General features: G+C 40.3%; 50 protein-coding genes, 1 other RNA gene and 2 pseudogenes (2 of these 53 cut by a window edge). 52 read left to right on the forward strand and 1 reads right to left on the reverse strand.

The genetic code is table 11. From position 1 onward, the window contains the following. The 33 genes and pseudogenes from EO116_RS01430 to EO116_RS01585 all read left to right on the forward strand — a co-directional run. On the forward strand, positions 1 to 749 hold the 3' end of the coding sequence (locus EO116_RS01430; protein ID WP_127160336.1) for a hypothetical protein. 2,128 nt of this gene lie to the left of the window's left edge; 749 of the gene's 2,877 nt are visible here — the last part of the coding sequence; its start codon lies off the left edge, out of view; it ends in the stop codon at positions 747 to 749. 216 nt (positions 750 to 965) lie between these two features. Beyond that, complete coding sequence (locus EO116_RS01435; RefSeq protein WP_127160337.1) at positions 966 to 1,640, forward strand: metal-dependent hydrolase; 675 nt, start codon at positions 966 to 968, stop codon at positions 1,638 to 1,640. A gap of 316 nt (positions 1,641 to 1,956) precedes the next feature. Next, positions 1,957 to 2,427 (forward strand): cyclic pyranopterin monophosphate synthase MoaC, encoded by a 471-nt coding sequence (gene moaC / locus EO116_RS01440; RefSeq protein ID WP_127160338.1) that lies wholly within the window; start codon positions 1,957 to 1,959, stop codon positions 2,425 to 2,427. 15 nt (positions 2,428 to 2,442) lie between these two features. Beyond that, a complete protein-coding gene (trmL, locus tag EO116_RS01445; protein ID WP_127160339.1) occupies positions 2,443 to 2,931 on the forward strand; it encodes a tRNA (uridine(34)/cytosine(34)/5-carboxymethylaminomethyluridine(34)-2'-O)-methyltransferase TrmL in 489 nt (162 codons plus the stop codon). A gap of 192 nt (positions 2,932 to 3,123) precedes the next feature. Next, entirely contained in the window at positions 3,124 to 3,474 is a 351-nt protein-coding gene (locus EO116_RS01450; RefSeq protein ID WP_126939330.1) for a YlbF family regulator, read from the forward strand. Position 3,475: 1 nt separating this feature from the next. Beyond that, positions 3,476 to 4,378: pseudogene (gene murB, locus EO116_RS08515) on the forward strand (UDP-N-acetylmuramate dehydrogenase); the annotation flags it as partial. Then, complete coding sequence (locus EO116_RS08520; protein WP_240629100.1) at positions 4,361 to 4,918, forward strand: N-acetyltransferase; 558 nt, start codon at positions 4,361 to 4,363, stop codon at positions 4,916 to 4,918. The pseudogene murB and the gene EO116_RS08520, both read left to right, overlap by 18 nt. Before the next feature lie 125 nt (positions 4,919 to 5,043). Next, complete coding sequence (rplM, locus tag EO116_RS01460; RefSeq protein ID WP_127160340.1) at positions 5,044 to 5,484, forward strand: 50S ribosomal protein L13; 441 nt, start codon at positions 5,044 to 5,046, stop codon at positions 5,482 to 5,484. A 21-nt stretch (positions 5,485 to 5,505) separates the two neighbouring features. Continuing rightward, positions 5,506 to 5,898 (forward strand): 30S ribosomal protein S9, encoded by a 393-nt coding sequence (gene rpsI, locus EO116_RS01465; protein ID WP_009352806.1) that lies wholly within the window; start codon positions 5,506 to 5,508, stop codon positions 5,896 to 5,898. Positions 5,899 to 5,988: 90 nt separating this feature from the next. Then, on the forward strand, positions 5,989 to 7,389 hold the full coding sequence (locus tag EO116_RS01470) for a DASS family sodium-coupled anion symporter (RefSeq protein ID WP_127160341.1): 1,401 nt from the start codon (positions 5,989 to 5,991) through the stop codon (positions 7,387 to 7,389). A gap of 460 nt (positions 7,390 to 7,849) precedes the next feature. Further along, positions 7,850 to 9,856, forward strand: a complete 2,007-nt coding sequence (gene recJ, locus EO116_RS01475; protein ID WP_127160342.1) for a single-stranded-DNA-specific exonuclease RecJ — start codon at positions 7,850 to 7,852, stop codon at positions 9,854 to 9,856. Between the two features lie 65 nt (positions 9,857 to 9,921). Next, positions 9,922 to 12,081, forward strand: a complete 2,160-nt coding sequence (locus EO116_RS01480; protein ID WP_370447257.1) for a bifunctional (p)ppGpp synthetase/guanosine-3',5'-bis(diphosphate) 3'-pyrophosphohydrolase — start codon at positions 9,922 to 9,924, stop codon at positions 12,079 to 12,081. Beyond that, positions 12,078 to 12,527 carry a D-aminoacyl-tRNA deacylase gene (dtd, locus tag EO116_RS01485; RefSeq protein ID WP_127160344.1) on the forward strand — a complete coding sequence of 150 codons (450 nt, stop codon included), beginning with the start codon at positions 12,078 to 12,080 and terminating at the stop codon, positions 12,525 to 12,527. Before EO116_RS01480 ends, dtd begins: the two co-directional genes overlap by 4 nt. A gap of 12 nt (positions 12,528 to 12,539) precedes the next feature. Beyond that, positions 12,540 to 13,163: an MBL fold metallo-hydrolase gene (locus EO116_RS01490; RefSeq protein ID WP_127160345.1), complete on the forward strand. Its 624-nt coding sequence runs from the start codon at positions 12,540 to 12,542 to the stop codon at positions 13,161 to 13,163. Between the two features lie 8 nt (positions 13,164 to 13,171). After that, positions 13,172 to 14,242 (forward strand): AI-2E family transporter, encoded by a 1,071-nt coding sequence (locus EO116_RS01495; RefSeq protein ID WP_127160346.1) that lies wholly within the window; start codon positions 13,172 to 13,174, stop codon positions 14,240 to 14,242. Beyond that, entirely contained in the window at positions 14,235 to 14,726 is a 492-nt protein-coding gene (locus tag EO116_RS01500; protein WP_127160347.1) for a Fur family transcriptional regulator, read from the forward strand. The genes EO116_RS01495 and EO116_RS01500 overlap by 8 nt, the downstream gene beginning before the upstream one ends. Before the next feature lie 247 nt (positions 14,727 to 14,973). Then, positions 14,974 to 16,335, forward strand: a complete 1,362-nt coding sequence (gene hemZ / locus EO116_RS01505) for a coproporphyrinogen dehydrogenase HemZ (protein WP_164726031.1) — start codon at positions 14,974 to 14,976, stop codon at positions 16,333 to 16,335. Then, positions 16,335 to 17,609, forward strand: a complete 1,275-nt coding sequence (hisS, locus tag EO116_RS01510) for a histidine--tRNA ligase (protein WP_127160349.1) — start codon at positions 16,335 to 16,337, stop codon at positions 17,607 to 17,609. The genes hemZ and hisS overlap by 1 nt, the downstream gene beginning before the upstream one ends. A gap of 1 nt (position 17,610) precedes the next feature. Beyond that, entirely contained in the window at positions 17,611 to 19,407 is a 1,797-nt protein-coding gene (aspS, locus tag EO116_RS01515; RefSeq protein WP_127160350.1) for an aspartate--tRNA ligase, read from the forward strand. A 98-nt stretch (positions 19,408 to 19,505) separates the two neighbouring features. Then, positions 19,506 to 19,678: non-coding RNA, 6S RNA (gene ssrS / locus EO116_RS01520), on the forward strand. 160 nt (positions 19,679 to 19,838) lie between these two features. Then, positions 19,839 to 21,137 (forward strand): replication-associated recombination protein A, encoded by a 1,299-nt coding sequence (locus EO116_RS01525; RefSeq protein WP_127160351.1) that lies wholly within the window; start codon positions 19,839 to 19,841, stop codon positions 21,135 to 21,137. Positions 21,138 to 21,253: 116 nt separating this feature from the next. Then, complete coding sequence (locus tag EO116_RS01530) at positions 21,254 to 23,980, forward strand: DNA translocase FtsK (protein ID WP_127160352.1); 2,727 nt, start codon at positions 21,254 to 21,256, stop codon at positions 23,978 to 23,980. Between the two features lie 53 nt (positions 23,981 to 24,033). Next, positions 24,034 to 24,480 (forward strand): helix-turn-helix transcriptional regulator, encoded by a 447-nt coding sequence (locus EO116_RS01535; protein ID WP_062400958.1) that lies wholly within the window; start codon positions 24,034 to 24,036, stop codon positions 24,478 to 24,480. Between the two features lie 18 nt (positions 24,481 to 24,498). After that, a complete protein-coding gene (locus tag EO116_RS01540) occupies positions 24,499 to 26,460 on the forward strand; it encodes a YgiQ family radical SAM protein (RefSeq protein ID WP_127160353.1) in 1,962 nt (653 codons plus the stop codon). Positions 26,461 to 26,490: 30 nt separating this feature from the next. Next, a complete protein-coding gene (locus EO116_RS01545) occupies positions 26,491 to 27,534 on the forward strand; it encodes an ABC transporter substrate-binding protein (RefSeq protein ID WP_127160354.1) in 1,044 nt (347 codons plus the stop codon). Further along, complete coding sequence (gene rimO / locus EO116_RS01550; RefSeq protein ID WP_127160355.1) at positions 27,531 to 28,871, forward strand: 30S ribosomal protein S12 methylthiotransferase RimO; 1,341 nt, start codon at positions 27,531 to 27,533, stop codon at positions 28,869 to 28,871. The genes EO116_RS01545 and rimO overlap by 4 nt, the downstream gene beginning before the upstream one ends. A gap of 12 nt (positions 28,872 to 28,883) precedes the next feature. Further along, the gene (locus EO116_RS01555) at positions 28,884 to 30,119 is read left to right on the forward strand and encodes a competence/damage-inducible protein A (RefSeq protein WP_127160356.1); all 1,236 of its coding nucleotides are present in this window, start codon (positions 28,884 to 28,886) and stop codon (positions 30,117 to 30,119) included. 4 nt (positions 30,120 to 30,123) lie between these two features. Then, entirely contained in the window at positions 30,124 to 31,233 is a 1,110-nt protein-coding gene (gene recA / locus EO116_RS01560; RefSeq protein ID WP_009352815.1) for a recombinase RecA, read from the forward strand. Next, entirely contained in the window at positions 31,233 to 31,736 is a 504-nt protein-coding gene (locus EO116_RS01565) for a regulatory protein RecX (protein ID WP_127160357.1), read from the forward strand. Before recA ends, EO116_RS01565 begins: the two co-directional genes overlap by 1 nt. A gap of 106 nt (positions 31,737 to 31,842) precedes the next feature. Then, positions 31,843 to 33,426 carry a ribonuclease Y gene (rny, locus tag EO116_RS01570; RefSeq protein WP_370447203.1) on the forward strand — a complete coding sequence of 528 codons (1,584 nt, stop codon included), beginning with the start codon at positions 31,843 to 31,845 and terminating at the stop codon, positions 33,424 to 33,426. A 205-nt stretch (positions 33,427 to 33,631) separates the two neighbouring features. Further along, entirely contained in the window at positions 33,632 to 35,395 is a 1,764-nt protein-coding gene (dnaG, locus tag EO116_RS01575) for a DNA primase (protein ID WP_127160358.1), read from the forward strand. Between the two features lie 21 nt (positions 35,396 to 35,416). After that, the gene (gene rpoD, locus EO116_RS01580; protein WP_127160359.1) at positions 35,417 to 36,658 is read left to right on the forward strand and encodes an RNA polymerase sigma factor RpoD; all 1,242 of its coding nucleotides are present in this window, start codon (positions 35,417 to 35,419) and stop codon (positions 36,656 to 36,658) included. Positions 36,659 to 36,953: 295 nt separating this feature from the next. Continuing rightward, on the forward strand, positions 36,954 to 37,736 hold the full coding sequence (locus EO116_RS01585; RefSeq protein WP_127160360.1) for a basic amino acid ABC transporter substrate-binding protein: 783 nt from the start codon (positions 36,954 to 36,956) through the stop codon (positions 37,734 to 37,736). A 294-nt stretch (positions 37,737 to 38,030) separates the two neighbouring features. Here the strand turns inward: EO116_RS01585 and EO116_RS01590 are convergent, their stop codons facing one another. Next, the gene (locus EO116_RS01590; protein ID WP_127160410.1) at positions 38,031 to 38,978 is read right to left on the reverse strand and encodes an L-lactate dehydrogenase; all 948 of its coding nucleotides are present in this window, start codon (positions 38,976 to 38,978) and stop codon (positions 38,031 to 38,033) included. A 428-nt stretch (positions 38,979 to 39,406) separates the two neighbouring features. Between EO116_RS01590 and EO116_RS08750 the strand changes: the two genes are divergently transcribed. The 19 genes and pseudogenes from EO116_RS08750 to EO116_RS01675 form a co-directional block, all read left to right on the forward strand. Then, positions 39,407 to 39,487 (forward strand): putative holin-like toxin, encoded by an 81-nt coding sequence (locus EO116_RS08750; RefSeq protein ID WP_369688071.1) that lies wholly within the window; start codon positions 39,407 to 39,409, stop codon positions 39,485 to 39,487. Between the two features lie 340 nt (positions 39,488 to 39,827). Then, positions 39,828 to 40,721 carry an epoxyqueuosine reductase gene (locus EO116_RS01595; RefSeq protein ID WP_127160361.1) on the forward strand — a complete coding sequence of 298 codons (894 nt, stop codon included), beginning with the start codon at positions 39,828 to 39,830 and terminating at the stop codon, positions 40,719 to 40,721. Then, on the forward strand, positions 40,708 to 41,892 hold the full coding sequence (locus tag EO116_RS01600) for a multidrug effflux MFS transporter (RefSeq protein WP_127160362.1): 1,185 nt from the start codon (positions 40,708 to 40,710) through the stop codon (positions 41,890 to 41,892). The genes EO116_RS01595 and EO116_RS01600 overlap by 14 nt, the downstream gene beginning before the upstream one ends. A 439-nt stretch (positions 41,893 to 42,331) precedes the next feature. Further along, complete coding sequence (gene rplU / locus EO116_RS01605; RefSeq protein ID WP_009352881.1) at positions 42,332 to 42,643, forward strand: 50S ribosomal protein L21; 312 nt, start codon at positions 42,332 to 42,334, stop codon at positions 42,641 to 42,643. A 5-nt stretch (positions 42,644 to 42,648) separates the two neighbouring features. Continuing rightward, positions 42,649 to 42,963 carry a ribosomal-processing cysteine protease Prp gene (locus tag EO116_RS01610; protein WP_127160363.1) on the forward strand — a complete coding sequence of 105 codons (315 nt, stop codon included), beginning with the start codon at positions 42,649 to 42,651 and terminating at the stop codon, positions 42,961 to 42,963. 12 nt (positions 42,964 to 42,975) lie between these two features. Beyond that, on the forward strand, positions 42,976 to 43,263 hold the full coding sequence (gene rpmA, locus EO116_RS01615) for a 50S ribosomal protein L27 (RefSeq protein ID WP_127160364.1): 288 nt from the start codon (positions 42,976 to 42,978) through the stop codon (positions 43,261 to 43,263). Positions 43,264 to 43,653: 390 nt separating this feature from the next. Continuing rightward, a complete protein-coding gene (gene hydG / locus EO116_RS01620) occupies positions 43,654 to 45,072 on the forward strand; it encodes a [FeFe] hydrogenase H-cluster radical SAM maturase HydG (RefSeq protein ID WP_127160365.1) in 1,419 nt (472 codons plus the stop codon). Between the two features lie 84 nt (positions 45,073 to 45,156). Continuing rightward, positions 45,157 to 46,692: a glutamine-hydrolyzing GMP synthase gene (gene guaA, locus EO116_RS01625; RefSeq protein WP_127160366.1), complete on the forward strand. Its 1,536-nt coding sequence runs from the start codon at positions 45,157 to 45,159 to the stop codon at positions 46,690 to 46,692. A 453-nt stretch (positions 46,693 to 47,145) separates the two neighbouring features. Continuing rightward, on the forward strand, positions 47,146 to 47,937 hold the full coding sequence (locus EO116_RS01630) for a serine hydrolase (protein WP_164726033.1): 792 nt from the start codon (positions 47,146 to 47,148) through the stop codon (positions 47,935 to 47,937). A gap of 74 nt (positions 47,938 to 48,011) precedes the next feature. Next, a pseudogene (locus EO116_RS08755) lies at positions 48,012 to 48,155 on the forward strand (zinc-ribbon domain-containing protein); the annotation flags it as partial. Between the two features lie 60 nt (positions 48,156 to 48,215). Further along, positions 48,216 to 48,821 carry a hypothetical protein gene (locus EO116_RS01635; RefSeq protein WP_240629092.1) on the forward strand — a complete coding sequence of 202 codons (606 nt, stop codon included), beginning with the start codon at positions 48,216 to 48,218 and terminating at the stop codon, positions 48,819 to 48,821. Between the two features lie 11 nt (positions 48,822 to 48,832). Beyond that, positions 48,833 to 49,669: a hypothetical protein gene (locus tag EO116_RS01640; protein WP_127160369.1), complete on the forward strand. Its 837-nt coding sequence runs from the start codon at positions 48,833 to 48,835 to the stop codon at positions 49,667 to 49,669. Positions 49,670 to 49,861: 192 nt separating this feature from the next. Then, on the forward strand, positions 49,862 to 50,896 hold the full coding sequence (locus EO116_RS01645) for a rod shape-determining protein (RefSeq protein WP_127068051.1): 1,035 nt from the start codon (positions 49,862 to 49,864) through the stop codon (positions 50,894 to 50,896). Beyond that, the gene (mreC, locus tag EO116_RS01650) at positions 50,896 to 51,813 is read left to right on the forward strand and encodes a rod shape-determining protein MreC (RefSeq protein WP_127160370.1); all 918 of its coding nucleotides are present in this window, start codon (positions 50,896 to 50,898) and stop codon (positions 51,811 to 51,813) included. Before EO116_RS01645 ends, mreC begins: the two co-directional genes overlap by 1 nt. After that, on the forward strand, positions 51,810 to 52,301 hold the full coding sequence (gene mreD / locus EO116_RS01655; RefSeq protein ID WP_127160371.1) for a rod shape-determining protein MreD: 492 nt from the start codon (positions 51,810 to 51,812) through the stop codon (positions 52,299 to 52,301). Before mreC ends, mreD begins: the two co-directional genes overlap by 4 nt. Positions 52,302 to 52,313: 12 nt before the next feature. Beyond that, complete coding sequence (mrdA, locus tag EO116_RS01660; protein WP_127160372.1) at positions 52,314 to 54,212, forward strand: penicillin-binding protein 2; 1,899 nt, start codon at positions 52,314 to 52,316, stop codon at positions 54,210 to 54,212. Positions 54,213 to 54,221: 9 nt separating this feature from the next. Then, on the forward strand, positions 54,222 to 55,325 hold the full coding sequence (gene rodA / locus EO116_RS01665; RefSeq protein WP_127160373.1) for a rod shape-determining protein RodA: 1,104 nt from the start codon (positions 54,222 to 54,224) through the stop codon (positions 55,323 to 55,325). A gap of 37 nt (positions 55,326 to 55,362) precedes the next feature. Continuing rightward, a complete protein-coding gene (locus EO116_RS01670; RefSeq protein WP_127160374.1) occupies positions 55,363 to 57,246 on the forward strand; it encodes a TIGR03960 family B12-binding radical SAM protein in 1,884 nt (627 codons plus the stop codon). Next, positions 57,218 to 57,671 carry the 5' portion of a TIGR03936 family radical SAM-associated protein gene (locus EO116_RS01675; RefSeq protein ID WP_127160411.1) on the forward strand. Its footprint extends 236 nt past the window's final position, so 454 of the gene's 690 nt are visible here — the first part of the coding sequence; its start codon is at positions 57,218 to 57,220; its stop codon lies off the right edge, out of view. Before EO116_RS01670 ends, EO116_RS01675 begins: the two co-directional genes overlap by 29 nt.

Genomic DNA, 57,671 nt, shown 5'->3' on the forward strand with positions numbered 1-57,671 from the left:
CATTTGTTAGACAAAGCGCAGGTATTATCGTAAAGGAGACGGGTGAAATATTTTTTTCTAAAGCGACATCTCAAATGTTGGGAAATATAGCTAAGAATAATATCATTACTGGAGGCATAACCCTTGCTGTAATGAATTTTGATAAATTTGACCAATACATGAGTGGAAAAATATCTGGACGAGAATTTGGTAATGCAGTTGGTAGTAGTGCACTTAGTTTAGCTGGAGGTCTTGTAGGAGGGGAAGCAATTGGGGGAGCAATCGGGACATTAATCCCTGTTCCGGTTGTAGGAACATTGATTGGAATGACAATAGGAGGTTTTGTTGGTTCTGCGATAGGGAAATTATTTTTCAATAACGAAAAATATGAAGAAGAACGAAGACGAGAGGCAGAAAGAGAATATTTGGCTGAAAAGCAGAGGATTGAACAAGAAAATCGAGATGTACAAACTTTTTTTGAAGTTTTGAATAAACAACTTTCTAAATGGTCGAATGTGTATATTTTGAGTGAACGTGAAATCGAGGAAGTTATACAAAAGGTCAGTGAAGGTTATGGTTTGGATGGCTATGACCTACGGTTATCATTTTTAAATAAAGCTAGATCATCAAATGGACAAATAGCAGAAGCTACTATATATCTAAAACAATTGATGGTAGAAATTGTATCGAATCGTCCAGTTGTTGAAACTATAGAGGCAGATGTAGTAGGAAAGAGTTTGTTGGGGTATATTGATAAAGCAGAAGCATAATAATTTATAATTGATATACGGAACTTTTATAACTTATCTTAAAACTCTGTTGGTTGCATTTAAGTATTAAATTAAAAGATGACTGCTTCTTACGGGTAACTGTGAGGAGTAGTCGTTTTTATGTATACACTTTCAATATCTTGCGACTTACTTTCCTTGAATGATATAATTTACTTAATAAATATGATATATAAGTATATATAAGGAGGTATTCTTATGAGTAATGTAACGTTAACGTATTATGGTCATGCTACATTTGCTTTGAGCAATGGTGAGGTCACTTTGGTGTGTGATCCGTTCTTTACAGGTAATACTTGGGATGTGGTAAAGGCAGAGGATATAGAGTGTCAATATATTTTTGTATCTCATGGTCATGATGATCATTATGGTGATACAGATTTGATTGCAAAGAAAAATGATGCCCTTGTTATCTCTACGGCAGAGGTAGCAGGTAAAGCGGCGTCAGCAGGTGCTCGCACTCATGCAATGCATTTAGGCGGCAAGTTTGACTTCCCATTTGGTTCCATTCGTTTGACACCAGCTTTCCATGGTTCTGGTGTACCAGGTGGTCATGCGGCAGGTGTGGTGATTGAGTTCTTTGGTAAACGAGTGTACTTTGCAGGTGACACTGCTTTGTTCAGTGATATGAAATTAATTAGTCGCCATGGTGAAATCGACTATGCTTTGTTGCCAATCGGTGATAACTTTACTATGGGTGTGGAAGATGCTGTGACAGCAGCTTCTTGGATTCAAGCGAATACAACTATTCCGATTCACTACAAAACATGGCCTGTGATTGATAAAGAGCCAGCAACCTTCGTGGCGTTGCTAGAAGCAAAACATAAACAAGCTGGACTTGTGGTGGATCCAGGTCAAACTATTGAACTTTAATTACATATCGCTAAGCTTATATTCATTTGGTAAGATAAAAGTATCTTTCCGTGATGAAGTGAAAAAGAAAAGAGCTATCCTTAAAACATTTTGGACTGGTTCTTTTCTTTTTGCATTATTTTCTAATAAATGTACTGCTTGTAAATAGATTATATGTGGAAGTTTTATAAATATTTTAAATCCTTTGTATTGCCGACATATGTTTTGCTATCCATTTACCCATTACGAGTGATTCAAATATCGCTATCTTTCACTGTATAGATTACTGACGTCAATCCCTTCTCTATGGTATAATAATCTTCACATGGAGGTATCTATGAAATTAACACATTTTGATGAAGGCGGTAATGCGCATATGGTGGATGTATCCGCTAAGGATCACACAGAGCGCGTGGCTGTAGCAGAAGGGTTTATTACGCTCAGTGAGGAAGCTTTTAGTATTGTGGCTAGTGGAAATGTCAAAAAAGGTGATGTTCTGGCAGTGGCACAATTGGCAGCCATCATGGGAGCGAAGCAAACGTCCAACCTCATTCCGCTCTGCCATCCATTGGCGTTGACGAAGGTGAGTGTAGACTGTTCCTTAGTAGAAGAACAACGTGCCGTGTGCATTCGTAGCACGGTGAAAACTACGGGCCCTACAGGGGTGGAAATGGAAGCGTTAACAGCGGTTCAAGTGGGTCTATTAACTGTCTATGATATGGTGAAAGCCGTCGATAAAAGCATGACCATTGGTCCAGTCTATCTTGTGGAAAAACAAGGTGGTAAAAGCGGACATTTTAAACGGTAAGGTGGTAGGAGACTTATGGAAATTGTATTAGTAGAACCGGAAATTCCTGGTAATACGGGCAACATTGCACGCCTTTGTGCGGCGAATCATATGACACTACACTTGGTAGAACCATTGGGGTTTTCCATTGAAGATAAGTATTTAAAACGGGCGGGCCTTGATTATTGGCATCTAGTAGATGTAAAAATACATAAGTCCTTAGATAAAGTGTATGAACAATATAAAGACCGGCGCTTTTGGTATGCTACAACAAAGGCAGCCCATACCCATGCAGAAGTGCAATATGAAATTGGAGATATGCTCGTATTTGGTAAAGAAACGAAGGGCTTGCCAGAAGAAATTGTGGCTGCCAATCCAGATACTTGCATCCGGATTCCTATGATTGATGAGGCGAGATCTTTAAATTTATCCAATGCAGTGGCAATCATTGCCTATGAAGCTATGCGCCAACTGGATTTCCCAGATTTGCAGGCTGTTGGACCAGGTGTATCTATCGAGGTGTAAGCTCTTGATATCCGGCGTTGCCCTCATAGAAAATAGTGTATATAGTCAGTCTAATCATACGGCATAACCTAGTATGGTGAAATACGATAGACTTTCACGGGACGAACGAAGATTAGATATGGTAGACTGTATGGCATACACAATATATGAATGTATATAAAAATGAAATCCGTACAGGATTGAGGAGGAATTATGAATTACGATGTAGCTTATGAATTACAAAAAGCAATGCGTGACAGTGAAGAGCATAAAGAAATGATGGCAGCCCAAGAGGCAATTAAAGACGACCAAGCAGCAAAAGGCATGGTAGAAGAATTTATGTCTTTACAAATGCAATTGGAATATGCAAAAATTGCAGATGCTCCTGAAGCGGAAGAATTGTTGAAAAAATTAGAAGGTTTATTGCCGATGGTGCAAGCTAATTCTGGTGCGAATGCGTATTTAACAGCCCATGCACGTTGGACACAAGTGGCGAATGATATTTATCGCATCATTAGCGAACCAATCACTGAAGGTATGAAAATTTTAGAAAAGGCACAGTAATATGAACGCTGTATGGGAAGCATTGCAACAGGTGGTTCCATCGGATCGTATCCAAAGAAATGCCTTGTTGGCGCCTTTTACGACCTTTCAAATAGGAGGACCTGCGGATTTACTTGTACTACCTCATTCTGTACAGGAATTGCAAGATTGTATGCATGTATTGAGCGAACATGGTATTGAACCTTTTGTACTAGGTTTAGGATCTAATGTGCTCATCCAAGATGGTGGTATGCGTGGTGTCGTTCTTTGCTTGAAAGAATTGCAAGAGGAGCAACACCGCAACGGTACAACCATTACTATGAGCGCTGGGTATACTTTGAAAGAAGTGTCCGAATATGCCCAACGTGAAAGTTTAAGTGGCTTGGAATTTGCCATCGGCATTCCTGGTAGTTTGGGTGGCGCTGTATTTATGAATGCAGGTGCCTATGATGGTGAAATGGATCAAGTAGTAACCGGTGTGGATGCGGTAGATATGCAAGGGAACTTGCACCACTATAGTCGCGAAGAATTGCAGTTTGCCTATCGCCATAGTCGCTTTCACGATGAACATGAAATCATCGTACGGGTGACGATGGAATTACAGGAAGGAAATCCTGTTGATATTCAAAGCCGTATGGATGAACTGACGGAAAAACGAGAGTCTAAACAACCATTGGGGCATGCCAGTGCAGGGTCTACTTTCAAGCGCCCACCGGGATATTATGCAGGAACTTTGATTGACCAAACAGGCTTGAAAGGATTATCTGTAGGGCCTGCAGAGGTATCTATGAAGCATGCTGGATTCGTGGTCAATCGAGGTGGCGCTACTGCGAATGATGTGCTAGGTGTGATTCATGAGGTGCAAAAGCGGATTCATGCAGTTCATGGAGTGCAGTTAGAACCAGAGGTGCGCATTCTAGGGGAATCTCGGGAACAAACGGGTTCTGTTGTCACCATTGTAAGAGCTCAAGAGACAGATATTCCAGCATTGTCTAACTTGTGTGCCGACACATTTAGAGAAACTTTCAGGCATGACAATACGGAAGAGGAATTACAAGTCTTCTTTGATGAGGCCTATAACCATGATGTATTGAAACGTGAGTTGGGCCATGACGAGAGCGAAACATATCTAGCTTACGTAGATGACGCGTTGGCAGGGTATTTGAAAGTAAACTGGGGCGGCGCACAAACAGAACGTAAATTAGAGAATGCCTTTGAAGTGCAACGCATATATGTGCTCAAAGAGTACCATGGACAAGGCGTGGGCAAAGCCTTGTTTGAAAAAGCCTTGCGCATCGCTGAGTCTGGTGACTTTGATTGGGCTTGGCTTGGCGTTTGGGAGAGAAATTATAAAGCACAGCATTTTTATAAACGTTATGGGTTTGAAAAATTTGGAGAACACCAATTTGTTGTGACTCCAGAGAAGACGGATATCGATTGGTTGTTGAAGAAATCTTTACGATAAACCTTGACATATCCATTGTATTTTGAGTATAATATTTCGGTAAGCAATTTGTACGGACTTCCACTAGCCCCGGAAGGTGGCAATTGCTTCTGTTAATACATTCTTGTTATTAGGAGGAAAGCAGCATGAAAACTACATTTATGGCCAATGCGGACAATATTGAACGCAAATGGTATGTTGTTGACGCTGAAGGTAAAACTTTAGGACGTCTTGCTGCCGAAGTTGCTAAAGTTCTTCGGGGCAAACATAAACCAACTTTTACACCACATGCAGACACTGGTGACCACGTTATCGTTGTGAACGCAGAAAAAGTTCGTGTAACAGGTAAAAAATTATTACAAAAAGAATACTTCCGTCATTCTGGTTATCCAGGCGGATCCCGTTTCACTACACTTGCTATGATGTTGGAAAAACATCCTGAGCGCGTAATCGAAATGGCAGTTAAAGGTATGCTTCCAAAAAATAAATTGGGTGCACAACAATACCGTAAATTGAATGTATACGCTGGCGCAGAGCATCCACATGCTGCTCAAAAACCAGAAGTTTTGGAATTAGATATCCGTTAATACCGGGAGGAGGAACATATAATGGCAGTAGCACAATACTACGGCACTGGTCGTAGAAAATCTTCCGTTGCTAGAGTTCGTCTGGTACCGGGTACAGGTAAAATCACTGTAAACAAACGCGAATTAAATGAATATTTCGGTCGTCAAACTCTTGAGTTGATTGTTAAACAACCATTGGTATTAACAAACACTTTAGAACAATACGACGTTGTGGCAACTGTAGCTGGTGGCGGCCCATCCGGTCAAGCTGGTGCAATTCGTCACGGTGTGTCCCGTGCATTATTAGAAGTTGATGGCGAACTTCGTCAAGGTCTTAAAAAGGCTGGCTTCTTGACTCGTGACCCACGTATGAAAGAACGTAAAAAATACGGTCTTAAAAAAGCTCGTAAAGCATCTCAATTCTCCAAACGTTAATTTGGCGATTACAGAGCCCAGTATCCTTTGTGGTGCTGGGCTTTTTCTTGTCTATGAACCTGTGTAGAAAGTGGAAAGGAATGATACTACATGGATAAACTACTAAGATTATTGGGCGTTGTAGCTGTAGCGCTTGTGATTTGGTTTTTGCCACATACACCAGAGATTTCTGATCAAGGATGGCATTTATTAGCTATCTTTACGGCTACTATTGTGGGATTTATATTGCGACCATACCCGACAGGGGTCATGGCCTTTATGGGATCTGCGGCGGCAGTAGCTACGAGCTCCATTAAGATGAATGAAGCGTTATTAGGCTATGCAGAGCCTAATGTTTGGCTTATCGTGTCGGCTATCTTCTTTTCTAGAGGAATCATCAATTCAGGATTAGGTCGACGCATTGCGTATACCTTAATTCATTGGTTTGGTACAAGTACCTTGCGCTTGGCCTATGCCTTAGCTATGACTGATTTAATTATTTCTCCAGCTACACCATCGAATACGGCTCGTGGAGGCGGTATTATCTATCCTATCGTGCAGAATATTTCTATGGCATTTGATTCGAGACCAGGAGAAACAGCTCGTCGTATGGGAGCTTACTTAATGACTACGGCTCACACAGTCAATGCCTGTACGGTGACGGTATTCTTGACAGCGTGCAGTGGTAACCTGTTAATTACATCTTTAGGGGCAAAATTATTTGGTTACACTGTGACATGGTGGGAATGGTTTTTAGCAGGGGCCTTGCCTGGGCTGCTCAGTATGGTCATCATGCCTTGGTTCATTTACAAAATTTATCCACCGGAAATCAAGGAAACGCCAGAGGCTCCAGCTATGGCTCGTGAAGAGTTGGATAAACTAGGTCCTATTACGACGATGGAGAAAAAGGTGGCAGCTATCTTTGTGGGGGCGATCCTACTCTGGTCTACTACGACAATTACTGGCCTACATGCGACGGTCATTGCGATTATGGCGGTATTGGCCTGTGTCATTAGTGAATGTCTTACATGGGATGACATTTTGAAAGAAACTACAGGTTGGGATATTTTAATCTGGATGGGTACTCTAGTAGGTATGGCTGGATTGCTTGGTAAATTAGGTGTAGTAGCTGTTTTTGCAAAATTTGTCAGCACTATGTTAGGCGGTATGTCTTGGGAGTGGGCAGCTTTGATTATTTCCTTAGTCTTTGTATACTCACAGTATTTCTTCGCCAGTGGTACAGCTCGTATTACCGCATTATTTTCTGCCTTTGCGTCTATCTTAATTGCCTTGGGAGCACCAATTCCTTATGCAATTTTGATGTTTGGCTTGATGAATAGCCCCGGCTGTACGTTGACACATTATAGCTCTGGGGTAACACCAATCTTCTTTGGTAGTCACTACGTGCCACAAGTGACCTGGTGGAAAGTAGGATTTTATATTTCTGTATTGAATTATATCTTCCATTTCTTCTTTGGTAACCTAAGTATGAAGTTGTTTGGAATCATCTAAGATGATGTAGATACAGAAATAGTTTCGGTGTAGTCATCGTAGTGCATGAGTAGATGATTTCTCTGTAATGATGATAGTATATGACTCCATAGAGGTAATGGTAGTATATGATTCTATAGGAATAATGGATGTATATCCTTTATAATTAGAACTAGAATAGGTTTTATAGAAGGTTGTGCTGAAATGCCATAGGTGCATTTCAGTGCAATCTTTTTTTTCGCTGTTTTAAATGTGGTGGCTCATATATGCGTAGTTCTGACATTTGTGATAGAGAGTTTTAGAAATGAAAATAATAATTAAGAAATAAAGAATTATCATTATAAATTCTACTTTTATCATAAGCAATAATAATGAAAATAAATTAATATATTTTTAATAATGATACTTATTGAAAATGCTTGGACTTTCATGTATAATAATGATAATGATAATGAAAGAAAAATCCATCCAAGAGGTACGCATGAAAAAATATAAACAAAAAGGCAAACGTTGGGAAATTGCCGAACATCAAGAAGAAGTAGAATCTCAATTGACCTCTGGATTAGCAGTGCACCCTATTGTTTCTCATTTATTGGCAAATCGTGGGATTACCACTGTAGAAGAAGGTCGAACATTCTTATATAGCACAATGGATGATTTATTAGATCCTTTTATGTTAAAAGGTATGGCACAGGCTGTGGAAGAAATCGAAAGAGTCTTAGCTATGAATGGATCCATTGTCATTTACGGAGATTATGATGTGGATGGTATTACTGCTACATCACTAATGTACCGATTTTTTTCGCGCTTAGGAGCGAATGTAACTTATTATATTCCAGAGCGACAAAGTGAAGGCTATGGTCTCAACTTAGAAGCTTTGGAATATTTGATTGCTCAAAAAACAGATTTAATTATTTCTGTAGATTGCGGTATTAGTTCCTATGATATTGTAGAAGCTGTGAGAGATCGCGTGTCTATGATTATTACGGACCATCATACATCACCACCGCAAATACCAAGAGCTACAGCGGTGGTTAATCATAAACAGCCAGAGTGTCCCTATGCAGATAAAAACTTATCTGGTGTAGGTGTGGCTTTCAAAGTCTGCCAAGCTTTATGGAAACGTCGTACTGGTGAAGAATATCGAGAAGACTTAGATATTGTAGCCTTGGGGACGGTAGCTGATGTAGTTCCCTTAGTAGGAGAAAATCGGATTATCGTCCGTGAAGGTTTGCATAAAATGACAGAGTCCCCTAATGTAGGGATTCAAGCTTTAGTGCAAGTTGCTGGTTTAGAAGGTAAAGTGTTATCTGCAGGTCATATTGGATTTACCTTAGCACCACGATTAAATGCAGCAGGTCGTGTGACACATGCGACGCGTGCTGTAGAATTGCTGATTACCACAAACCCAGCTGAGGCCATGGACATTGCAGAAGAGTTGCAAGAAACAAATGCGGAGCGACAACAAATTGAACGGGCTATTTTTGAAGAAGCGTATCAATCGGTATTAGCACAAGGAAGTTTGGCGGATCAATGTATTGTAGTAGCAGGGGAAGGCTGGCATCCTGGTGTTATTGGTATCGTTGCGTCCCGTTTGGTAGAAGCCTTTTATAAACCGACCATGGTGATTAGTATCCATGATGGAATTGGTAAAGGCTCCTGTCGTAGTATTGATCATTGTAATATGTATGATATGTTAACCTATGCGGGAGATACATTAATTCAGTTTGGTGGTCATGCACAGGCGGCAGGATTTAGTGTACAAGCAGAACAGATTGATGCTTTGCGTGAAAAAGCTAGCGAATTTTGCCGTAAGCAGTTAACGGAAGAAGATTATATTCCGATTGTTACCATTGATGGCGCTATGCATAGCGATGATATTAGTATTGACCTGATTGATCAAATTGCTACCTTGGAGCCTTATGGTATGGGCAATAGTACGCCTGTGTTTGCCCTTCCTAAGATTCGTGTACAGAATCTGTATCCTATGGGCTTTCAAAAAAATCATTGTAAGATTATTCTACAAGGTCAACAGGGCCCTATTGATGCGGTGGCTTGGCAAGGGGAACATTATATGCAAGAAATCTTTGCTGATGACCCTGTAAAAGTAGCCTTTTCCTTGCAGAAAAATGAATGGCAAGGTGTGGTGACGCCACAGCTTATTGTGCAAGATTTGGAGCCACTTTCACAGCAACGAGAACGGTTAGAAGTAGATAGTTTGCGGAAATTGTATACAGTGGTGAAACAAATTTTCCGATCTCCCACAGCACCGAAATATATTGTAGAACGGGAAACCTTGGAAAGCCGACCTCAAGAGATGACTTCTCGAGAAGCTATTCTTGCCCTTGAAGTGTTTAAGGAATTAGGCATTTTGAAAGAAGAAGTATTAGAAGATGGACGTCATGTATATCGCTGGGTGAATGTGCAACAAAAGTTGGAACTTCACACATCCTTGACGTTTATGACATATAGTCAGGAGGGAGCATAATGGTAAGTACTATAAATACCCCTCAGGAGCATACATTTAATAAAGAACGAGAATATGGACAATTTATGGACCGTGTTCGGTCCTATTTACCAGAAGAAGACTGGCCAGTCATAGAGCGTGCGTTTGCACTGGCAGATAAAGCCCATGCGCCACAAAAACGGGCTTCTGGAGAACCGTATATCTTGCACCCATTAGGGGTTGCCACTATATTGAGCGAACTACAAATTGATCGATCTACCTTGGTATCTGCTTTATTACATGATGTAGTGGAAGATACCGAGATAAGCTTAGAGGAAATAGAAGAACAATTTGGACCAGAAGTGGCGTTCTTGGTAGATGGGGTTACAAAACTAAATCAATTTCAGTACCAAACAAAAGAAGAACAGCAAATTGAAAATTATCGGAAGATGATTTTAGCCATGGCAAAAGATGTGCGCGTAGTGGTCATCAAGCTAGGGGACCGCTTACACAATATGCGTACCTTAAAGCATATGCGTCCTGATAAACAACAACGCATTGCTCAAGAAACATTAGAAATTTTTGCGCCATTAGCACATCGCTTAGGTATTTTTAATATTAAATGGGAACTAGAGGACTTATCGTTCCGTTATTTAGAACCAGAAAAATATTATGACCTAGTACAACAGATGAGTGAAAAACGACAAGCTCGTGAGGATATCGTAAATGATACGATGAATACTTTGAAAGATGCTTTGGAACATGCTCATATTAAAGCAGATGTAAAAGGTCGTCCCAAACACTTTTATAGTATTTATAAAAAGATGAAAAAGGACAATCGAGATTTATCTCAAATTTACGATTTGTATGCAGTGCGTGTCATCGTAGATACAATTCCAGATTGTTATGCTGTGTTAGGTACAGTACATAGTTTGTGGAAACCGTTGCCGTATCGCTTTAAAGATTATATTGCGATGCCGAAGTCGAATATGTATCAATCCTTGCATACCACCGTCATCGGCACAAAAGGTCAGCCGGTAGAAATTCAAATTCGTACTTGGGATATGCATCGTGTGTCTGAATATGGTGTAGCCGCTCATTGGCGCTATAAAGAGGGTAATAAAGGCAAGGCAGAAGCTGATTTTGATGCAAAGGTAGGCTGGATTCGTCAAGTTCTTGAGTGGCAGGATGCCAGTGATCCAAAAGAATTGTTGAATGCATTAAAACTAGATGTTTTTACAGGAGAAGTATTCGTCTTTACTCCAAAAGGTGACGTTATGAAGTTGCCAAAAGGCACAGTGCCACTGGATTTTGCCTATCGCGTTCATACCGATGTGGGGAATAAATGCGTAGGAGCCAAAATTAATGGCAAGATTGTTCCACTAGATTATGAATTGCAAAATGGGGACATCGTTGAAATCGTCACTTCTAAAAATGGCAAACCACGGTTAGACTGGTTGAATATTGTGGGCTCTACAGAAAGTAAGACGAAGATTCGAAACTGGTTTAAGCGTGAAAATAAAGAAGAAAATATCGTCAAAGGTCGCGAACTGTTAGAAAAAGAAGCGAAACGCTTAGGCTATGATTGGAAGGACTTAACAAAAAATGGTCGCCTAGAAAAGATTGGAAAATCTTTGAATGCTGGCGGCGAAGCTGAGCTGTACTCTGCCGTTGGATTTGGTGGACTTTCAGTGAATACGGTACTCCTCAGATTAGTGGACATTCATAAGCAGGAAGTCGCTAAGGAAGAGCAACGAAAAGATACGATGGCTGTCATCGATCGCCTTAAAGTACATCAAGGAAAATCTAAGAAAAATAGCAGTGGTGTTCTAGTGAAAGGCGAAGCCGGTGTGATGGTTCGTATGGCTCGTTGTTGTAACCCAGTACCAGGTGACGATATTATTGGTTATATTACGAGAGGCCGAGGCGTTTCTGTACATCGTGCAGATTGTACCAATATTGGTCATACCCCAGATGATTTGAATCGCATGATAGAAGTTGATTGGGAGGGTGCTACACAGGATCAATTCCAAGTAAGTGTGTCTGTACATGCCTATGATCGCAGTGGCTTATTAATGGAAGTGATGGCAGTATTGTCAGAAATGAAAATTAACATTTCCAATATTAATGCAAAAACTGACGATGCAAAAGATGTAACCATTCATTTAATGTTAGATATTAAAGATCTGTCACAACTGGATTATGTGATGACGAAGTTGCGTCGAGTGAAAGATGTATATTCAGTCCATCGAGGAGGGAAAGCATGAGAGCTGTTGTACAACGTGTAAGTTCTTCTTCGGTTACCGTAGATGGGTCTGTCATTGGTAGTACGAAGCAAGGTCTTTTAGTGCTAGTAGGTGTAACAGATACGGATACAACAGAGGATGTGCAATATATCTGTGATAAGGTTAGTCACTTACGCATCTTTGAAGATGAACAGGATAAGATGAACCTATCTGTATTAGATGTAGGTGGTGAGGTGTGCGTAGTGTCGCAATTCACCCTCTACGGAGATGCGCGCAAGGGTCGTCGACCGAACTTTATGAAAGCAGCGCCACCAGAGATGGCAGAGTGCTTATATCTGGAGCTAGTAGAGGCTTTCAAAGGAAGAGGTTTAATAGTGAGTACAGGTCAATTTCAAGCCCATATGCAAGTGGAATTGGTCAATGATGGACCTGTGACGATTCTATTAGATAGTAGTAAAGAGTTTTAATGGAGTTAATAAATGAAGCTATATTATATGCCCTTAGGGGCGTATGGAACAAATTGTTACATTGCGCATAATGAAGCAGATAATACGTGCCTTGTAACGGATCCAGGTGACGAAGGAGAGAAGTTAAAAGAAATTCTAGATAGTCACAAATTCAAAGTGCAAGGTATTTTATTAACACATGGTCATAGTGATCATATTGGGGCGGTAAAAATCTTGGTGGATGCGTATCATGTGCCAGTATATATTCACGAAGGTGATGCGGAGTATCTGACGAATCCAGAGGTGAATTTAAGTGCCCATTCTGGTCGGTATATAACGGCAGAAGTGGACGATGTTCGCTATGTGAAAGAGGGCGATACGATTTCCTTAGGGGATACTACTTTTACTGTGCTCGAAACGCCAGGTCATACACCAGGTGGTGTGTGCTATTATACAGAGGGAACCTTGTTAGCCGGTGATACCTTATTCCAAGGGTCAGTGGGTAGAACAGATTTTCCGAATGGTGATTTTGAACAGTTGAGTAAAGGGATTAAAGAAAAACTTTATACGTTACCAGATGATACAAAGGTGTATCCAGGTCATGGCGGACAAACTACCATTGGTGACGAAAAGCAATCTAATCCATTTGTACGGTAGGTGATAGGATGGGACATAAATCTATACAATATTGGCTACGCTGTATTTTACTGATTTTAGCTAGTATTGGCTTGTTAATCGCCTTACCAGTAGTTATTCCTTTGATTATTGCGGTCATATTAACATTGCTATTATGGCCATTAGTCAATATGACGCAAACGTATGCAAGACGGTATTGGAAACAATGTCCACGATGGATTGCTATCATTCCATCTTTTATCGTGGTAGCATTGATTTCTACGTTGTTGGTGCGGTATGTAATGGTACCAGTAATCGGCGAATTAACTAAATTATTAATCAATTTACCATATGTATTAGATCAATTTGTAGCAGTGGTGAAAGGGCTACAAGGTATCGATGGGGAAAGTATTATACCTCATCAATTTGAAGGAATTATCAACACTACCTTGATAAAAATTGGCAATTATGGTGTAGACTTGGCACAACGTGGTGTACTGGCCATCGTGTCCTTTGCTAGTACCTTATTACAATTATTATTGGTACCGATTTTAACATTCTACTTATTGAAAGATGGACGCACCATTAAACGAGCTGTGTTAGATATTTTTTCTAGCCCTACATCAGCTCATTTAGAGGAAGTGGTGAATGACATTCTTCGCACGTTAGGTGGATATTTACGAGGACAATTATTGTTAGCAAGCAATATGTTTTGTCTTACCTTCATCGTGTGTTATGTGTATGATTTACCATATCCCCTTGTGTTGGCGGTGCTAGCAGGTATTGCGGAATGGATTCCAATTATTGGACCCTTTATCAGTGCGGCTCCAGCCATTATTTTAGCTGCTGTTATCAGCGGCCCTCTAGCGGTGAAAGTGGCCATTACCTATGGTGTATTGCAAGTGCTAGATGGACAAATCATCATGCCCAAGATTATGGGGCATGTCATTAATCTTCCTCCATTAGTGATTATTACTGCTATTTTTGTAGGTGGTTATTTCTTTGGTATGATCGGCATGATGACAGCCGTACCATTGACAGCTATCGCGCAAATTATAGCGAAACGCTTATGGTATTTTAATAGATATTATGTATTACAGAAAGAGGAACATCATGGATAAAGCAACAGAAGTACAAGCAACAATGGAAAAATTGAAAGAACGTATTAAAGATAAAAAATACAAATTGACAACACAACGTCAAATTATTTTGCAAACTTTCATTGAAGCAGAAGAAAAACATTTAAGTGCAGAAGACGTATATATTTTGGTGAAAAAGAATAATCCAGATATTGGTTTAGCTACGATTTATCGTACATTAGATTTATTTACTGAGTTAGACTTAGTGAAACGTTTGGATTTTGGTGATGGTCGTAATCGCTATGAGTTGAATAGCGATGAACTAGCTCATTTCCACCATCATTTAATCTGTGTGAAATGTGGTTGTGTGAAAGAATTTGAAGATGATATGTTGGAAACATTAGAGTCTATTATTGCTAAAAAACTAAACTTCCACACAACAGATCATCAATTAAAAGTATATGGTTTCTGCGGCGATTGTCATGAAGCGGCAAAGGCTTTAGAAGCTGAAAAAGAACATGCATAATACATACTGGTATGACGGGCCTCAAGAGTTAGGGTCCGTCATAGCACACCAGTGCGGAGCAGTGGGACTATTTTCATCGAAAGAAAATCCAGACTTTATCATCCATGTATCGTATAGTGGAATAGTGGCATCTCTACTATGTGAATAAGAGCCAAGATCAGCTATGCAAAGTGGAGCTATTGTGAGGGGCCGAGACGATTCTAAATCGACAGGTACTGAAGGAATCTTAGACCATGTTGATAAGTGTATGATAGTCAAGATGTTCTGCCATACGACTATACAGCATGAATTGTTAGAGACTAGTATACAAGGACCATCAGAATTATACCCAGAGTATGTCCATATATGGTCTCTTTCAGGAAACGATACTGTGGAAGGGCGCAAAGTGATAGGCAGAGAAGTCTTATCAGAGCTTAGACGTATATTGGGCGTGAAGACTAGTTTATGGGGTACCTTAGTAGGCGTACGTCCTACTAAGTTGACCCATAAATTATGGGATTCTTTAGGTGATATAGACCGAGTTCGGCAAGAGCTGGAAAGTACCCACAGTATTAGCCATGTGAAGTGGAAATTATTAGAGCAAGTGGCAGTGTTGGAACGCCCGTATGTGGCACATGTACAACAATCTCCTAAGGAGATTAGTTTATACAGTGGCATTCCTTTTTGTGAAACACATTGTACCTATTGTTCTTTTCCCTATGGGCTCATTCAGAACTATGGAAGGGTACAGGACTTTGTAGATGTCTATCATCGTGATATAGAACATATGAAAAGACTTGTTAAAACACATGGTTTAGAGGTACAATCGTTATACATGGGTGGAGGAACTCCCACTAGTTTAGGAGATGGAGACTTTCACCATATTGTGCATGCATTGGGAACTGTGATTCCGAAGGGCCGTGAGTTTACTGTAGAAGCAGGCCGTCCTGACTCATTGAATGCTAACAAGGTTCAATCTATTGTAGATGCTGGTGTGACTAGGATTAGTTTGAATCCCCAAACGATGCAGGATGAGTTGTTACGTATCATTGGCAGAGGCCATAGCGTAGCAGAGTTTCTATCTATGTATGACTATGTGGCAAGACATACAGATTGCTCTATTAATATGGATTTTATTGCAGGATTACCACATCAAACAGTAAAAAATATGGTGGAGAATGTGCGGTATATTGAACAATTACGTCCTCATAATGTAACGATCCATACGTTAGCATTGAAAAAGGGGAGCCCATTATATGGGAGTCGCTTTGCCAATGAAATTCCTTCTGAAGCGGTGGTGCAAACCATGTTAGATGAAACTCATGAAGCTTTGCTGCAACTAGGCTATATACCGTATTATATGTATCGTCAACAATACATGGTGGGGCAAATGGAGAACATTGGCTACACCTTACCAAATTATGAAAGCATCTATAATATACAAATAATAGAAGAACGTCAGTCCATACTTTCCATAGGACCTGGTAGTGTGTCTAAATGGATAGGTGGCAGTGATTTTAGGCAACAAAAACAATACATGCCGAAAGATGTAGATACGTATATTCAAGATATACAACGACTATTAGAGAAACGTACTTTACTAAGTAATGAACATTGGAGGGACAGCTAGTGGCTATTCAAAAACCAAGAGGGACACAGGATTTACTGCCAAGTGTTCTTGGAAATTGGCACTATATTGAAAATACCATTCGTCGATTATGTAAGACCTATGGATTTGAAGAAATTCGTACGCCTATGTTTGAAGAAACGGGCTTATTTTTACGCGGTATTGGGGAAACTACAGATATCGTGCAAAAAGAAATGTATTCCTTTCCTACAGGGGATAAAAAAGATCAATCCTATACATTGCGTCCAGAAGGAACGGCGTCTGCGGTGCGTGCCTATTTAGAAAACAAAATTTATGGTCAAGAATCGATTACAAAATGGTTCTATATTGGCCCTATGTTCCGCCACGATAAACCACAAGCAGGTCGCTATCGTCAATTCCACCAATTTGGTGTGGAGCTGTTAGGTACACAAGCCCCAAGTGCTGATGCGGAATGTATCTCTTTGGTGCTGCAACTATTGCGTGACTTAGGTTTAAAAGATTTGAATGTAGAGGTAAACTCTGTAGGTTGTCCAACGTGTCGCCCTGCGTATAGAGAGAAATTAATTGCTTTCTTTGAACCAAAAAAAGAAGAACTATGTGAACTGTGTCAAAGCCGTTTATACAAGAACCCATTGCGTATCCTTGACTGCAAAGAAGAAAAATGCCAACAATTGGCAGTAGGTGTTCCGGAGTTAAGTGAAAATTTATGTGAAGAGTGTCAAGATCATTTCCATCATGTGAAAGAATACTTAACAGCAGCTGGCGAGAAATTCAGTTTAAATCCACGCTTGGTTCGCGGTTTAGACTATTACACGAAAACTGCTTTTGAAGTACAGTACACTCCATTGGGGTCTCAAAGTGCAGTCGCTGGTGGTGGTCGTTATGATGGTTTAGTAGAAGAACTAGATGGACCACATACCCCTGCGGTAGGCTTTGCGATGGGTATGGAACGCTTGTTGCTGGCTCTAGAAAAACAAGGATTATTACCAGAACCAACACAAGAAGATTCCGTCTTCGTAGTGGCATTAGGAGAAATGGCACAAAAAGAGGCTTTCAGAATTACAAATACCTTGCGTAATACCTATGTAAAAGCAGAAATGGAAGGTTCTGGTAAATCTATGAAGAGCCAAATGAAGTATGCTAACAAAATTAACGCAAAATATGTTATTATAATTGGTGATAATGAATTAGCTGAAGGTAAGGTCATCTTAAAATATATGGATACATCTGAACAAGAAACAGTATCCTTAGCTGAGATTACAAACCGTATAACTGAGTTAGTGAAAGGAAATTAGAATGGAAACTATGAAAGGTTTACACCGTACACATCATTGTGGAACTATCGGTGCAGAACAAGTAGGAACAGAAGTGGTTCTTTGCGGTTGGGTAGAGCGCCGTCGTGATCATGGTGGATTGATTTTTATTGATTTACGTGACCGCTCTGGGGTTGTGCAAATCGTGGCATCTCCTGATCACAATATGGAGTCCTTCCATAAAGCAGAGGATGTACGTAATGAATATGTATTGTGCGTACGTGGTACGATTACAGAGCGTGATGCAGCGGCTGTGAATCCTAATTTACCAACTGGTAAATATGAAATGTACTGTGAAGAGTTACGTGTATTGAATGCAGCGAAAACACCTCCATTCTATATTCAAGATAATATCGATGTAGATGAAAATATTCGTTTAAAATATCGCTATTTAGACCTTCGCCGCCCAGAAATGCAAGCAAACTTGATCTTGCGTCATAAAGTGACAAAAGCGATGCGCGATTTCTTTGACAACAATGGCTTCTTGGAAATTGAAACACCAATGTTGACAAAAAGTACACCAGAAGGAGCTCGTGACTACTTAGTTCCATCTCGTGTAAATCCTGGTACATTCTATGCATTGCCACAATCTCCACAAATTTTCAAACAAATTTTGATGGTTGCTGGCTATGAAAGATATTTCCAAATTGCTCGTTGTTTCCGTGATGAAGATTTACGTGCAGACCGTCAACCTGAATTTACACAATTGGACATCGAAATGAGCTTCATGAACCAAGAGCAAATCTTGAACATGCAAGAGCAAATGATTGCCCATGTATTTAAAGCGGCACAAGATGTGGAAATTCCATTACCAATGCCTCGTATGACTTGGGATGATGCGATGAATCAATATGGTTCTGATAAACCGGATATCCGTTTTGATATGAAGTTTACAGATGTAACTGACTGTGTGCAAGATACAGAGTTCAAAGTATTCCGCTCCGTTATCGACAATGGCGGTCAAGTAAAAGGTATTGTCGTAAAAGGCTATGCTGGCATTCCACGTCGTGAATTAGATGATTTGACAAACTTCGTAGGCATCTATGGTGCCAAAGGTTTGGCTTGGGCTTGTTTCAATGAAGACGGCACGATCAAATCTCAAATCATGAAATTCTTAGGTGAAGATACAGTGCGCAATATCGGTGCGAAAATGAACGCAGAGCCAGGTGACTTGGTATTGATGATTGCGGATAAACCAGCTGTAGTTGCGAAAGCTCTTGGTGAATTACGCCTTGAAATGGGTAAACGCCGTGGTTTAATCGATGAAAATAAATTGGCATTCTTGTGGGTAACTGACTTCCCTATGTTTGAATACGACGAAGAAGATAAACGCTTTGTGGCAATGCATCATCCGTTCACATCTCCGCGTGAAGAAGATATGGACTTGTTAGCCACAGATCCAGGTGCTGTGAAAGCCATCGCTTATGACATGGTATTGAATGGCGTGGAAATCGGTGGTGGTTCCATCCGTATTTACCAATCTGATGTACAAGAAAAAGTATTCAATGCGATCGGCTTAAGCACAGAAGAAAGTCGTTCTAAATTTGGCTTTATGTTAGATGCCTTTGAATACGGTGCTCCTCCACATGGTGGTTGTGCTTTCGGTTTAGATCGTTTGGTAATGTTGATGGCGAAACGTCAATCCATTCGTGACGTGATTGCATTCCCTAAAACACAAAGTGCATCCGACTTGATGAGCCAAGCTCCATCTGAAGTAGCGCCAAAACAATTGCGTGAATTACATATCAAAACAGATGTAACAAAAGAAAAGTTAGTATAATCGAATTTGTCCAATAGAAAATTATTATACTTGTAAGGAACGGAACGGTGTATTTCTTCTTGAAATGCCCGTTCCTTTCTGCTATACTATGGATAAAGAAATTCCTGCTATGTGCGTGTTATATCGCAGTTTTGAGCCAACATTTTAACTTAGGGATTCTCGCTCTTGTAAGGGCGCTCTGCCTCTACGAGGACTGTAATCTTACAAGGAGGAAACCCACCTGCCTTTGCAGGATCAAAACACGGTATGGATACGGCATAGTGGGGTCTTTATAACCGCCTTATGGTGGTTTATTTTTTTTGGCATTAATGAGAACATATAGACTATATAACTGGATGCATGTATAATAATGTATAAGTATATATGTTTGTACTACTGCATGCACGGTAGTAGTTATCAATATATGATGGTAGATATAGGGAGGTGTAAGGATGAATTTGTTTGAGAATATGGAACCAGTAGATCCATTTGAACCCTTGGCAGTTCGTATGCGGCCACGTTCATTGGACCATTTCTTTGGACAAGAACAAGTAGTAGGGCCTGGAACATTTCTCCGGTCTATGATTGAAGAAGATAAGGTGCCCTCCTTATTGCTATATGGGCCATCTGGAACTGGTAAGACTACGTTAGCTAAAATTATTTCAGAGTTAACTAGCAGTCGATTCGTTATGCTCAATGCGACCAATGTGGGGATTGGTGAACTTCGTAGTACTATCGAAGAAGCGATACGGATTCGTAGTTCGTTGCAACAACGGACAATTTTATTCCTAGATGAAATTCATCGGTTCAATAAAAGTCAACAAGATGTATTGTTACCTTCTGTGGAAAGTGGTCAAATCATTTTAATTGGTGCCACCACAGAGAACCCTTTCTTTGAAGTGAATCGACCTCTTTTATCTCGATTGCGTTTGCTTACTCTAGAGCGATTAGATGCTACGGCATTAGTGGCAATCTTACGTCGTGCTTTAACAGATGAAGAGTATGGTCTAGGTAAGAAAGCGCTGATTGTGACAGACGATCTATTAGAGGATATTGGTCGTTTTGTAGATGGAGATGCCCGTATGGCTTTAAATATTCTGGAGCAAGTGGGAGCTATGGTTCGATCTGGTGGAGAAATTACCATAGAAATTATAGAAAAAGTACTAGGTCGACGAGTGTATCGATATGATAAGAAGGGGAATAATCACTATGATGTAATTTCTGCTTTCATTAAAAGTATGCGTGGCTCTGATCCAGATGCGGTGCTATATTATTTAGCTCGTATGATTGAGGCAGGAGAGGATCCTGTATTTATTGCTAGACGCATCGTTATTTGTGCGGCAGAAGATGTAGGACTGGCAGATCCACAGGCGTTGGTGGTGGCTAATGCAGCAGCACAAGCGGCTCATATGGTGGGCCTACCAGAGGCGCGCATTATATTATCAGAGGCTGCTGTATATGTAGCTTTAGCACCTAAGAGCAATAGTGCCTACCTAGGAATTGATGCAGCTATCCATGCGGTGCGCCATAAGGAGCAAGGTGAGGTGCCGAAACATTTACGAGATGCTCATTATGGAGGTGCTAAACAATTAGGACATGGAGTTGGCTATCGCTATGCACAGGACTATCCGAATGGCTATGTAGAGCAACAATATTTACCAGATGCATTGATAGAGGAGCAATTTTATAACCCTTTGGAACGTGGTCGAGAACGTGAACTTGTGAAAGACTGGGAAGACCGTAAACGATGAGGATTACCACAGGGAGAGCAGTATTGTTTTTGAGAATATTCGATATACTTTCATAGGCGGAAATGGTATAATAAAGTGCTAAGGTATATGATAGAAACGGAATTTTGGAGTTGGAAATGGCAGAGGAAAAGAAAGGCAAGTCTTCACGAGGAGGGCAAAAGGTACAATCGAAACGATCTACTCCCCTAAAGGAAAGTAAAACAGGTAAAACGAAAAATACCAAGACGCAGGCGAAAGGCGTTCGGAGCGAAATTAAAGGCCTAGTTCTTATGGGCTTTGCTGTACTAGCTCTTATAGGCATGGCTGGAGTAGACACTGGCATATGGGGTAGTATCATTAGTGGTATTTTTTCCTATGGGTTTGGCCTAGGTGGTTGGGTGGTAGCCCTATGGGTCCTCTATAATGGATGGTGCTGGTTATATAGAGGCTCTTTAGCAGCGATTACGAGAAAAGGATTACTATATACAGGAGTACTATTCGTTGTATTAGTGCAACTAGTGTTGTGGAAGGTAACAAGTGGTGATGAATTAAGTACCACAACTCTAGCAGAAAATGGTGGTGTAGTTGGTGGTCTATTAGGCTCTCTATTTAGAAGTTTAGTAGGAGACATCGGTGGTATTTTACTATCCGCTATTATAGGCATTGCCTGCGTACTAGGAATTACTAAATTGTCTTTACGTGAAGGCTTACATAAAGCGAAAGACAAGGCTAGTGTGGGGCTCGAAATAGCACAAGAGAAAGCAACGGAAACAGCTAGTGCTATTCGTGAGCAAGTGCATGAATGGCAAGAGGAGTGGCGAGAAGAACGTCGTAAGGCCTATGATCGTGAAAAAGATACAAGATACCCTAAAATAGAAGACTCATCTGATGAAATAGAAGTGGAAGCAGATGCGGTGATAGAAACTCAGGAGGCAATATCCCGTGCAACGGCGGTAGAAGTATCAGGAGCTAATGTAGTCGATGTAGAGTCTATGGAACCATCAGAGTCAATGATAGATACAGAAGAATTAGAAGCCATGGAGCCTAGTAAAGATGTGACTATTATGCAGCCTCCTATGGAAGACTATGAGGATGAAGAAGCGTATATTCCGGAGCCTCACATCTGTGAAGATGAAGTAGTGACGAGTACTTCCGAAGTAGAATCAGTAGTGGCACCTCTGATGGTAGATAGTGCAGAAGAAGCTGCAGAGGATACATCAGGAGAGATATATACTACAGATGTAGATGAAGAGCCTCATGTTACAGACGTATCTACCGAGTTGGAACCTATAACTCCACCATCATTTTTGCAAACTACTAATTATGTAGGATCCTTGGTAGAAGTACCAACTATTGAAACGACGAAAGAAGATACAGCAGCAGTGGCTGTGAACACGGATGGCGTGGCGCGTCCTAGGGCGATAGAAAAGCCTTACCAATATCCTCCGTTGACGATGCTTTCACAGGGGAAATCCAATCCTGTGACCAGTGAAGAAGTGGCTCATAATGCAGTCTTATTAGAAGAAACATTAGATAATTTTGGTATTACAGCAAAAGTGGTGAATGCTACCCAAGGTCCAACGGTAACACGGTATGAATTAGAACCTGCGAAAGGGACAAAAGTAAGCCGAATTATGGGTTTACAAGATGATTTAAAAATGAGCTTGGCAGCCGTTGATATTCGTATGGAAGCACCTATACCAGGAAAGTCTGCAGTAGGCATTGAAATTCCTAATAAAAATGTATCTGCTGTTCATTTACGAGATGTATTGGACTGTGAAGAGTTCCAACAAGCGAGTGGTGGTATTCCGGTAGGACTTGGTAAAGATATTGCAGACATGCCGGTTATTACGGACTTGGCTAAAATGCCACATCTATTGGTGGCTGGATCCACGGGGTCTGGTAAATCTGTTTGTGTCAATACATTGATCTCTAGCATCTTGTTTAGTCGTAAGCCAGATGAAGTGAAACTGATTTTGGTGGATCCTAAAATGGTAGAGTTATCCGTGTATAACGGTATTCCACACTTGATGTTGCCAGTGGTAACAGATATGAATAAAGCAGCTGCTGTATTACGGTGGGCAGTTCGTGAAATGGATGCCCGCTATATGACATTAGCCACAGCAGGCGTGCGTAATGTGGCTAGCTATAATAAGCAAAATCCAACCAAATCTATGCCTCTCATTTTAATTATTATCGATGAGTTAGCTGATTTGATGATGACCAATCCAGATGTGGAAGAATCCATTGACCGATTAGCCGCAAAAGCACGTGCGGCAGGGATTCATATGGTATTGGCAACGCAACGTCCATCGGTGGATGTGATTACAGGCAAAATTAAAGCTAATGTGCCGAGTCGTATTGCTTTCACAGTGGCTACTCAAATTGATTCTCGCACCATTCTGGACCAAGCAGGAGCAGAACGCCTATTAGGTCGTGGCGATATGTTATTTAATCCTATAGGAGCGAATAAACCAATTCGTATCCAAGGGGCCTTCATTTCTGATGAAGAAGTGGAAGAATTGATTGCTTTTGTCAAAGGACAAGGTCAGCCAGAATATGATGAAGTGATGATGGCAGAAACAGATAAAGGTGCTGAAAGTTCTGATGCCGTTGGCAGTGATGAGGAACAAGATGAATTGTTGGAACGAGCTGTACAAATTGTACTAGAACAACGTAGTGCGTCAGCCTCTATTTTGCAACGTAGATTGCGAGTTGGTTTTTCTAGAGCCGGTCGTTTAATTGATACCATGCAAGATATGAAAATTATTGGTCCTCCTACGAATAGTAGTAAAGGTCGCGATATTTTAATGGGAGAAGATCAAATTAGAGAACTATATTTCCCAAATTTTACAGTAGATTAGAGTAGTGTGCCATTTGCGTTATGTAGATGGCACCTATATGTATAGGAGGTTCTATGGCATCGATTGGCGAGGAACTTAGACGTGAGCGTCAACGACGCGGATTAACATTAGAACAAATTGAAGATGTATTACATATAAAAGTAGCTTACCTACATGCCTTGGAGCATGATGAGTTTAGTCGTATTCCAGGTAGTGTGTACACCAAAGGGTTCATCAAAAACTATAGTGAACTACTAGGCTTAGATAGTCGTCGATTGGTGGATACTTTTAAAAATAGAATGGGTGAATCCTTGACGATTCCCAAACGCAGAATGGTATCAAAAGAACAAGAGAAGGCTGATGCCTTTCGAGAACAGGAATTGATTGAGGCGCCGAAACAACGGTTAACCTATGAAAGTCGTAAGGCAAAACGACAAAAAACGATGATGATAGAACGATTTGTAGTAGGTGGTATTTTGCTGCTGATTATTCTGTTTTTAGGTTGGCTATTTTTTGTGTAATACAGTATAAGGAATACAATGAAAGAACAATATTTAATTACTACAAAAGCAGAAATGGACGAACGAGGGTGGGCTGAACTTGATTTTGTCATTATCAGCGGAGATGCCTATGTGGATCATCCTTCCTTCGCACCTACTGTAATTGGTAGATTATTAGAGTCCTATGGATATCGAGTCGGTATCATAGCTCAGCCAGACTGGAACGATGTGAATGCCTTTAAGGTTTTGGGAAAGCCTCGATTGGCGTCCCTAGTGACAGCAGGTAATTTAGATAGTATGCTCAATAAATTTACAGCAGCCAAGAAACATCGCCGTGATGATGGATATTCTCCAGGTGGTGAATCTGGGCGGCGCCCAGACCGAGCTACGGTGGTGTATGCGAATCGTATGCGAGAGGCTTTTAAAGGGGTTCCTGTTGTTATTGGCGGCATTGAAGCTAGTTTGCGACGATTTGCCCATTATGATTATTGGTCCGATACGGTGCGCCGCTCTATTTTGATGGATAGTAAGGCAGATGTCCTTATCTATGGTATGGGAGAAAAGCAAATCCGTGAAATCGCCGAAGCTTTAGATAAAGACCAATTACAAAAACGATTACCTGCCATCAAAGGGATCTGTTATGTTGCCAACACCGTGCCAGAGAATGCTATTGAATGCCCATCTTACGAAGCGATATCAGCAGATAAAGAAGTCTTTGCTAAAGCCTTTAAAATGCAATTTGATGAGCAAGATCCATACTATGGGAAAGCAGTGGCGCAAGGGCATGGTAATCGGTATATAGTACAGAATAGTCCAGCCTTACCATTAACACAGGAAGAAATGGACCATGTCTATAGTTTACCCTATACGAGAAAATGGCATCCTATGTATGATGCGGCTGGTGGAGTACCTGCCTTAGCAGAAGTACAGTTCAGTATTACTAGCCATCGCGGTTGTTTTGGTAGTTGTTCTTTCTGTGCTATTACAAGCCATCAAGGGCGAATTATTCAAAATCGTAGTCATCAGTCGATTTTAGATGAGGCTCACCGCATGACTACCATGGATGGTTTTAAAGGGTATATTCACGATGTAGGAGGCCCTACGGCAAACTTCCGTCATGTTGCTTGCGATAAACAGTTAAAAGTAGGAGCTTGTAAGGGGAAAACATGTGCTGCGCCCAAAGCATGTCCTCAGTTAAATACGAATCATGATGACTATGTGAGCATTTTGCGAAAAGTACGTAATGTAAAAGGCGTAAAAAAAGTGTTCGTTCGCTCTGGGTTACGGTACGACTATGTATTGGATGATCATAACAAAGACTTCGTTCGAGAATTGTGCGAACATCACGTGAGTGGTCAATTAAAAGTTGCCCCTGAACATGTATCCGAGCATGTAACGACCATCATGGGGAAAGCTAATAAAAGTTACTTCTTAAAATTTAAATCTTGGTTTGATGAGGCGAATCGCAAATTAGGTAAACAACAATTTTTGGTGCCTTATTTTATGAGTTCTCATCCAGGCTGTACATTAGAAGATGCTATTGAATTGGCAGAATTTTTGCGAGATCAAAATATGACTCCAGAACAGGTGCAAGATTTTATTCCTACCCCAGGTAGCTTATCGACTGCCATGTATTACACAGGAATCAATCCCCTTACAGGTGAGCCTGTGTATGTGGCTAAAAAAGGCAGAGATAAAGCTATGCAACGAGCCTTGATGCAATATAAACGAGAAGATAATTACGAATTAGTAAAAGAAGCCTTAATCAAAGCGAACCGACGAGATTTGATTGGTTTTGGACCTCTATGTTTGATTCCGCCGCGCTGTATAAAAAGGAATACAACAAAATCTGATAGTAGTAGAATTTCAGTTAAGGGTGGAGTGAAACCAACAGGTAGAGGAAAAGGATCTATGCAAGGGGAACGACATACAAATAGTGGTTCTAAAATTGGTATAGGAAATCGAAAAAATAAAGGCACGAAAAAAAGGAATTTTGGTTAGGTATCTCTAATAGGTAAAGGAGGTGAATCTATGAAACGGTTACGATTGCTTATGGTGTATGTACTAGTAGTAGTAGGTATGTTTAGTGTAGGCTTGTGGCTTAATGATATGAAACAAGATCAAGTGGATCAACGTGTGATTTCTACAAGAGCAGAAATTACTATCTATACAGATGGGGACTCTGAAGTCATGACGGCTATAGGTCAGGCCTACGAAAGAGAGGCACAAGTAAGAGTACATGTTATTCCCATACCGCAGAACCAAATGGGTACACGGTTAGCTTTGCCAGAAGCAGAACAACAAGGGGATCTTGTGATTTCCACAAAGTCCAATCTCAGTGAAGGGGTTGAGCATGGAGCCTTTCGTAGATTGCCAATTACTTTAACGTATTCGGTAGATACAGTATTCCACGGTCCGGATGAGCAATGGGTAGGGATATGGTATGATCCTTATGTCTTAGCCTTACACGATACTTTCTATAGCAGTCAGGGAAAATATGTAAACACTTGGTTTTCCTTAGCTTATACGGGCCCATGGCGTATAGCGGTCACTGATTTTGTAGCCGATGCATCGTCCACTACTTTATTGAATAGTTTTGGTGCTATCTATGGACTAGATGGTGCCATCTCCTATTTTGATAGTTTGCGGCCACGTATTGTGCAGTATGCAAAAGCCTTGCCATCTTCAGTGCGCATGGCTGCTATTGGAGATGTACAGGTCAGTGTAGGACATTATTCGGATGCCAAATTGTATGAGGTTCATAAATATCCTTTGACGATTTTATATCCTAGGGAAGGCACTCCTTATGATTTGATGGGCGTGGGGATTCTAAAAGGATCCAGTAATGTTGGTGAAAGTGAAGCGTTTGTAAGTTGGCTACTTTCAGAACGGGTACAAGCTGTATTGAAAGAGGGGGATAGGTATTATTTGCCAACCAGAGAAACGGTGGAATCTCATAAAGACCGACAGGGCAATCATCTTGTGTTATGGAATGCAGGGATTGTGAAAGAAGAGCAAGATAAGATATTACAAGAATGGATACGACAAGTGCGTTTTAGAAAGGATACACCATGAGTAAGTTGTTAGGTTATATTAGTTTAGGTTGCGCCAAGAATTTGGTGGATACAGAGGTGATGCTAGGAGCTTTACAAGATAATGGCTATGAAATCACAGAAGAGTTAGAAAAAGCAGAAATTATTATTATCAACACATGCACATTTATCGAAAAAGCAAAAGAAGAATCGATTAATACTATATTAGAGGCTGGTCAATATAAACAATATGGAGACTGTAAAGGTCTTATCGTAGCGGGCTGTTTAAGTCAGCAATACCAAGAAGAATTGTTTACTGAAATTCCAGAAATTGATGCCCTCATTGGAACAGGATCTTGGAATCGTATTATGGAAGCTGTGGAGGCCATTCAACAAGGTCAACGTATTTGTATCATGGATAGTATGACAAATATGTATGATGAAGGCATGCCACGTATGATGACAACACCGGACTATAGTGCGTATGTAAAAATTTCTGAAGGATGCAATAATGGATGTACGTTCTGTATCATTCCGAAAGTGCGTGGGGCCTATCGCAGTCGATCTATGGAGTCTATTGAACGAGAAGTACAACAGCTTGCAGAAGCAGGTGTGAAAGAAGTAGTATTAATTGCTCAAGATACAACGTATTATGGAGCTGATTTGAACAATGGTACACCATTACTTTCAGAGTTATTGAAACGATTGGCGAAGATTGAAGGCATCGAATGGATTCGCATGTTGTACTTATATCCAAAACACTTCTCTGATGAATTGCTAGAAACAATCATGACAGAGCCAAAGGTGTGCAAGTATATCGATATGCCGCTACAGCATATTAACAATACTGTGTTACAACGTATGAACCGTAAGGATACGCGGGAAAATATTGTAACTTTGTTACATAAAATTCGTAATCGCAGTGAGCATATTACATTGCGCACATCCCTTATTGTAGGGTTCCCTGGAGAAACAGAAGAACAATTCCAAGAATTGGCAGACTTTGTAAAAGATATTCGATTTGACCACATGGGTGTATTTACATACTCTCAAGAGGATGGTACACCAGCAGGTGTGATGGATGATCAAATTCCAGAGGAAGTGAAAGAAGAACGGTACCATACATTAATGGCTATTCAAGCACAAGTTTCAGAAGAACATAATCGTGATCTAGAGGGGACGATTCATCAAGGCCTAATTGAAGCCATCGATGAAGTAGAGCCGGGAAAATTTTTGGCTCGTGGACGTTTGCAAATGCAGGCTCCAGATGTAGATGGAAATATGTATGTAGAAGATGTAACAGGACTTTCTGAAGGCGATATTGTGACTGTAAAAGTATCACAAGGTTTCGCTTATGACGTGGTAGTAGAAACTGTATAGGATGGTGATAGCATGATCGTAGAATTAATCTCTACAGGATCAGAATTATTACTAGGACATATTGTCAATACAAATGTAAAATGGCTTAGCGAAGAACTGAACAATCGAGGCTATTCTGTGTCATATCAAACGACGGTGGGGGATAATCCTGAGCGTATGAAAGAGGTATTTCAACGAGCAGGGGAGCGAGCAGATATTGTGATCAGTTCTGGAGGCTTAGGTGCTACCCAAGGAGATATAACTCGAAAATCCTTGGCAGATGCGCTAGGATTACCTTTGGTATTTCACGAAGAAGCAGGTCGTGAGGTAGATTCTTTTTATGAGAAACAAGGACGGGTGAAACCTTACGAATCTGACCGAGATCGGTATTTGCCAGAAGGGGCAAAAGTACTACATAATCCAGTAGGGGTGGCACCAGCAGTAGTAGTGGAACAGGATGATACGGTATATGTATTGTTACCAGGTCCTCCATTAGAATTACAGGGAACTTTTATAGAAAGTGTGAGCCCCTTTTTAGAGCAACGTTTTGGACAGCAAGGGATGATTTATTCTGAACGGTATGCTGTGTATGGATATCGTGAAATGCAACTAGAGGCTCTATTGCAAGACTTGATTCAGAATCAGCAGAATCCAACCATAGCATTATTGATCAAACCAGGATACATTGAAATTCGCTTAACTGCAAAAGGCGAATCAAAAGTAGACTGTCAGGAGAAATTAGGTCCATGGAGGTCTATCCTATTAGAACGCTTGGAAGATATCCGTAGTTTAGATACATCGGTGTTGGAAGACTTTCACAAGGTGGCTCTAACAACAGGCGTTACCATAGGAACTGCTGAATCTTGTACAGGCGGCCTAGTAGGAAAAATCTTGACTGACTTAGGTGGTAGCAGTGGATATTATCAGGGTGGTATTATTTCCTATGCAAATGCGGTGAAAGAACAAGTATTAGGTGTATCATCAGAGACATTGGCAACATATGGTGCTGTCAGTGAAGAAACGGCTAAGGAAATGGTTGAAGGTGTATTTCGTGTATTACGTACAGACTATGCCATTGCGACCACAGGGATAGCAGGTCCAGGTGGTGGCAGTCAAGAAAAACCAGTAGGTCTTGTATATATTGGTATAGGTACACCACGAGGAATAACTGTATATAAAGAGATATTTATAGGGGATCGTACTAGTATCCGTAAGAGTGTAGCGGAACGAGCGATTCAATATGTATATAAAGAATTAATAGAAAGGTAGAACAATGGCAAAGGATAAAGCAAAAGAAGCAGCAATTGATATGAAAAGCGGATCTCAAGAAGATCGTATGAGAGCTTTAGAAGGGGCTTTAAAACAAATTGAAAAAGACTTTGGTCAAGGCGCGATCATGCGCATGGGCGAAGCGGCAGATAAAATGAACATTGAAGTCATTTCTACAGGCGTATTGGCCTTGGATTTGGCAGTTGGTGTAGGTGGATTCCCACGGGGCCGTATTATTGAAATTTATGGACCAGAATCTTCTGGTAAAACTACGGTGGCTTTACATGCAGCAGCAGAAGCACAACGTAATGGTGGCGTTGTTGCCTTCATCGATGCAGAACATGCCTTAGACCCTGTATATGCGAAAAAATTAGGCGTAGATATCAATAGCTTGTTGATTTCCCAACCAGATAATGGTGAACAAGGCTTAGAAATTACAGAGGCTTTGGTTCGCTCTGGGGCAGTAGACTTAATCGTTGTGGACTCCGTAGCGGCCTTAACACCTAAAGTAGAGATTGATGGTGAAATGACAGATGCTCACGTTGGGGTACATGCGCGTTTGATGAGTAAAGCATTACGTAAATTAACAAGCTCCATCAGTAAAACTAGAACGGTTATTATCTTTATTAACCAATTGCGTGAAAAAGTGGGCGTTATGTTTGGTAACCCAGAAACAACTACAGGTGGCCGTGCTTTAAAATTCTACTCTACTATTCGTTTAGATGTACGCAAAGGGGAAGCGTTGACTTCTGCTAAAGAACATGTCGGTAACCGTACAAAAGTAAAAGTTGTGAAAAATAAAGTAGCTCCTCCATTCAAAGTGGCAGAATTTGATTTAATGTTTGGGGAAGGCGTTTCCTACGAAGGTACATTGATTGACATCGGTGCGAATATTGAAGTGATCAAAAAATCTGGTGCTTGGTATTCCTATAATGGAGAGCGTATGGGTCAAGGTAAAGAGGCTGCCAAAGTATTCTTGAAAGAAAACCCTCAAATTGCTCAAGAAATTGATTCTATTATTCGTGATACATTAGCAGCAGAACCATTGAATGTACTTGGTCATGATGAAGAAGTGGATGAAGTAGCAACTACTGAAACTGTGGATATGGAATAATGGCATTTCGTACATCGAAAGAGCAGGAATGGACATTTGCATCGGTCATGGAACAAGCTTTGCGGCTATTAGGACCACGGTCCTTAAGTACGCTAGAGCTGAGACGAAAACTGTCTCAACGTTCTGTGCCTAGTGAACTGATTCACGATGTAGAAGAAAAACTTCTATCCTTATCGTACTTAGACGATGAAGAATTGTCGGAAGAAGCGTTGCGTGCCTATATGGAGGCAGAAAAGTATAGTATCTATTATATTCGTGAAAAAATGCGGGAACGAGGTCTTGCTGTATCTTATGTATTAGATGACTATGATGAATGGTCGGTAGCGGTAAAACTATTAGAGCAACGATTTCACATATCCGATGAGGAGCGGTTAGCAGCCATCGAAGAGGGCGAAGAAGATAAGTTTAGCAAGAAAAAAATAATTTATTTTCTAAAGAATCGTGGATTCGCTGTGAGTACAATTCAATCTATTTGTTATGAATGGGGCCCCTACTTAGAGTAGGGGCTTTGTCTTGACATTCCACGGTGTATGAACTAAAATTAAAATAGCCTTAATAATAAACAAAATAAAATTTGAAAGCAAAATGGGCGAGAAACCGGGGAAGCGGATGTATCGACTTCTCCTTTTTTTATGCAAGTGGGAGGTGAACACAATTTTAGAATACAGCATTATTGCCGTAGTCATGGTATTAATTGGTCTTGGAGTAGGCTATTTATTGCGCCGCAATATTGCAGAAGGTAAGCTAAACAAAGCGGAAACAGAAGCTGCACGTATTGTTGCTGATGGCGAGCGCTTAGCGGAGTCTAAGAAAAAAGAAGCGTTACTGGAAGCAAAAGAAGAAATTCATAAATTGCGTGCTGATGTGGATAAAGAAAATCGTGACAGACGTAATGAATTACAACGTCTTGAACGACGGATTTTACAAAAAGAAGAGCAATTAGACAAAAAACTAGACAGTATTGAACGCAAAGAGGAGTCCTTGCACCACAAGGAACGCAATCTAGAAAAAGCGGAAGAAAAAATCGAAGTATTGCATCAACAACAAATGGAAGAGTTAGAACGCATTTCTAGCTTAACCTTTGATGAAGCAAAACAAATTTTACTGACAAAAGTAGAACAAGAGATTCGTCACGACACTGCTGTGATGCTTAAAGATCTTGAGCAACAAGCAAAAGAAGAGGCGGAAAAGAATGCCAGAGAAATTATTTCTATGGCCATTCAACGATGTGCGGCTGACCATGTAGCAGAATCTACAGTGTCTGTTGTGACATTGCCAAATGATGAGATGAAAGGCCGTATTATCGGTCGTGAAGGTCGTAATATTCGTGCGTTAGAAACGTTGACTGGTATCGACTTAATTATTGATGATACACCAGAAGCAGTTATTTTATCCGGATTTGATCCTATTCGTCGCGAAGTAGCACGAATTGCCTTGGAAAAACTCATTGTAGATGGACGTATCCATCCAGCTCGTATCGAGGAAATGGTTGAAAAAGCACGCCGTGAGGTGGAAAATACCGTTAAAGAAGCGGGCGAGCAAGCTACTTTTGAAGCAGATGTACATGGCTTACATCCAGAAGTAATTCGTACTTTAGGTAGACTAAAATATCGTACTAGTTATGGACAGAATGTGTTAAAACACTCTGTGGAAGTATCTCATTTAGCAGGTATGATGGCAGCAGAATTAGGTTGCGATGTAGTGCTGGCTAAACGAGGCGGTTTATTACATGATTTGGGCAAAGCCTTAACACATGAAATTGAAGGATCTCACGTGGAAATTGGCGTAGATCTTGCTAAAAAATATCATGAAAGTGCATTGGTACAAAACTGTATTGGCGCGCATCATGGTGATGAAGAGTTTAAATCTGTAGAAGCTGTATTGGTAGCGGCAGCAGATGCTATTTCTGCGGCACGACCAGGAGCTAGACGTGAAACATTAGAAAATTATTTAAAACGATTATCTAAGTTGGAAGAAATCGCTGAATCCTTTGAAGGCGTTGAAAAATGCTTTGCAATCCAAGCAGGTCGAGAGATTCGCGTTATGGTAAAACCAGATAAAGTGGATGATGTGGAAGCGAACTTATTAGTGCGTGACATCATTAAACGAATCGAAAATGAATTAGAATATCCAGGACAAATTAAAGTTGTGGTTATTCGTGAAACACGAGTCGTAGATTACGCGAAAAAATAGTCTACATAAGTGGTTGGAGCAGCCTTTGGCTGCTCTAACTTCTTTTTTTTCACACTATATATGAATTGCATATATAATGTGAAGAAAAAGAAAGTATTTCCAAGTAGGAGTTTTTTTGTTTATGTAGAATAGTATAGATAGAGAACGTATACATAGACGCTATATTTTGATGCATACACGGTAGTACATAGCTTAGGAGAGGGACATGAGCAAGTTTTTCAATGATGACATAATTGAACAAGTCAAAAATGCCAATGACATTGTGTCTGTCATTTCTGAGCATATTCCATTGAAGAAGAAAGGGAAAAACTATTGGGGTTGTTGTCCATTTCATAACGAAAAGACGCCTTCCTTTAGTGTGACCCCTGAAAAGGGCTTTTTTTATTGTTTTGGTTGTCGAGAATCGGGAAATGTCATCAGTTTCTTGATGAAGTATGATAACTTAACATTTCCTGAGGCCATTGAACGGTTGGCCAATCGTGCCAACATTGCTTTGCCAGAACGAACTGTATCGTCAGCTGAGAGGAAACGTATGGCTCGGCTAGAAGCTATGTATGAGGTGAATGAACTAGCTACGAATTTCTTTCATAATTGTTTGGTGAAAACAGAATTTGGAAAAGAGGGGTTAGACTACTTATTAAAACGTGGACTATCCATGGAGACCATTACAAAGTTTCGCTTAGGGTTTGCTCCCGATGGATGGGATAAGCTATATGGTGCTTTTACGGGTCGAGGTGTGGACCCTAATGTATTGCTAGAATTAGGCTTGTGTCGTAAAAATGAGCAAGGTAAGATATACGATTATTTCAGAAAACGCGTGATGTTTCCTATCATGGATGGAAAGGGGCGTGTGTTAGGCTTCGGTGGTCGTGTTCTTGACGACAGTAATCCGAAATATTTGAACTCCCCGGAAACGGAAATATTTAATAAAGGACATTTATTATTTGCCTTTTATCAATCCTATCGCAGTATTCGTGAAAGGAAACAGGCTGTCCTTGTTGAAGGTTACATGGATGTGCTGAGTTGTCATAATGCAGGTATTACGAATGTAGTGGCATCGTTGGGTACAGCCTATACGAAAGACCACGGTCGGCTATTGATGCGTCAGGCAGAAGAAGTTGTTCTTGCCTATGATATGGATGGGGCTGGTCGTACGGCAGCTAAGCGTGCTATCGAGTTGTTGCAAAATACGGAATTTTCTGTTAAGGTAGTATCTATGCCTGATGGAAAGGACCCAGATGATTTTATCAAGAATCATGGTCCTCAAGCGTGGCAAGAATTGGTAGATACATCGCCAAGAGATTTTGAGTTTTTATTAAATGAAAGCTTGAGCAGCCACGATACGAATTCAGTAGAAGGGAAGCGGGCTGTCTTGGCAGATATATTCCCCTTCATTGCGGGTCATGAAAGCCAAGTGCGTCGTGATGAATATTTAAAAGCCTTGGCACTACCATTATGGTTAGATGTGAGCACCATTATTACTTACTTTAGACAGTTTCTTCGACAAGGAAACATAGAATTAAAACAGCAGGCCATGAATGTGCCCAAGGAGACTTTCACAGATGAAGAAGAATTGCTGTACTGGGTAGGTAAGGATAATGATATATATAGCCTGGTAAGCCAATATATAGGGGTGGAAGATTTTACCCACCCAATGTATAGTGCTTATTATGAAAAGATAGGCGAGTTGGTAGCCCAAGGGGAAAATTTGTCAGATGTCCTATTAGAGGAATCCTTAGATGAGGAATCTTGGCATATGTTTGGCAAATGGTCGGTCTTGATTGGCCGAGAAATGGATGAGGAATTGTTGCACAGTTTAATTCGAAGCGTGCGATTAAAATCCCTTCGCAATCAATATAAGGAGCATAGTCGCTTAGCAGATCAATTGAGTCGGGCTAATGATCCTAGGTTTATAGAAGAATTACGAATGTGTCAGGATTTACAGGAATTAATTAGACAGTGGTCTTGATGTAGTGAAAGGAAGAGCACAGTGGCAAAGAAGAAAAAACAATCGCAAGTGGAAGAGATTATAGCGGTTTTATTAGAAACGGCAAAACGAGATGGTGTCATTACAGCGAGACAAATTTCTGATGCACTTTCAGATCAAGTAGAGGTAACGGCAGAACAGTTAGATAGCATGTATGCAGTGTTTAATAATTTGAATATTGAAGTCATTCCAGATGATGGTCATGAGTCAGAAACTGAGTTGTCTTTACATGATGATGAACTGTTGGATAAAGATCTTGAAGTGGAAGTAGAAGTAGATGTAGATGTAGATGTGGAGCATTTAAGTAGTGACATCGATATCACTGAGGAAGATGACGATGAGGAAAAAGAGATTAATCTTGACTTATCCATTCCTGAAGGGATGAATATCGATGATCCAGTACGCATGTACTTAAAAGAAATTGGTCGTGTTCCATTGCTATCTGGTGATGAAGAAATTATTTTGGCGCAACAAATTGAGGCAGGCAATGCAGAAGGTGCTACCTATAAAGAAGTGCGCTTAGGAAATAGTGCAAAGCAAAAGTTGATCGATGCTAACTTGCGTCTGGTGGTTAGTATTGCGAAACGCTATGTGGGCCGTGGTATGTTGTTCTTGGACTTGATTCAAGAAGGTAACTTAGGCCTTATCAAAGCGGTTGATAAATTCGACTACACAAAAGGATATAAATTCTCTACGTATGCTACATGGTGGATTCGTCAAGCTATTACGAGAGCCATTGCTGACCAAGCTAGGACAATTCGTATTCCTGTACATATGGTAGAAACGATTAATAAATTGGTGCGTATTCAACGTCAATTATTACAAGACTTAGGTCGCGAACCAAGTCCAGAAGAAATTGCAGCTGGTATGGGTATTACCGTAGAACGGGTGCGTGAAATTCAAAAAATTTCTCAAGAGCCAGTTTCTTTGGAAACACCGATTGGGGAAGAAGAAGATTCCCATTTAGGCGACTTCTTAGAAGATAAGGATGCAGTGGCGCCAGATGATGCGGCTAGCTTTATCTTACTACGTGAGCAAATTGTAGAAGTATTTAGTTGTTTAACAGACCGTGAGCAACAAGTGCTAGAATTACGCTTTGGTTTGAAAGATGGCAAACCACGTACATTGGAAGAAGTCGGTCAATTCTTTAATGTAACACGGGAACGGATTCGTCAAATTGAAGGGAAAGCCTTAACGAAGTTGCGTAATCGTGGTAAACGAGATAAAATTAAAGACTTCTTATAATACTGAATACTGTATATCAATAGGTATTACCAAGGGTAAGGCTCTGTCACAAGGTCTTAAGTAGGATATATGTTATATCCTCTATAGATAACAGAATGTTAACAGAGGAAAGTTGATGCTTTGTTTCAACTTTCCTCTGTTTTATGAGTAGTTATTACATGGGATTCCTTTTCTAGAGTGAGACAGGTATACTTATAAATAGGAATTTTATAAAAGATACTTGCTATTTAATATTTATGTGGTATAATTTATGTATAAATAATCATAAGTAGTGAATATATTATGGGAGGTAATTATGATTAGCATGAAAAAAATAGGTCTTATCCTATGTACGGCTGTTCTTAGTGTAGGTTTACTAGCTGGTTGTGGTAGCGATAAAAAAGAAGCGCAACTAACACAAACAGCAGGGGTGTTGAAAGTTGGTTCTGAAACCACATTCCCTCCATTTGAATTTGCAGAAGAAAATACGAATAAATACATTGGTTTTGATGTGGATTTAAGTGAAGAAGTAGCAAAACGTTTAGGTTTAAAATTAGAGTTTGTTAGCATGGGGTTCGATGCGTTAATTCCAGCCACACAATCTGGTAATATTGACATGATCGCAGCGGGTATCAATGCTACACCAGAACGTGAAAAAGCATTGGCATTCTCTGAGCCATACTTTAAAGAAGGTGGTTTTATCACTATCGTTCGTAAAGATAATACAGATATCAAAAAAATGGATGACCTTGCTAATAAACGTGTAGGTGTTCAAATTGGTACAGTTCCTGTGGAAATGGCGAAAGCAATCCCTGGTACAGATGTAAAAGAAATGGATTCTAATAGCAATATCTTCATGGCTTTGCAAGCCGGCACAATTGATGGTGCTATCATCGACCAAGCGGTGGCTATGTACTACTTGAAACAAGGTGCAGATAAAGATCTTAAATTAGTTGGAGAAGGCACTGATGCACCTCCATTCGTATTAGGATTCAATAAATCTAACACAGCATTACGTGATAAAGTTAATGAAGCTTTGAAAGCAATGCGTGAAGATGGAACGTATGATAAAATTTACTCCAAATGGTTCGCTAAGTAATTCCGCTATGTAGCCTGTAGCGATTTTAACTGAATATTGCAAAGGGAAGAGCACGGTATACTCCTCACAAACGGTATTTCATAATGTATCGTCTCTTGTAATGCTATCTACTCTGTGGCGGCTATAAGAAAATATGGCAAAGGGAAACGAGCAACACATTCCTTCACAAACGGTATTTCATAATGTTTGTTCAGGAACATGTTGCTCGTTTCTGCATTTCTATAATTTAGCTAGTAAGGTCACCACAGGGTTACTAGGCATGACTGCGTTCCTCAGAGGGTAGGGTGTATAATTCTACATAGTATGTGCTAGTTTAATATATTCCCGAATGCGTTCGCAAGAGTTGTGGAAGGCATCTTGTTCGTCTGAGGTTAGGTGCAATTCCAAGATTTCTTCGATGCCGTTTTTGCCGATGATGGCAGGGACGGAGGCAAAGACATTGTGTTCGCCGTATTCGCCTTCTAGTTTGCAGGATAGAGGTAATACTTTTTGTTCATCGTGGAAGTAAGCGCGGATAATTTCTGTAACGGATGCAGCGATGCCAAATTCGGTGGAGCCTTTTCCAATGAGGACTAGGTAGCCACCGTATTTCATTTGTTCTACTAAGGCATTTTCATCAAAGGTTGGGAAGCGGTGAGGAAGTTCCTGTTGGAGTTCTTTTAAAGGTTTGCCAGATACTGTGACGTGGGACCAAGGGACCATAGCGCTACCACCGTGTTCACCCATAGCATAGCAAGATAAAGAACGACGATGTACGTGGATTTGCTCAGCTACCAATCGTTGCAAACGAGCGGAGTCCAAGGATGTGCCAGAAGAGATGATTTTATGTTTTGGGTAGTCTAAGTATTCTTGCACATAGGCAGCTACTACATCGGCAGGATTGGAAATGCTAACGATAAAACCGCTGAAACCAGAGGCTTTCACACGAGGGAGGAATTCACGCAATACTTCTACGGTGGACCCTAGTGTATCTAGTCGATCTTGTTCTGGGGATGGTAGAGGACCTGCAGAAATAACGAGAATATCGCAGTCTCCGATATCTTCAGGTTCGCAAGGGATAGCTTCTACACGATGTGGTAAGTAACTTACCGCATCATTAATATCGGTGGCTTGAGCAATGGCTTTGTCTTTGTCGATGTCTACCATGTATAATTGGTCAACCTCACCTTGTGTGGCAAGGGAAAATGCCACGTGGGAGCCCACATGACCAGTGCCGATAATGGCAACTTTACGTAGTTCTATAGACATATTGTTCCTCCTGTGTTGAATGATAAAAGTAATTAGTAATATGTTATAGGATAAAACTTTTGAGTTCATTTAGTCAATACGTCACTTGCTAATCTATGCAACTTGTAGGTCGTCACTTATTCTGCTATGTAGCCTGTGGCGATCTATACTAAATATTGCAAAGGGAAGACCGCAACATATTCCTTCTCAAACTGATACAGTGGTTAGGTTTGTTCAGGAACATGTTGCGGTCTTCTTGTATTTGTGCAATTTAGCTAGTAAGGGTCGCCATAAGGCTGCTACGCTTAACTGCGTTCCTCATGGAGTATGTGTAGTATTGATAAAACATTAACATTTTGTGTGATTTTAAAGTGTAATAAATAAGAAGAGTCAACGGCGTGTTGTTAGGCTCATCTCTTCCTATTAGGGGAGGAGGTGATACTATGACTACATATGAAAAGTTATCTTTATTGATTCAATTTTCTATGTTGATTGTAGAAGTTCTTCGTTGCTTTTATAGTTAACGAAAACGCCTAACGAATAAGGTTTCCCAGACCTTACACGTTAGGCGTAATCAATTTTCCACTTTTGAGATGAGCCTAACGCTAGCAGACGTCGATGGCTCTTCTTTTGTTGTTTTAATTATAGCATAGTATATAGGCCATGACAATGTCTCTTGTTCTGCTACGCTTAACTGCATTCTTTAGAGAGCGGGATTGGTTTTGAGTTTTTGATAGTACTTCCAGAGAAAACTATAATTTAAAATAAAGTTTCCCCAAATGCATAGTCTTTGTTCGTAATTGGCATGATATATGAGTGGCTATTTATATATAAAGCCTATGGATTGTATAGTATAATGAATGCATGACAAATTTAAAACTTGAAGAATTAGCGATACAATTAAATATTCCTGCGGTGGGGGTGGCACCTTGGCCATTGCCGGCGGAAGCGTCGTTACATTTGGATACGCCCTATCCTTGTCCGTTTACGAATGGAAGTATTGAAGAACGATTGCAGGGGTCCACGACTATTGCTTCACCGAAGTCCGCTATAGTCTGTTTGTTTCCTTATTATATGCTTAGGGAAGGAGTGACGAATTTAGCTAGGTACTGTTGGGGCGATGATTATCATGTTGTAGTACGACAGTATTTGGAACGACTGGTGGAAGTTTTGCGTGAGCGCTATCCTGACGAAATATACGAGATTCATTGTGATACGTCACCTTTAGCGGATCGGTATATGGCATACTTGGCAGGCTTAGGGTTTTATGGGTGGAACCAAACGTTTATCAATCCTACGTGGGGATCCTATACGGTGATTGGAACCATCATGACGACTTTGGCATTACCTCCTTCTTCGCCATTGAATCAGACCTGTTTACAATGTGGTGCTTGTTTGCGTGTTTGTCCTGGTAAGGCCTTACAAGGAGATCATTTAGATTATCGAACTTGTAAAAGTTATCTCACTCAGTGTAAGGGGGATCTTTCAGAGGAAGAAGAACGAATTATTGGTAAAACACCTCTCATTTTTGGGTGTGATGTATGCCAAGAGGTGTGCCCTCACAATCGAGATATTCCTATGACGCCTATACCAGAGTTTCAACAGGTTACATCCTACATTGAGATGGAGGAATTAGAAGGAATGACGAATAAAGAGTTTAAAGCGAAGTACGGCCACAAAGCATGGGCTTGGCGAGGAAAGAAAGTGTTGCTTCGGAATGCGGAGATCGTTAGAAAGGAAAAGCATGAAGGAAAGTAAGTCTGTTTCATTGTTTTTAATTATATTCTTAGGATTGCTCACAGCGGTAACGCCATTGGCGACGGATATGTATTTGCCAGCCTTGCCGATTATGCCTGGAGAACTAGATACATCGGCATCGAATATTCAAATGACCATCGGCATTATGACCATCGGTATTGCAGTGGGACAACTCTTTGCAGGACCTATCAGCGATGTGCTAGGTCGTAAGAGACCGCTCATTGTGGGAAACCTACTTTGCGTAGTAGCTACCATTGTTTGCGCTTATGCACCAAATATTGAAGTACTCTTGTTGGGCCGATTTTTGCAAGGTGTGACGGGTTCCTTTGGGGTAGTTATCTCTAAGGCTATCGCTCGTGACCATGCATCGGGGCCGGCTCTGATTAAACTGTTGGCATCGTTGATGATGGTCAATGGCTTGGCGCCTGTTATCGCTCCATTAGTGGGAGGACAAATTTTGGCATACGAAACGTGGCGATTCATTTTCGTCGTTTTAGCAGGATTTTCCCTAATATTATTGATAGGTTCCATTCTATTTAGTGAAAGTTTACCAAAGGAGCAACGTGTAGTAGGTGGTGTTCAAGTGGCGCTCAAAAATTACAAGACGTTGCTGAAAGACAAAGCTTTTTTAGGGCAATGTGGTATTCAATGCTTTGCTTTTGGAGCCTTCTTTTGTTACATTAGTGGATCATCCTTTGTGTACCAAAATATCTTTGGGCTGGATGCACAACAATTTAGTTACATATTTGGTATTAATAGCTGTGGTATTATTCTATTTAGTATGATTAGCTCTCGTTTGAGTAATGTCATTAAGGATTATCAATTATTACAAGGTAGTTTAACTGTGCTCTTCTTAGGATCTTCTTTGTTCTTAGGTGCTATGGCACTGAATATGCCATTCTTAGTGGTGACCACAATTTTATTCTTTACCGTAGGGATGGTGTCTTTATTCGGGGCGGCTAGCTTTTCTATGGCGATGGCACATTACGGTCACCTAGCAGGTAGTGCATCTGCCTTATTAGGCTTTTTCTCCATGATGTCTGCGGGTATTGTGTCACCTATCGTGGGGATCGGAGGGTCACATACGGCAATTCCTATGGGGATCACTATGGTGTTTTGCTCTTTAGTGGCGTTACTCTGTTATTATCGATTTGCTCGTCCGGTTATATAGGTATGCTTTCATAGTAGTGAAATCCTAGGTGAATATAGTGTATAGTCAACTTTTGGCATCGTATTGTATCCTAAGATCATGCGTGTATCTGAAGGAGTGCCATTGTATAGTACATACAATGGTGTATAGATGAAAGATGATAACGATATAGTAGTGGTATTCTATAGTACACAGAATAGTATATAGATGAAAGGGCGTGCTAGTGGATGACTTAATGATTCAAGTTGCTTTTATAATAGATGCAGCAAACTAGGCTTTCATAGGTGTAGATAGAAAAAATTAGTCCTATTTCGTTGACATAAACAGTGCTTGTCATGTATAATAATTGAGTCATAGTTTGGGTACGCCCAACTATTGCAAGCCGCATGAAGAGGTCAATAATATTTGGCTTCGGCTAGATAACCGCATTCAGCGAGTACGAATACAAGGAGGTGTCATAATGTACGCAATTATTAAAACTGGTGGTAAACAATATCGCGTTTCCGAAGGCGATGTAATCACTATTGAAAAATTGGATGTAGCAGCTGAAGGAACTGTTTCTTTTGACGAAGTTGTAACTGTAGTTAAAGACGGTGATGTTAAAGTTGGTACACCACTTGTGGACGGTGCAAAAGTTACTGGTACAGTACTTGAACATGGTAAAGCGAAAAAGATCTTGGTTTTCAAATACAAAGCGAAATCCAACTATCGTCGTCGTCAAGGCCATCGCCAACCATTCACTAAAGTTCGCATCGAAAAAATCGAGGCGTAAGTATCATGACTCACATTGATGTGAAACGCAATCGATTAGGGCAAATCATAGAATGTCATTTTCGAGGACATGCTGAAGCAGGTCCTTACGGAGAAGATATTGTATGTGCCGCTATATCCATGCTTTCACAGACATCGATCTTAGGTCTTCATGAGGTGGCTAAGCAATCCATGGAGTACCAAATAGAAGACGGTGAGTTACATATCCTACTTTCAGAACCCATTACTGAAAGAGGACAAACTATATTAGAAACGATGCTTCTTGGTATCAAGAATGTGGCGGATCAATATAGTGATTTTGTTAGAGTGAGTGAACAATAGGAGGTGAACTACATGTTATTCAATATCCAATTACAACTATTCGCATCTAAAAAAGGTGCTTCCAGTACAAAAAATGGTCGTGATTCCGAGTCCAAACGTCTTGGAGTTAAATGCCATGACGGTTCTACTGTAAAAAGTGGTAACATCCTAGTTCGTCAACGTGGTACACATTTCCATCCAGGCACTAACGTAGGTATCGGCAAAGATGATACTTTGTTTGCATTGGTTCCTGGCCGTGTAGCATTTGAACGTGCTGGTCGTTATAACCGTAAAGTTTCTGTATACCCTGTAGAAGCTTAATCATAACACATATGAAAGGTCACTAGATAGTAATATCTGGTGGCCTTTTTTGTTTGTTTAGTATAGGATTTTGCCGTTATTGCAAATAGGACAACAAGATTTTGTAAAAATGATGTTATATCAGATATGCAGTTTAAGGTTATAGGTTGTAAAAGGACATGACGGTTTCAGAGTGAACAAATGAATAGATGTATATTTCTGTTTATGCATACATAGTATTAGTATTTGCTTTCATAATGCACACTAATTTTATATACATTGATTCATAAGTGGAGTATAATAAAAGAAAGACTATATCTAATAAAATCGGTATAGCGCTTATGTTAAGACAAAGCCTAGAAAGATGTAGGCTATCATAGATCTACTAAGTCAGTAGAAAAGGAGTTTACTATGTATGATGTACACTCTTCCAAGGCGGAAGAATTTATTAATCATGAAGAGATTCTAGCCACTTTACAATATGCAGAAGAAAACAAGGAAAATCGTCCTTTGTTGGATGTCATATTAGAGAAGGCAAAAACTCGTGTAGGATTAAACCACCGTGAGGCGATGGTACTGTTAGAATGTCCTTTGCCAGAATATAAGGAAAAATTATTTGCTTTAGCAAAAGAGATTAAACAAGCGATTTATGGCAATCGTATTGTATTATTTGCTCCTTTGTATTTATCAAACTATTGCATCAATGGTTGTGTCTACTGCCCATACCATGCAAAAAATAAAACCATTACTCGCAAAAAATTAAACCAAGATCAAGTCCGTGAAGAAGTGATGGCCTTAGAAGCCATGGGGCATAAACGGATTGTTATTGAATCTGGCGAACATCCATTGGAAAATCCACTGGAATATATTTTGGAATGTATTGATACGATTTACTCCATCAAAAAAGATAATGGAGAAATTCGTCGTGTCAATGTCAATATTGCGGCGTGTGAAGTGGAAGATTATCGAAAATTACATGAGGCAGGTATTGGTACGTACACATTGTTCCAAGAAACATATAATAAAGAAAACTATGAAGCCCTTCATCCAACAGGCCCTAAGAGCGATTATGCATACCATACAACGGCTATGGATCGCGCTATGGAAGCAGGTATTGATGACGTGGGCATTGGCGTCCTTTATGGATTGGAACACTATAAATATGACTTCGTAGGCTTGTTGATGCATGCAGAACATTTAGAGGCAAAGTTTGGTGTAGGTCCGCATACGATCAGTGTGCCTCGAATTTGTCCAGCTGATGATATCGATGTAGATGATTTCAGTAATGCTGTACCAGACGATATTTTTGAAAAAATCGTAGCTTTGATTCGTGTATCTGCGCCGTATGCAGGTATGATTATGTCTACTCGTGAAAGTCAAGCTATGCGTGAGCGTGGCTTAGCCTTAGGTATCTCGCAAATTTCTGGAGGGTCTCGTACATCTGTGGGCGGTTATGTAGAAGAAGAACCAGAAGAAGAAAATTCTGCGCAATTCGATACGAGTGACCGCCGTTCCTTGGATGAAATTGTGGAATGGTTATTGCAATTAGGATATGTACCAAGTTTCTGTACGGCTTGCTACCGTGAAGGACGTACAGGTGACCGCTTTATGGCACTGGCTAAGAGTGGACAAATTTCTAACTGTTGTCAACCGAATGCGTTGATGACATTGAAAGAGTATTTACTAGACTATGCAGATGAGGAAACAAAAGCTGTTGGTGCGGCTGTTATCGACGTGCAATTAGACTCCATTAAAAACGATCTAGTGAAAGAAAAATCTAAAGCTTATATTGCGCAAATGGAAGAGGGAGAACGTGACTTCCGATTCTAGTCAAAACTTAGTGCATAGGGTATAATATTTAATATATAGTGTTTATATATTGAAGTTATAAACAGAAGATTGTGGGAGGACAGAATGGAACAAAAAGAGATGGTTGTTGTCGTTGACTTTGGTGGTCAATATAATCAACTGATCGCGCGTCGTGTACGTGAAAATAATGTGTATTGTGAGGTATATCCGTACAATAAAGCATTAGAAAAAATTAAAGAATTACAGCCAAAAGGTATCATCTTTACAGGTGGTCCTGCTAGCGTATACGAAGACAATGCTCCTAAAATGGAAGCGGAAGTATTTGAACTTGGCATTCCAGTATTGGGTATGTGCTATGGTATGCAATTTATGGCGCATACATTGGGCGGACATGTAACGTCTGCGGAAACACGTGAATTTGGTAAAACACCAACTCAAGTAGATGTGTCCTCACCATTATTTAAAGGACTTTCAGAAGAAGAAATCGTATGGATGAGCCATGTGGATTATGTGGCAAAAGTGCCAGAAGGTTTCAAAATCGTGGCACATACAAAAGATTGCCCTGTAGCAGCTATGCAAAACGAAGAGCGTCGTTTATATGCGATGCAATACCATGCAGAAGTATTACATACAGAACATGGTAAAGAAATGTTGCACAACTTCTTGTATGAAGTATGTGGATGCACAGGCCAATGGACGATGGCAAACTATGCAAAAACTGCTATTGAAGAGATTCGCAATACAGTAGGCGATGGTAAAGTATTATTGGCATTATCTGGTGGTGTGGATAGCTCTGTAGCAGCAGCGTTAATTTCTAAAGCCGTAGGCGATCAATTGACTTGTATCTTCGTTGACCATGGTTTGATGCGTAAAAACGAAGGTGATGAAGTAGAAGCGGCGTTTAAAGATTCTGGTATGCACTTCATTCGTGTGGATGCAGAAGAACGTTTCTTGACGAAATTAGCAGGTCTTGAAGATCCAGAAGCGAAACGTAAAGCTATCGGTGAAGAATTTATCCGTGTATTCGAAGATGAAGGGCGTAAAATTGGTTCCGTTGATTACTTAGCACAAGGTACAATCTACCCAGATGTAATCGAGTCTGGTACTGGCGAAGCTGAAGTGATTAAATCTCACCACAACGTAGGTGGCTTGCCTGCAGTAGTAGATTTCAAGGGTTTAATCGAACCTCTTCGCAACTTGTTCAAAGACGAAGTTCGTCAATTAGGTGTAGAACTTGGTTTGGCAGATTACCTAGTATGGCGTCAACCATTCCCAGGTCCAGGTCTTGCGATCCGTGTCATGGGTGAAGTGACAAAAGATAAACTAGACGTATTGCGTGATGCGGATTACATTTTCCGCGATGAAATCGCAAAAGCTGGTTTAGATCGTTCTATTAACCAATACTTTGCTGTGTTAACAAGCACACGTACTGTAGGCGTTATGGGTGACTTCCGTACCTATGATTACACATTGGCATTGCGTGGGGTGACCACAACTGACTTCATGACAGCCGACTGGGCACGTATCCCTTATGATGTATTGGATACGATCTCCCGCCGCATCGTGAACGAAGTAAACCACATCAACCGTATCGTGTACGATATTACAAGTAAACCACCAGCAACCATTGAGTGGGAATAGAAAATTAGATATACTGAAAGCCAGCAGAACTTGGGTTTTGCTGGCTTTTGTGTTGTATAAAAGAGGTATGCTAATACTAGTGGAAGATATTTATTTTAGCTAAATAAAGAAATTGATAGCATGGTTGACACCATCAATTATTATATTTTATGTTAGGATAAAATGTGATATGATATAGATAAAAGTTTTAATCTTCTAAGATGCGGAATAAGATTTTTATATACTTTTGCTGTCATCAATTGAATCAGTTTATTATTGGGGCATACTTATAAATAGGGAGAGACCAGTGTGTATAGTAAGATAATAAAACGATTAATACGGTCAATGTATTTTTGTGCGCTGTCGATATGTTTATGTATGGTGTTGGGATGTGGCTTTTCGGCTAAAAGTAGCACTGAAACAGAAGGCAGAATAGAGGGCGCTTCGTATCATCTGGAGCATGATAGAATGTCTATGGGGGAAGCTAGGAATAAATTAAGTGTTATTGAAAAAGAAATACAGTTGTTTCCTTATGAATCTATATATGTAGGATACCATAATGAGTCCATTGTGAAACAATCTAGACCTGTTCGTGCAGCTAGTATGATTAAAGTATATATATTAGGATATTTATTTGAAGAAATAGAAGCAGGTCATATCAATTTAGGTGAAACTATGGAATTAGAAGAATCCGATAAAGTTGGTGGTGCTGGAGTATTGTCTGGTTATGCTGTTGGTACAAAATTGACTGTTGATGAATTGGCGAAGTTAATGATTACAGTTAGCGATAATTCTGCAACTAACATACTAATACGTCGCCTTGGAATGGAATCAATTAACCAATACATCATAAAAAATGGATTTATGGATACGAAATTACAACGGTATATGATGGATTTAGAAGCTATTCGGCAAGGACGTGAAAATTATACATCTGCTAACGATTTGGGACATTGGTTTATGAATTTATTAGAAGGAAAAGGAATGTCAAGCTCTTCTAGAGAGAAAATGTTGATGTACTTGTTGGGTCAAACAGATACTGAAACATTTAATGAGGCGTTATCTAATCGGTTTATTGCACATAAAACAGGAGAACTTGCTGGAGTGTATCATGATGGTGGCATTATCTTTCAGAGTCAAGACTATAAAAAAGGGGAGGCCTATATACTTATAACACTCAGTGATTCTTACGAATTAAGAGAATCTGAAGTGTATCATTTTAAGAATATAGCTAAATATATAGATAGTGTGCTATTCGAACGATAAGTTTGTATTACTATTTGTGAAAATAGTAGGTATATCATGTGTTAATAATGTTGACATTATATTAAGGAGGAACTATGAAAGTTTGTGGATCATGTCAAGCAACAAATAAAGATACTTCTAAATTTTGTAATTCTTGTGGAACTAGCCTAGAGAATATTTGTGAAAAGTGTGGTGAAAGTGTACCATCAACATCACAGTTCTGCCATAATTGTGGTGCGGCAATCTCGAATAATCGGAGAGTTAACAGTTCTGCTCAAACAATAGAGGGTCCTCAAATTATGACAGACTTAAGAGATCAACAATTAGAGGGAAATAGTGAGGTTAAAAATAAAGATGATTTTCATAAAATATTGAAAGTGGTTGGACTAGTCTATGCACTCGTAATTGTAGGAATTTTGGGATGGTATTTTTTATCTGATGATATAGAATATACTGGCACTAAAATGTCGCCAGAAATCACTGCCAATGAGACGAAGGTTACAGAGAACAATGGACAGGATAAAGCTGTTGATGCACCAAAAAAACAAGCACAAAATGCAAAAGAAGCACAACAAGCAGCAGTCAATCGATTGATGGAGTTTGAATCTGTACTGAAATCTATGGCAGATGATATTAATGCTGGCTCTATTACTCCAGGTATGGCAACTGGTTCATTTAGAACGAATAAAGTTCAACAAATAACAATAGATAATGAAACGTTAAATAAGTTAGATACTGCGAGCCGTACCGGAATTCAAGATATGAACAACCTTCAAAAAGAACGAATGAATGCTATGTTTGATGGATTACGAGGAAATACAAGTCGCTATGAAGATGGTGGTAAAATGTATGATTTGTTCTACTCTAAATTAAACCAATACAAATCTACTTATGGATTGCAATAGGAGGTAAACAGATGAATGTGATAAAGACGATAACTACGGCTACATTGGGAGTATGTTTGTTGCTAGTATCTGGTTGTTTTAAAGCAGAAATTGGAACGACTATACGACCAGATGGTTCTATTCATGAACGTATTGAGATGGGAGTAGATCCTGTATTGGCTAATAGGGCTCCTAAATTAAGAAAAACATTTGACTCAGAGCGTAAAGAATTTGCTGAAAGTGGATATACGATTAAGGATACAGGAAATAATGGATTTATAGCTGAAAAAGATACTCCTAATATCAAAGCTCTTGTTGAATCTGGAGCAGAATTATTTAATCCTGAAGAAGCTGATAAAGGTGTGAAATATCGTAAAGGATTTTTTTATGATTCCTATAGTTTTGATCTAGTGCTACCTAAAAATGAAACTAATAGTAATGGTCAACAATCTAACGAGATGGGGGATAAAATTTTAAGCTCTTCACAAGTATACTACTCATTAAATTTACCTGAACCACCTATTCGGACAAATTCTCAGGATATATCCAATGAAAATAAAACTTTACGTTGGAATTTAATTGAGAATGTTATGCATGGAAAACCAATACCTATCCAAGCTGATTTCCTAATTCATCATGAAAAAAATATTAAGTTAGTTCAATATTTAGGGATAGCATTTTCAGTTGGAGCATTGGGCTTATTAGGTATCGGTATATATCGCCGTCAAATTGATGGGAAGCCTTTTCTTATTGCTGGTGGAATCGCATGTGTAGCTATCGCTATTGCAGGTGCCGCTTTATACAATGATTATACACATCCACCGGTATTAACGGATGCAGACCGAATTGTATCAACTAACTCAAAATAAATATAGTGGAGTTATATAGCCAGTATCTATAGGGTATAAACCTTATATAACTAACTCAAACATCTATTATAGAGCTAAAATAAATATAATAAAAGCCAGCAGAACTTCGGTTTTGCTGGCTTTTTTATTTATAATCTCCCTAAAGTATGTTACAATTAATAGAATACGGAATTCTTTATAAGGAGAGGTTCGATGAAATTATTTTCTTCATTAGGAAGAGATTTAGGAATAGATATTGGTACCTTTCACACACATATTTTTGTGGAAGGTCGAGGGGTGGTTGTATCGGAACCATCTATAGTGGCAACGGATGCAAAGCAAGAGAACATCGTTACTATTGGAGAAGATGCGCAGCGTTTGTTGTTGCGCAATCCGGAAACATTAGCACCTATGAGTCCTCTGAAAGAGGGCTTTATTGTGGATTATCGTATAGTGTTGTCCATGTTAAAGTATTTTATGAACAAAGCGTCCAAGGCGGTTCGTAGATCCCGTGTCGTTATGGCAGTGCCTTGTGGTATAACCGATGTGGAGCGAAGAGCTATGACGGATGCGATCATTCAGGCGGGTGCTCGGGAAGCGTATTTGCTGGAAAGTCCAGTAGCAGCAGCGATTGGTGCAGGCCTTCCTATTTTTGAGGCTCGTGGTAGTATGGCTGTCGATATCGGTGGCAGTACTACGGATGTAGCTATTTTATCGATGGGTGGTAAAGTAGCGAGCCATACGTCACGGATTGGTGGTAATGAATTAAATGAAGCCATTTACCATTATATACGTAATGAGTTTTCTATTATGGTATCCGATGAAACAGTGGAAGACATTAAGCAAACTCTTGGTTGTGCGATCGCTCCATCTATCGAAGGGGAATACACTATCGTAGGTCGTCACTCTGAAACGGGACTCACCAAACGCTGTATGATTCGTAAAAGTGAAGTCTATGAAATTTTGCGACAACCTATTGCAGATATGGTGGCGGTTATACGCAGTATTTTGGAAAAAACACCACCTGAATTAGTGGCAGATATTATGGAAAGTGGCATGCTCCTTACGGGAGGTACGTCCTTACTTGAAGGATTAGACCGCCACATCCAAGAGGAACTAGGTATTCCTGTACGCATTGCAGATACGCCAGGCGATACGGTAGCACTTGGTTTAGGTAGAGCTGCTGCGGATGTACAACGCTTAGAGCGATTATTAGTGGCTAGTAAATTACGAAAGGGGCGATCTTAATGCAACAATCTGAACGAAAATGGTTGACTATGATCGTAATCCTTTGTGCCATATTAGGAATTTTTGGGTACGTGTGGAAACAAAGAACGCAAGTTCCTGTAGTAACAGTAACTCTAGAAAATTTGATGGCACCTTTTACTTATGGAGCCAGTCGTTTCTTATCTGGTTTACATACGGGAATAGCCGTGATAGATAATGGTATCTTGCGTGTGAAAGACATGTCAGACATAGAGGAGCGCAATGCAGAATTAGAGCAAAAGCAAGTGGCCTATGACGAATTGGTGGCAGAGAATATTCGTTTACGCCAATTGTTACAATTTAAAGGAGAACAACCTCAATTTGCTTTATTAGCAGCCTCTGTAGTGACTCGTGATAGAGGGGCTTGGACGGATACATTCACTATTAGTAGAGGCCGTGCAGATGGGGTAGAGCCAAATATGGCAGTCATTGCTCCCCGCGGGGTCGTAGGCTTTGTGTCAGATGTATATGAACATTCTGCACGGGTACAAAGCATATTAGATCCAAGATCTGCTACTGGTGTTATCGTGCAACGACCAGAATCTAGAATTGCATCTATACTGAAAGGGAATGGGAATCGCCCTATGGAGCCACAAATGGTGAACATTGCCTTAAATGGTGATGTGCTAAAAGGCGATACAATTGTAACTTCAGGGTTTGGAGGTATGTATCCAAAGGGATTATTATTGGGCCATGTGAAAGATATTGTTACTGATGAAGAAGGATTTGTGAAACATGCTGTCATCGACCCTACAGTGGACTTTCAAAGTTTAGAAGAAGTATTTGTAATTGTATCATCATCCATTGCACGACCAGAAGCGCCAAAATTAGAGCCAAAATTGATTCCTCGTACGCAGCGAGATCAAGTAGAAGGGGCTAAAGGGACGGTGCAACAATGAAACGATGTGCTTGGACATTGATGGTATTAGGCGTTATTATTATCCAATCCTTAGTGGTACCTAGATGGTTTTCCTATTCGTGGGCGCCTCATCTATTACTAGATATTGCGTTGGTAGTGACCGTATTGAAAGGTCGGTCTCATGGCATGATGCTAACCGTTGTAGGTGGTATTGTTCAAGACGTGATGATCGGAAACTATTTTGGATTACATGTGGTATCCTATGCGATGGTAAGTTATATGTTAGGCGCTATGCAAGGCACGGTATATGAAGAACAATGGTATGCTACCGCCTGGTGGACAGGAGTAGGATCCGCTTTAGTCATGGCTTTACAAATGGGCTTATTGTGGATTGTACAAGAACCAATTGTAATGACTACCTATATTTGGAATCATGGCATTCCTTCTATAGGGATTGATGCCTTAGTAGGCATTGTGGTGCATAAACTAGTATGGCGCTGGGAAGAAAAGGATGAATACATGTGGTAGAAAGGAGAGGCTATGTTAAAAGCACTATATAAAAAGAAAAAAACGACACGCTTTGATGTATTGCTAACCATAGTCGTCATCATTTTTGCTATTTTGCTAGGACGTGTATTTTATCTACAGGCCATTGAAGGTGATTATTACCGTGGAAAAGCGGAGGGGAATCGCCTTCGTATGCTCTCTATGACGGCTACACGGGGATTAATGTATGATCGAAATGGTCAAATTGTGGTCGGTTCACGACCTGCCTATATGGTGTCTATGTTGCCCACTGGAAAGCAGGCGGATCCAAAAGAGCTAGAGCAATTGGCGTCCTATTTACAAATTCCTGTGAAAACATTGGCAGAAAAAATAGAGGCTCATAAGGGTGGCTATGAGCCGATCCGATTAGCTAGTGACGTAACCTTAGACAAGGTGACAAAAATTGAAGAACATCGTCATGAATTACCTGGTATTACGGTAGATGTAGAGCCACTTCGCTATTATCCTCATGATACGATGGCATCCCAATTATTGGGCTATGTAGGGGAAGTCAGTGAAGATGAGCTAGCGGAAGCGAAACAAGCAGAGTTATACGGAACACATACGGGTGGCACCATAGGTCCTGGTACGATTTTAGGTCGTTCTGGGCTAGAGAAAATGTACGATTCTGTGCTACGTGGTGTGGATGGTGGACGTCAAGTAGAGGTGGATGCCAGTGGACGCCCTGTAGAAGAAGTAGGACGTAAACACACCATACCAGGTCGCAATATTCATTTAACCATTGATTTGAATCTACAAAAAGTGGCTGAAAAAGCTGTTTATGACCAATTAGCAGCGCTTAGAAAACAAGGTATTCCTGCGAAGGGAGCTGCCGTAGTGGCCCTAGATCCTAATACAGGGGCGGTACTCGCCATGGTGAGTGCACCAGGGTTCAATCCGAATTGGTTTGCCAAAGGGATTACTACGGAACAATGGAATCAGTTAAATACAGATGTCAATCATCCTTTTGAAAATAAAGTAGTTACTGGTGAGTATCCGCCAGGGTCTCCTTTCAAAATTATTACTGGTGCAGCGGCCTTAGAATTGAAAAAGGTAACTCCTAATGAAATGATTTATGACAGTGGTAAACACTGGTTAATCGATAAGCGAAATGCAGAAGGAGAGGCCTTAGGCTGGCTGGATTTCAATAAAGCCTTGGCGAAGTCAGATAATGTGTATTTCTATGAAATGGGGAATCGCTTAGGCATCGATAATATCGATAAATATGCGAAGATTTTTGGGCTTGGTGAAAAAACGGGAATCAAGTTATATGATGAAGGCAGCGGTAATATTGCTAGTCCCGAATATAAACGAAAAGTATTTAATCAAGATTGGTACTTAGGGGAAACCTTCGATGCCGCTATTGGACAGTCTTTCACATTGGTGACGCCGATACAAATGGCAGTGATGATGTCTGAGATTGCTAACGGAGGGATTCGCTATCAACCGTATGTTGTGAGTCGTATCGATAATGCTGATGGAACGCCAGAAGAGATTTTTGGGCCTAAGAAATTAGGAGTCTTGCAAGTATCGAAAGCCGTCATGGATATTGTTCGCAATGGTCTTAGAGACGTAACCTTGGAAGGTGGTACGGCAGGGGAAATTTTTAAAGGCTTATCCTTAGCCGTAGCTGGTAAAACGGGAACGGCGGAAAATGCTACTGGCCGTGACCATGGTTGGTTCGTTGCCTATGCACCGTATGACAAGCCTCGTATCGTTGTAGTAGCTCTGGTAGAACAAGGCGGCTTTGGTGCCGTTTCTGCAGGGTCCATTGTACGCCCTATTTTGGAAGAATACTTTCACATTCCTAAGCCGGTCGTAGTCCCTGCGGATGATAAGAAAGAGGCTGCTAAAAAAGAAATCGCCTCTGGAAAAGAACAAAAGGTAGACTAGGAGTATACTATGTGGCAGAGAATTATACGTGAATGGGATTGGATTTTGGTGCTCTCCACCATCAGCTTGATTATCATTGGTTGTGTTGTTATCGGCAGCGCTACTCATGTCAATCGAGAAGGACTGCAAATTACAGGGTTAGTATCGAAACAATTGCTATTCTTTGGATTAAATATCGTTGCCATTGTAGGTCTGCAATGGTTAGATTACGAGCGCTTGCGCCCTTATGCAAAGTGGATTTATGGTGCTACTATCGTTATGCTTTTGGCAGTTATGGTGGTAGGCACATCGGCACTAGGTGCGCAACGATGGATTCAGATTGGACCTATTACGATACAACCATCAGAATTTACGAAGTTGATGATGATCATTAGCTTGGCAAACATGCTGGAAAGTCGAGTAGGAAAGTTAAATACTTTTAAAGAGCTATTGCCTGTATTCTTATTTTTAGGAATCCCAGCCTTGTTGGTGTTTAAGCAACCAGATTTGGGGACATCCTTAGTGTATGTAGCTATATTAGCAGGCATGCTCTTTGTGAGCGGTATTCGTATGCGGTTAGTGCAAATTATGGTTGGCACTATGGTAGCGCTGTTGCCGTTAAGCTGGTTTGTACTACAAGAGTATCAAAAACAACGGATTATGGTGTTTTTGAATCCTAATGTAGATCCCTTTGGCGCAGGATATCATATTATCCAATCTAAAATTGCAATTGGTTCAGGCTTACTATTTGGTAAAGGGCTCTTTGAAGGAACCCAAAGTCAGTTGAACTTTTTACCGGAAAACCATACGGACTTTATTTTCTCCGTGGTGGGGGAAGAATTAGGTCTTCTAGGTTGTTTTGTGGTCTTAGGATTACTATTGGTGGTTGTGTATCGTAGTTTCTTAATTGCGAAACGCTCGGTAGATCCCTTTGGTATGTTGATTGCCACAGGTATTGGCTCCATGCTGTTATTTGAAGTGTTAGTCAATGTAGGCATGACGACAGGTATTATGCCAGTAACAGGGATCCCATTGCCTTTCATCAGTTATGGTGTTAGTGCTTTGACCACCAATCTATTGAGTATAGGTTTATTATTAAATATAGTAATGCGTCAGAAAAAACGCATGTTTTAATTGTTAGAAATGAGGCTTATGCCTCTAGTGAGGTTGTATGATTCACTTAGATCCATCATGGTTACAACATGTGGAAAAACCGGCTCGCTATACCGGAGGGGAATGGAATAGCATTGTAAAAGACCACAGTACAGTGGATGTGACAATGGCCTTGGCATTTCCTGATGTATATGAAGTAAGTATGAGCCATTTAGGAATAAAAATTTTATATGGTTTGTTAAATGAACGTCAAGATGTGGTGGCTGAGCGTGTCTTTGCGCCTTGGCACGACATGGAAAAGGAAATGCGAGACCGTAAGATTCCTTTATTTTCCTTGGAAACAAAAACACCAATTCGGGAATTTGATCTATTGGGATTTACATTGCAATATGAAATGAGCTATACCAACATCTTGAATATGCTGGATATGGCAGATATCCCTTTCTATAGCAAAGATCGAGATATGTCTTTCCCATTGCTATTAGCAGGGGGACCTTGTGTATATAATATTGAACCTATTGCAGATTTTTTTGATATCGTGTCTATCGGTGAATCGGAAGAATGGCTTGTAGAATTTGTAGAACTATTTAAAGCAGAAAAAGTGAAAGGGTTTCCAGGCGGTAAAGAGGCATTCTTGCGCAAAGCAGCCTTAATTGAAGGGACCTATGTGCCTGCTTTATATGAACCAGAATACACAGAGGACGGTCATTTTAAAGGATTAAAAATTTTGGCAGAGGAAGCGCCATCAGTAGTAAAAAAACGTATCGTCGAAGATGTGGAACACTCCTATTATCCGACAGCGCCGATTGTGCCATATTTAGACGTAGTCCATGATCGGGCTGTATTAGAATTATTCCGTGGTTGTTTGCGAGGCTGTCGTTTCTGCCAAGCTGGTATGTTATATCGTCCTGTTCGTGAAAGAACGCCGGAACGATTATTACAAATGGCAAAGGATATTATCGCCAATACGGGATATAATGAAATTTCTTTAATGTCTCTAAGTTCTGCCGATTATTCTAAATTGCCGGAATTAGTGGATATGCTGATGGAAGAATTTAAAGATAAACAAGTCAGCGTTAGTTTACCATCTTTACGTATTGATGCATTCTCTATTGATATTGCAAAAAAAGTGCAGCAAGTGCGTAAAAGTGGCTTAACCTTTGCTCCAGAAGCAGGCTCTCAACGTATGCGTGATGTGATTAACAAAGGTGTTAGTGAAGAAGATTTGATGGCAGCCTGTGAAAATGCTTTCAAATCTGGTTGGAATACAGTAAAGCTCTATTTCATGATGGGCTTGCCAACAGAAACCGACGAAGACGTAGCAGGCATTGCTGACTTAGCTTATAAAGTATTGGATTTACATCGTGATATTACAGGTAAACGTAATGGCAAGGTGACAGTGAGTTGTTCTTTCTTCGTACCGAAAACACACTCCCCTTACCAATGGTATGGTCAACAAGATGTAGAGGAAATTCATCGTAAACAGAGATATTTAAAATCTCTTATCAACAATCGCAATATTTCCTATCATTATCATGATGGACATACAGGGTATTTAGAGGCTATCTTTGCTCGTGGAGATAGACGATTAGCGCTATCCGTTATAGAGGCATGGAAACATGGCTGTAAATTTGATGGCTGGACAGAGTATTTTAAATACGATACCTGGATGCAGGCTTTCAAAGATACGAATATTGATCCAGATTATTATGCTCGCCGTGACCGTAGTTTTGAAGAGGCATTGCCTTGGGAACATATTGATGACACCGTAAGTAAAGCCTTTTTACAACGTGAATGGGAGCGTGCTGTAGAAGGTACGTTGACGTGGGATTGCCGTCGTAAGCCATGTAATGGCTGTAATGCTTGCCCAGAGCTAGGCACACCAATTATTGATTATAAGGAGGGTGGACGTGTTGAGAAAGTTACGTTTGGCCTTACATAAGGGAGAAGAACTTCGCTTTTTATCCCATTTAGATTATGCCTCTGCTATAGAGCGTATGATTCGTCGCAGTGGGATTAAAATGGCTTATTCTGAGGGATTTAATCCACATATGAAAATTAGCTTTTCCTCTGCCCTAGCGCTGGGAATTACTGCGAGTGCTGAATATTGCGATATGGATGTGTTAGAAGAAGGGTCATTAGATGAATTGATGAGCCGACTTTCACAATCAGCGCCAAAAGGCTTAGAAGTGTTGGATGGACGATTCATGCCGGATAAAGTAAAAAAAATGATGGCTATTTGCAATTATGCTGTCTATGAGGTGACAGGTCCCGCTGTAGAACGCGCAAATTGGGAACAGTTGCTGGAACCTTTTAATAGTGCAAATGAAGTATTATATGAAAAAGTAACACCGAAGAAAACAAGAA

This window comes from Veillonella sp. VA137 (assembly GCF_003992015.1).
Lineage (GTDB): Bacteria > Bacillota > Negativicutes > Veillonellales > Veillonellaceae > F0422.

Bases quoted from the DNA above. Each gene is read 5' to 3' on its own strand.
- EO116_RS01490 (WP_127160345.1), top strand. From the start codon at position 12,540: ATGAAGCTATATTATATGCCCTTAGGGGCGTATGGAACAAATTGTTAC.
- hydG (WP_127160365.1), top strand. From the start codon at position 43,654: ATGTATGATGTACACTCTTCCAAGGCGGAAGAATTTATTAATCATGAA.
- dtd (WP_127160344.1), top strand. From the start codon at position 12,078: ATGAGAGCTGTTGTACAACGTGTAAGTTCTTCTTCGGTTACCGTAGAT.
- EO116_RS01645 (WP_127068051.1), top strand. From the start codon at position 49,862: ATGAAATTATTTTCTTCATTAGGAAGAGATTTAGGAATAGATATTGGT.
- EO116_RS01555 (WP_127160356.1), top strand. From the start codon at position 28,884: ATGATCGTAGAATTAATCTCTACAGGATCAGAATTATTACTAGGACAT.
- mrdA (WP_127160372.1), top strand. From the start codon at position 52,314: ATGTTAAAAGCACTATATAAAAAGAAAAAAACGACACGCTTTGATGTA.
- EO116_RS01640 (WP_127160369.1), top strand. From the start codon at position 48,833: ATGAATGTGATAAAGACGATAACTACGGCTACATTGGGAGTATGTTTG.
- EO116_RS08750 (WP_369688071.1), top strand. From the start codon at position 39,407: ATGACTACATATGAAAAGTTATCTTTATTGATTCAATTTTCTATGTTG.
- EO116_RS01600 (WP_127160362.1), top strand. From the start codon at position 40,708: ATGAAGGAAAGTAAGTCTGTTTCATTGTTTTTAATTATATTCTTAGGA.
- mreD (WP_127160371.1), top strand. From the start codon at position 51,810: ATGAAACGATGTGCTTGGACATTGATGGTATTAGGCGTTATTATTATC.
- EO116_RS01480 (WP_370447257.1), top strand. From the start codon at position 9,922: ATGGACCGTGTTCGGTCCTATTTACCAGAAGAAGACTGGCCAGTCATA.
- dnaG (WP_127160358.1), top strand. From the start codon at position 33,632: ATGAGCAAGTTTTTCAATGATGACATAATTGAACAAGTCAAAAATGCC.
- EO116_RS01495 (WP_127160346.1), top strand. From the start codon at position 13,172: ATGGGACATAAATCTATACAATATTGGCTACGCTGTATTTTACTGATT.
- EO116_RS01525 (WP_127160351.1), top strand. From the start codon at position 19,839: ATGAATTTGTTTGAGAATATGGAACCAGTAGATCCATTTGAACCCTTG.
- recJ (WP_127160342.1), top strand. From the start codon at position 7,850: ATGAAAAAATATAAACAAAAAGGCAAACGTTGGGAAATTGCCGAACAT.
- EO116_RS01470 (WP_127160341.1), top strand. From the start codon at position 5,989: ATGGATAAACTACTAAGATTATTGGGCGTTGTAGCTGTAGCGCTTGTG.
- rny (WP_370447203.1), top strand. From the start codon at position 31,843: ATGTATCGACTTCTCCTTTTTTTATGCAAGTGGGAGGTGAACACAATT.
- EO116_RS01610 (WP_127160363.1), top strand. From the start codon at position 42,649: ATGACTCACATTGATGTGAAACGCAATCGATTAGGGCAAATCATAGAA.
- moaC (WP_127160338.1), top strand. From the start codon at position 1,957: ATGAAATTAACACATTTTGATGAAGGCGGTAATGCGCATATGGTGGAT.
- EO116_RS01595 (WP_127160361.1), top strand. From the start codon at position 39,828: ATGACAAATTTAAAACTTGAAGAATTAGCGATACAATTAAATATTCCT.
- hemZ (WP_164726031.1), top strand. From the start codon at position 14,974: ATGATAGTCAAGATGTTCTGCCATACGACTATACAGCATGAATTGTTA.
- mreC (WP_127160370.1), top strand. From the start codon at position 50,896: ATGCAACAATCTGAACGAAAATGGTTGACTATGATCGTAATCCTTTGT.
- EO116_RS01565 (WP_127160357.1), top strand. From the start codon at position 31,233: ATGGCATTTCGTACATCGAAAGAGCAGGAATGGACATTTGCATCGGTC.
- EO116_RS01630 (WP_164726033.1), top strand. From the start codon at position 47,146: ATGGGGGAAGCTAGGAATAAATTAAGTGTTATTGAAAAAGAAATACAG.
- rplM (WP_127160340.1), top strand. From the start codon at position 5,044: ATGAAAACTACATTTATGGCCAATGCGGACAATATTGAACGCAAATGG.
- EO116_RS01545 (WP_127160354.1), top strand. From the start codon at position 26,491: ATGAAACGGTTACGATTGCTTATGGTGTATGTACTAGTAGTAGTAGGT.
- trmL (WP_127160339.1), top strand. From the start codon at position 2,443: ATGGAAATTGTATTAGTAGAACCGGAAATTCCTGGTAATACGGGCAAC.
- EO116_RS01435 (WP_127160337.1), top strand. From the start codon at position 966: ATGAGTAATGTAACGTTAACGTATTATGGTCATGCTACATTTGCTTTG.
- EO116_RS01500 (WP_127160347.1), top strand. From the start codon at position 14,235: ATGGATAAAGCAACAGAAGTACAAGCAACAATGGAAAAATTGAAAGAA.
- aspS (WP_127160350.1), top strand. From the start codon at position 17,611: ATGGAAACTATGAAAGGTTTACACCGTACACATCATTGTGGAACTATC.
- rimO (WP_127160355.1), top strand. From the start codon at position 27,531: ATGAGTAAGTTGTTAGGTTATATTAGTTTAGGTTGCGCCAAGAATTTG.
- EO116_RS01585 (WP_127160360.1), top strand. From the start codon at position 36,954: ATGATTAGCATGAAAAAAATAGGTCTTATCCTATGTACGGCTGTTCTT.
- EO116_RS01540 (WP_127160353.1), top strand. From the start codon at position 24,499: ATGAAAGAACAATATTTAATTACTACAAAAGCAGAAATGGACGAACGA.
- EO116_RS01530 (WP_127160352.1), top strand. From the start codon at position 21,254: ATGGCAGAGGAAAAGAAAGGCAAGTCTTCACGAGGAGGGCAAAAGGTA.
- EO116_RS01450 (WP_126939330.1), top strand. From the start codon at position 3,124: ATGAATTACGATGTAGCTTATGAATTACAAAAAGCAATGCGTGACAGT.
- rplU (WP_009352881.1), top strand. From the start codon at position 42,332: ATGTACGCAATTATTAAAACTGGTGGTAAACAATATCGCGTTTCCGAA.
- recA (WP_009352815.1), top strand. From the start codon at position 30,124: ATGGCAAAGGATAAAGCAAAAGAAGCAGCAATTGATATGAAAAGCGGA.
- EO116_RS01635 (WP_240629092.1), top strand. From the start codon at position 48,216: ATGACAGACTTAAGAGATCAACAATTAGAGGGAAATAGTGAGGTTAAA.
- EO116_RS01535 (WP_062400958.1), top strand. From the start codon at position 24,034: ATGGCATCGATTGGCGAGGAACTTAGACGTGAGCGTCAACGACGCGGA.
- guaA (WP_127160366.1), top strand. From the start codon at position 45,157: ATGGAACAAAAAGAGATGGTTGTTGTCGTTGACTTTGGTGGTCAATAT.
- rpsI (WP_009352806.1), top strand. From the start codon at position 5,506: ATGGCAGTAGCACAATACTACGGCACTGGTCGTAGAAAATCTTCCGTT.
- rodA (WP_127160373.1), top strand. From the start codon at position 54,222: ATGTGGCAGAGAATTATACGTGAATGGGATTGGATTTTGGTGCTCTCC.
- EO116_RS01670 (WP_127160374.1), top strand. From the start codon at position 55,363: ATGATTCACTTAGATCCATCATGGTTACAACATGTGGAAAAACCGGCT.
- rpmA (WP_127160364.1), top strand. From the start codon at position 42,976: ATGTTATTCAATATCCAATTACAACTATTCGCATCTAAAAAAGGTGCT.